The sequence below is a fragment of the Sagittula sp. S175 genome (assembly GCF_049800975.1).
Lineage (GTDB): Bacteria > Pseudomonadota > Alphaproteobacteria > Rhodobacterales > Rhodobacteraceae > Sagittula.
The window spans coordinates 114,619-167,412 of record NZ_JBNAGB010000006.1; the positions used below are offsets into that span (position 1 = coordinate 114,619).

At 67.4% G+C, this 52,794-nt stretch carries 50 protein-coding genes (1 of these 50 only partly in view); 28 read left to right on the forward strand and 22 right to left on the reverse strand.

Going from position 1 to position 52,794, the window contains the following annotated elements; genetic code table 11:
- From dgcA to ACP16H_RS09810, 4 genes are all read left to right on the forward strand, one after another.
- Positions 1-168: the end of an N-acetyl-D-Glu racemase DgcA gene (dgcA, locus tag ACP16H_RS09795; protein ID WP_425072099.1), read on the forward strand. Its footprint begins 795 nt before the window's first position; only the last 168 of its 963 coding nucleotides appear in the window; its start codon lies beyond the left edge, outside the window; it ends in the stop codon at positions 166-168.
- A 113-nt stretch (positions 169-281) separates the two neighbouring features.
- Positions 282-860: an NUDIX domain-containing protein gene (locus tag ACP16H_RS09800; RefSeq protein ID WP_425072100.1), complete on the forward strand. Its 579-nt coding sequence runs from the start codon at positions 282-284 to the stop codon at positions 858-860.
- A gap of 9 nt (positions 861-869) precedes the next feature.
- The gene (locus ACP16H_RS09805; RefSeq protein ID WP_425072101.1) at positions 870-1,733 is read left to right on the forward strand and encodes a D-amino-acid transaminase; all 864 of its coding nucleotides are present in this window, start codon (positions 870-872) and stop codon (positions 1,731-1,733) included.
- 12 nt (positions 1,734-1,745) lie between these two features.
- Positions 1,746-3,803 carry a BON domain-containing protein gene (locus ACP16H_RS09810; RefSeq protein WP_425072102.1) on the forward strand — a complete coding sequence of 686 codons (2,058 nt, stop codon included), beginning with the start codon at positions 1,746-1,748 and terminating at the stop codon, positions 3,801-3,803.
- On the opposite strand, the gene ACP16H_RS09815 is transcribed toward ACP16H_RS09810, so the two are convergent.
- Positions 3,804-4,976 carry a TIGR03862 family flavoprotein gene (locus tag ACP16H_RS09815; protein ID WP_425072103.1) on the reverse strand — a complete coding sequence of 391 codons (1,173 nt, stop codon included), beginning with the start codon at positions 4,974-4,976 and terminating at the stop codon, positions 3,804-3,806.
- Positions 4,973-6,298 (reverse strand): mechanosensitive ion channel family protein, encoded by a 1,326-nt coding sequence (locus ACP16H_RS09820; protein ID WP_425072104.1) that lies wholly within the window; start codon positions 6,296-6,298, stop codon positions 4,973-4,975. Before ACP16H_RS09820 ends, ACP16H_RS09815 begins: the two co-directional genes overlap by 4 nt.
- 496 nt (positions 6,299-6,794) lie before the next feature.
- On the opposite strand from ACP16H_RS09820, the gene ACP16H_RS09825 reads away from it, so the two are divergent.
- Genes ACP16H_RS09825 through ACP16H_RS09840 form a run of 4 tightly spaced genes read left to right on the forward strand, consistent with a single transcriptional unit; the run spans position 6,795 to position 11,577 of the window.
- Positions 6,795-8,405: a glucan biosynthesis protein gene (locus ACP16H_RS09825; RefSeq protein ID WP_425072105.1), complete on the forward strand. Its 1,611-nt coding sequence runs from the start codon at positions 6,795-6,797 to the stop codon at positions 8,403-8,405.
- Entirely contained in the window at positions 8,390-8,572 is a 183-nt protein-coding gene (locus tag ACP16H_RS09830) for a hypothetical protein (protein ID WP_425072106.1), read from the forward strand. The genes ACP16H_RS09825 and ACP16H_RS09830 overlap by 16 nt, the downstream gene beginning before the upstream one ends.
- On the forward strand, positions 8,565-10,346 hold the full coding sequence (mdoH, locus tag ACP16H_RS09835; protein WP_425072107.1) for a glucans biosynthesis glucosyltransferase MdoH: 1,782 nt from the start codon (positions 8,565-8,567) through the stop codon (positions 10,344-10,346). Before ACP16H_RS09830 ends, mdoH begins: the two co-directional genes overlap by 8 nt.
- The gene (locus ACP16H_RS09840; RefSeq protein WP_425072108.1) at positions 10,306-11,577 is read left to right on the forward strand and encodes an OpgC family protein; all 1,272 of its coding nucleotides are present in this window, start codon (positions 10,306-10,308) and stop codon (positions 11,575-11,577) included. The genes mdoH and ACP16H_RS09840 overlap by 41 nt, the downstream gene beginning before the upstream one ends.
- Here the strand turns inward: ACP16H_RS09840 and ACP16H_RS09845 are convergent.
- A complete protein-coding gene (locus ACP16H_RS09845; protein ID WP_425072109.1) occupies positions 11,574-12,560 on the reverse strand; it encodes a LacI family DNA-binding transcriptional regulator in 987 nt (328 codons plus the stop codon). The genes ACP16H_RS09840 and ACP16H_RS09845 overlap by 4 nt on opposite strands.
- 92 nt (positions 12,561-12,652) lie before the next feature.
- Here ACP16H_RS09845 and ltnD point away from each other — a divergent pair, with 92 nt between their 5' ends.
- The 10 genes from ltnD (at position 12,653) to ACP16H_RS09895 (ending at position 21,735) form a co-directional block, all read left to right on the forward strand.
- Positions 12,653-13,546 (forward strand): L-threonate dehydrogenase, encoded by an 894-nt coding sequence (ltnD, locus tag ACP16H_RS09850; protein ID WP_425072110.1) that lies wholly within the window; start codon positions 12,653-12,655, stop codon positions 13,544-13,546.
- Positions 13,543-14,793, forward strand: a complete 1,251-nt coding sequence (otnK, locus tag ACP16H_RS09855; RefSeq protein ID WP_425072111.1) for a 3-oxo-tetronate kinase — start codon at positions 13,543-13,545, stop codon at positions 14,791-14,793. Before ltnD ends, otnK begins: the two co-directional genes overlap by 4 nt.
- The gene (locus tag ACP16H_RS09860; protein ID WP_425072112.1) at positions 14,790-15,437 is read left to right on the forward strand and encodes an aldolase; all 648 of its coding nucleotides are present in this window, start codon (positions 14,790-14,792) and stop codon (positions 15,435-15,437) included. The genes otnK and ACP16H_RS09860 overlap by 4 nt, the downstream gene beginning before the upstream one ends.
- A complete protein-coding gene (locus ACP16H_RS09865) occupies positions 15,434-16,189 on the forward strand; it encodes a hydroxypyruvate isomerase family protein (protein WP_425072113.1) in 756 nt (251 codons plus the stop codon). The genes ACP16H_RS09860 and ACP16H_RS09865 overlap by 4 nt, the downstream gene beginning before the upstream one ends.
- A 514-nt stretch (positions 16,190-16,703) precedes the next feature.
- A complete protein-coding gene (locus tag ACP16H_RS09870) occupies positions 16,704-16,904 on the forward strand; it encodes a hypothetical protein (RefSeq protein WP_425072114.1) in 201 nt (66 codons plus the stop codon).
- A 33-nt stretch (positions 16,905-16,937) separates the two neighbouring features.
- Positions 16,938-17,567, forward strand: coding sequence for a glutathione S-transferase family protein (locus ACP16H_RS09875; RefSeq protein ID WP_425072115.1), 630 nt, complete (start codon positions 16,938-16,940; stop codon positions 17,565-17,567).
- 504 nt (positions 17,568-18,071) lie between these two features.
- On the forward strand, positions 18,072-19,022 hold the full coding sequence (locus tag ACP16H_RS09880; RefSeq protein WP_425072116.1) for a Bug family tripartite tricarboxylate transporter substrate binding protein: 951 nt from the start codon (positions 18,072-18,074) through the stop codon (positions 19,020-19,022).
- Complete coding sequence (locus ACP16H_RS09885) at positions 19,019-19,480, forward strand: tripartite tricarboxylate transporter TctB family protein (protein ID WP_425072117.1); 462 nt, start codon at positions 19,019-19,021, stop codon at positions 19,478-19,480. Before ACP16H_RS09880 ends, ACP16H_RS09885 begins: the two co-directional genes overlap by 4 nt.
- A gap of 15 nt (positions 19,481-19,495) precedes the next feature.
- Positions 19,496-20,971, forward strand: a complete 1,476-nt coding sequence (locus ACP16H_RS09890; RefSeq protein ID WP_425072118.1) for a tripartite tricarboxylate transporter permease — start codon at positions 19,496-19,498, stop codon at positions 20,969-20,971.
- Positions 20,968-21,735 (forward strand): amidohydrolase family protein, encoded by a 768-nt coding sequence (locus ACP16H_RS09895; protein WP_425072119.1) that lies wholly within the window; start codon positions 20,968-20,970, stop codon positions 21,733-21,735. The genes ACP16H_RS09890 and ACP16H_RS09895 overlap by 4 nt, the downstream gene beginning before the upstream one ends.
- 36 nt (positions 21,736-21,771) lie before the next feature.
- Here ACP16H_RS09895 and ACP16H_RS09900 read toward each other — a convergent pair whose 3' ends face one another.
- From ACP16H_RS09900 to ACP16H_RS09950, 11 genes are all read right to left on the reverse strand, one after another.
- On the reverse strand, positions 21,772-22,722 hold the full coding sequence (locus ACP16H_RS09900) for an SMP-30/gluconolactonase/LRE family protein (protein WP_425072120.1): 951 nt from the start codon (positions 22,720-22,722) through the stop codon (positions 21,772-21,774).
- On the reverse strand, positions 22,719-24,011 hold the full coding sequence (locus tag ACP16H_RS09905) for a TRAP transporter large permease (RefSeq protein WP_425072121.1): 1,293 nt from the start codon (positions 24,009-24,011) through the stop codon (positions 22,719-22,721). The genes ACP16H_RS09900 and ACP16H_RS09905 overlap by 4 nt, the downstream gene beginning before the upstream one ends.
- A gap of 3 nt (positions 24,012-24,014) precedes the next feature.
- Entirely contained in the window at positions 24,015-24,527 is a 513-nt protein-coding gene (locus tag ACP16H_RS09910; protein WP_425072122.1) for a TRAP transporter small permease, read from the reverse strand.
- Between the two features lies 1 nt (position 24,528).
- Positions 24,529-25,494: a TRAP transporter substrate-binding protein DctP gene (gene dctP, locus ACP16H_RS09915; protein WP_425072123.1), complete on the reverse strand. Its 966-nt coding sequence runs from the start codon at positions 25,492-25,494 to the stop codon at positions 24,529-24,531.
- Between the two features lie 58 nt (positions 25,495-25,552).
- Positions 25,553-26,494 carry a tripartite tricarboxylate transporter substrate binding protein gene (locus tag ACP16H_RS09920; protein ID WP_425072124.1) on the reverse strand — a complete coding sequence of 314 codons (942 nt, stop codon included), beginning with the start codon at positions 26,492-26,494 and terminating at the stop codon, positions 25,553-25,555.
- A complete protein-coding gene (locus ACP16H_RS09925) occupies positions 26,491-27,531 on the reverse strand; it encodes an amidohydrolase family protein (protein WP_425072125.1) in 1,041 nt (346 codons plus the stop codon). Before ACP16H_RS09925 ends, ACP16H_RS09920 begins: the two co-directional genes overlap by 4 nt.
- Positions 27,528-29,027 carry a tripartite tricarboxylate transporter permease gene (locus ACP16H_RS09930; RefSeq protein ID WP_425072126.1) on the reverse strand — a complete coding sequence of 500 codons (1,500 nt, stop codon included), beginning with the start codon at positions 29,025-29,027 and terminating at the stop codon, positions 27,528-27,530. The genes ACP16H_RS09925 and ACP16H_RS09930 overlap by 4 nt, the downstream gene beginning before the upstream one ends.
- A gap of 3 nt (positions 29,028-29,030) precedes the next feature.
- Positions 29,031-29,492 (reverse strand): tripartite tricarboxylate transporter TctB family protein, encoded by a 462-nt coding sequence (locus ACP16H_RS09935; RefSeq protein WP_425072127.1) that lies wholly within the window; start codon positions 29,490-29,492, stop codon positions 29,031-29,033.
- A gap of 84 nt (positions 29,493-29,576) precedes the next feature.
- A complete protein-coding gene (locus tag ACP16H_RS09940) occupies positions 29,577-30,530 on the reverse strand; it encodes a Bug family tripartite tricarboxylate transporter substrate binding protein (protein WP_425072128.1) in 954 nt (317 codons plus the stop codon).
- 27 nt (positions 30,531-30,557) lie between these two features.
- Positions 30,558-31,244 carry an RraA family protein gene (locus ACP16H_RS09945; protein WP_425072129.1) on the reverse strand — a complete coding sequence of 229 codons (687 nt, stop codon included), beginning with the start codon at positions 31,242-31,244 and terminating at the stop codon, positions 30,558-30,560.
- Positions 31,241-32,251, reverse strand: a complete 1,011-nt coding sequence (locus tag ACP16H_RS09950) for a hydroxyacid dehydrogenase (protein WP_425072130.1) — start codon at positions 32,249-32,251, stop codon at positions 31,241-31,243. The genes ACP16H_RS09945 and ACP16H_RS09950 overlap by 4 nt, the downstream gene beginning before the upstream one ends.
- Positions 32,252-32,440: 189 nt before the next feature.
- Between ACP16H_RS09950 and ACP16H_RS09955 the strand changes: the two genes are divergently transcribed.
- Positions 32,441-33,337 carry a LysR family transcriptional regulator gene (locus ACP16H_RS09955; protein ID WP_425072131.1) on the forward strand — a complete coding sequence of 299 codons (897 nt, stop codon included), beginning with the start codon at positions 32,441-32,443 and terminating at the stop codon, positions 33,335-33,337.
- A gap of 165 nt (positions 33,338-33,502) precedes the next feature.
- Here ACP16H_RS09955 and ACP16H_RS09960 read toward each other — a convergent pair whose 3' ends face one another.
- From ACP16H_RS09960 to tsaA, 5 genes are read right to left on the reverse strand one after another with little or no spacing between them, the layout of a single operon-like run.
- Complete coding sequence (locus ACP16H_RS09960; RefSeq protein WP_425072132.1) at positions 33,503-34,288, reverse strand: ABC transporter ATP-binding protein; 786 nt, start codon at positions 34,286-34,288, stop codon at positions 33,503-33,505.
- Entirely contained in the window at positions 34,288-35,334 is a 1,047-nt protein-coding gene (locus tag ACP16H_RS09965; protein WP_425072133.1) for a FecCD family ABC transporter permease, read from the reverse strand. Before ACP16H_RS09965 ends, ACP16H_RS09960 begins: the two co-directional genes overlap by 1 nt.
- A complete protein-coding gene (locus ACP16H_RS09970; protein ID WP_425072134.1) occupies positions 35,307-36,353 on the reverse strand; it encodes an iron ABC transporter substrate-binding protein in 1,047 nt (348 codons plus the stop codon). Before ACP16H_RS09970 ends, ACP16H_RS09965 begins: the two co-directional genes overlap by 28 nt.
- 1 nt (position 36,354) lies before the next feature.
- Positions 36,355-37,137, reverse strand: coding sequence for a molybdate ABC transporter substrate-binding protein (locus ACP16H_RS09975; protein ID WP_425072135.1), 783 nt, complete (start codon positions 37,135-37,137; stop codon positions 36,355-36,357).
- Positions 37,138-37,172: 35 nt separating this feature from the next.
- Positions 37,173-37,652, reverse strand: a complete 480-nt coding sequence (tsaA, locus tag ACP16H_RS09980; RefSeq protein WP_425072136.1) for a tRNA (N6-threonylcarbamoyladenosine(37)-N6)-methyltransferase TrmO — start codon at positions 37,650-37,652, stop codon at positions 37,173-37,175.
- A 200-nt stretch (positions 37,653-37,852) separates the two neighbouring features.
- Between tsaA and ACP16H_RS09985 the strand changes: the two genes are divergently transcribed.
- The 9 genes from ACP16H_RS09985 (at position 37,853) to ACP16H_RS10025 (ending at position 50,149) form a co-directional block, all read left to right on the forward strand.
- The gene (locus ACP16H_RS09985) at positions 37,853-39,205 is read left to right on the forward strand and encodes a sigma-54-dependent transcriptional regulator (RefSeq protein WP_425072137.1); all 1,353 of its coding nucleotides are present in this window, start codon (positions 37,853-37,855) and stop codon (positions 39,203-39,205) included.
- A 69-nt stretch (positions 39,206-39,274) separates the two neighbouring features.
- Positions 39,275-41,263, forward strand: coding sequence for a sensor histidine kinase (locus tag ACP16H_RS09990; RefSeq protein WP_425072253.1), 1,989 nt, complete (start codon positions 39,275-39,277; stop codon positions 41,261-41,263).
- A 134-nt stretch (positions 41,264-41,397) separates the two neighbouring features.
- Positions 41,398-43,119, forward strand: a complete 1,722-nt coding sequence (locus tag ACP16H_RS09995; protein WP_425072138.1) for an OFA family MFS transporter — start codon at positions 41,398-41,400, stop codon at positions 43,117-43,119.
- 93 nt (positions 43,120-43,212) lie between these two features.
- Positions 43,213-44,094, forward strand: coding sequence for a LysR family transcriptional regulator (locus ACP16H_RS10000; protein WP_425072139.1), 882 nt, complete (start codon positions 43,213-43,215; stop codon positions 44,092-44,094).
- A gap of 99 nt (positions 44,095-44,193) precedes the next feature.
- Positions 44,194-44,688, forward strand: a complete 495-nt coding sequence (locus ACP16H_RS10005; protein WP_425072140.1) for a formate dehydrogenase subunit gamma — start codon at positions 44,194-44,196, stop codon at positions 44,686-44,688.
- Positions 44,685-46,202, forward strand: a complete 1,518-nt coding sequence (locus tag ACP16H_RS10010) for a formate dehydrogenase beta subunit (RefSeq protein ID WP_425072141.1) — start codon at positions 44,685-44,687, stop codon at positions 46,200-46,202. The genes ACP16H_RS10005 and ACP16H_RS10010 overlap by 4 nt, the downstream gene beginning before the upstream one ends.
- Positions 46,199-49,132 (forward strand): formate dehydrogenase subunit alpha, encoded by a 2,934-nt coding sequence (gene fdhF / locus ACP16H_RS10015; protein ID WP_425072142.1) that lies wholly within the window; start codon positions 46,199-46,201, stop codon positions 49,130-49,132. The genes ACP16H_RS10010 and fdhF overlap by 4 nt, the downstream gene beginning before the upstream one ends.
- Complete coding sequence (fdhD, locus tag ACP16H_RS10020) at positions 49,129-49,956, forward strand: formate dehydrogenase accessory sulfurtransferase FdhD (protein ID WP_425072143.1); 828 nt, start codon at positions 49,129-49,131, stop codon at positions 49,954-49,956. Before fdhF ends, fdhD begins: the two co-directional genes overlap by 4 nt.
- Positions 49,946-50,149, forward strand: a complete 204-nt coding sequence (locus tag ACP16H_RS10025) for a formate dehydrogenase subunit delta (protein ID WP_425072144.1) — start codon at positions 49,946-49,948, stop codon at positions 50,147-50,149. The genes fdhD and ACP16H_RS10025 overlap by 11 nt, the downstream gene beginning before the upstream one ends.
- A gap of 168 nt (positions 50,150-50,317) precedes the next feature.
- Here the strand turns inward: ACP16H_RS10025 and ACP16H_RS10030 are convergent, their stop codons facing one another.
- The 3 genes from ACP16H_RS10030 to ACP16H_RS10040 are packed head-to-tail and all read right to left on the reverse strand — an operon-like array spanning position 50,318 to position 52,657.
- Positions 50,318-50,959: an aspartate/glutamate racemase family protein gene (locus ACP16H_RS10030; protein ID WP_425072145.1), complete on the reverse strand. Its 642-nt coding sequence runs from the start codon at positions 50,957-50,959 to the stop codon at positions 50,318-50,320.
- Between the two features lie 2 nt (positions 50,960-50,961).
- Positions 50,962-51,801, reverse strand: coding sequence for an ABC transporter permease (locus tag ACP16H_RS10035; protein WP_425072146.1), 840 nt, complete (start codon positions 51,799-51,801; stop codon positions 50,962-50,964).
- A 1-nt stretch (position 51,802) separates the two neighbouring features.
- Entirely contained in the window at positions 51,803-52,657 is an 855-nt protein-coding gene (locus ACP16H_RS10040) for an ABC transporter permease (RefSeq protein WP_425072147.1), read from the reverse strand.
- Between the last annotated feature and the right edge of the window lie 137 nt (positions 52,658-52,794).

Genomic DNA, 52,794 nt, shown 5'->3' on the forward strand with positions numbered 1-52,794 from the left:
GGCTGCATGGTCGGCTCCTCCCTCGCCATGGCTCCGGCGGTGCTTGTCGCGCAAGGGGCCGAGGTCGTGGACCTCGACGGGCCGCTCCTGCTGGCCGAGGACCGCGCCGTGCCGCTGGTCTACGACTTGCACGGCGTGCATCCGTCGGAACCCCAGCTTTGGGGGTGACGCGCAAAGTCTTCGACGAAGACTTTGCCCCGCTGAAGGTTTCTCGGACGAGAAACCTTGCCTCCCACCGCGCGATGCGCTCCTGATCGCGCAAATCTGCGACGAGGCCCGACATGACCAAACCCACCTGGGAAGTGCTGGAAACCCACCTGCTCTCTGACAACTGGGCCACCCTGAAGAAGACGAAGCTAAGGCTGACCTTCTCCGACGGCTCCATCTCGGACCAATGGCGCGAGACCTACGACCGCGGCGACGGTGCCGTGATCCTGCCTTATGACCCGGTCCGCCGCCACGTCCTCCTCGGAAAACAATTCCGCTGGCCCGCCGCCCATAACGGCGAGGACCCCTACCTGATCGAGGCCGCCGCAGGCCTGCTGGAACAGGCCGACCCGGCCGAGCGCATCAAGGGCGAGGCGCAGGAGGAACTTGGCCTCACCCTCGACCGCGTCGAATTCCTCTTCGACCTCTATTCCTCGCCCGGTTCCGTCACCGAACGCCTGCACTACTTCGTCGCGACCTACAGCGCGGACGACGCCCAACAACGCTTCGGCGGGTTGCGCGACGAGGGTGAAGAGATCGAAATTCTCGACATCCCCCTGTCTGAGGCCTTGACCATGATCCGCGAAGGCACCATCCGGGATGCAAAGACCGTGATCCTGCTGCAATACGCAGCCCTGCACCTGATGCCATAGGAGTTTCCAATGACCCGCACCGTCTACGTCAACGGCGAATACCTCCCCGAGCACGAGGCCAAGGTCTCGATCTTCGACCGCGCCTTCCTCATGGCGGATGGCGTCTACGAAGTGACCTCCGTGCTCGACGGCAAGCTGATCGATTTCGCGGGCCACGCCAAGCGCCTCGAACGCTCGCTGAGCGAACTCGACATGCCATCCCCCTGCACCATGGACGAACTCCTCGAAATCCATCGCAAGCTGGTGGAGCTGAACGGCATCGAGGAAGGCCTCGTCTACCTGCAAGTCACCCGTGGCGCCCCCGGCGACCGTGATTTCGCCTGGCCGGACCCGGAAACCTGCGCGCCTGGCATCGTGCTTTTCACCCAGAACAAGCCCGGCCTCGCCAACTCCCCCGCCGCGCAAAAGGGGATGAAGATCATCTCGATCGAGGACGTCCGCTGGGGCCGCCGCGACATCAAGACCGTGCAGCTCCTTTACCCTTCCATGGGCAAGATGATGGCGAAAAAGGCCGGCGTCGATGACGCATGGATGGTGCAGGACGGTTTCGTGACCGAGGGCACCTCGAACAACGCCTATTTCATCAAGGGCAACACCATCGTCACCCGTGCCCTGTCCAACGACATCCTGCACGGCATCACCCGCGCCGCCGTCCTGCGCTTCGCCGCCGAGGCGCAGATGCAGATCGAGGAACGCAATTTCACCATCGAGGAAGCGCAAGCCGCCGACGAGGCCTTCATCACCTCGGCCTCTGCCTTCGTGATGCCGGTGGTGGAAATCGACGGTCAGGCCATCGGCTCGGGCACTCCGGGTCCGCTGGCCCTGCGCCTGCGCGAGATCTACCTCGACGAAAGCCGCAAGGCAGCGGTGTAAGACGGGCAGGGGATGCGCGACCTCTTCGCCATCCTCGCCATCATCCTGGCGGTGGTCTCGCTGGGCCTCTTCCGGGTGCCGGACGAAAACGCGCTGCTTGCGGCAGGCATAAGGGCCGAGGCGCAGGCGGCGCTCTACCAGTCCGCCCACCCGCTGACGGTCGAGGTCAAGGGCCGCGTGATCACCGTCTCGGGCCGCGTCGAAACCGAGGAGGCGCGTCAGGCGACCCTCGACACCCTCGCCGCCCTTGAGGGCGTCGAGGACGTGGTCGACCGCCTGACCCTCCTGCCGCAGGTCACGCCCTTCACGCTGGGCATCACCCGCACCGCCGACACCACGACCTACACCGGCCACCTCCCGTCCGAGGCGCTGGGCGTCACCCTCTCCGACCTGCTCGGCCCGCCACCCGGCGAGGACGCGCCCACCCAGCCCGCGACAGACCTCCCCCTCGGCGCGGGCGCGCCCGATGGCTTCTCCGATGTCGCCACGCAGGCCGCCAGAGCGCTGGCGATGATGCTCGAAGGTCGCGCCACCCTGACCGACCGCAGCCTGACCCTTACCGGACAGACCCACCTGCCCGCGCAGAAGCAGGCCATCGAAGCGGCGCTGACCCTCCCCGAGGACTGGACCCTCACCCTCGACGTCACCGCGCTGGACGACGGTCTGCCTTACGCGCTGCTCGCCACGCGCGATCCGCTCATGGGCCTGCACCTCTCTGGAAAGCTGCCCCCCGACTTCGACACCGCTCCCCTCGACGCCCTGCACCCCAACCACGCAACGCTCACCCACGCCCCCCTGCCGCTGGATCAACCCGGCTTCACCGAGGCCGTGGCCCTCACCCTGCCGCTCCTGCGCGACCTCCCGAACGGCACCCTTACCATCGCCCCCGCCACGGTGACCCTCACCGGAGGCCCGCTTCCTGACGGGCTGATTTCCCGCGCCGACGCCCTGCGCGACCAACTCCCCGCGGGCTACGCCCTGCACCTCTCCCTGACGCCCGAGGACCATGGCGACCCGCTCAGCCTCACCCTCGACTGGAACGGCACCCAGGGCACGCTGACAGGCCGCGTCCCCCGCGACTTCCAGCGCGATCAACTGGCCGCCCTCGGCCCCGTCGCCGGAGAGCCCGAGCGCAGCCCGTACCCCGACCTCTCCGACTGGGACGCGCCTCTCGCGCCCGGTCTTGCCGCGCTGAAACATCTCGACAGCGGTCAACTCACCCTCGACACCGACGGCCTGCGCGTCACAGGCATCGCCGCCAACCCCGGCGCGCGGGCGCTGGCGAAACGCGCGCTGGGCGGGGCAGGGACCCTCACCGTAGACCTTGCCGACGATGGCCGCCCCGCCGCCTTCACCCTGAAATGGACCGCAGGCGCGGGCGGCTCCGTCACTGGCAAGCTGCCCGCCGACCTGACGACCGCCAAACTGGCCGACGCCCTAGGCATCCCCACGCTCCGAGGCACCCCCGCCATCGCCCCCACCGGGCAATCCCGCGCTCTCACCGAGACACTGGCCAAGCTGCGCCCGGTCCTCTCTCTCCTCGACACCATCGAGATCACCGCCGCCCCCGACGCGACCACCATCACCGCCACCACCAGCCCCGGCCTCTCGCCCGAAACCTTCACGCTGCCGCCAACAGTCACCCTGACCGAGGCCCCGCCGCCCCCCGCCGGCACCCGCCGCACGCACAGCCTGCTGGACCAGCCGCAGATCTTCACCGCAGGCCACTGGCTGCCGGACCTCGGCGGCGTCCCCACGCTCGAAGGCTGCGCGGAATACCTCCTCCCGCCGATTCCCTTCGCAGAAAACCGCTTTGTCCTGGGTCCGGACACCCACTGGCCCCTCGCGGAATGGGCCGCGCTTGGCCGCGCCTGCACCCGCTTCAACGGCCTCACCATGGCCATCGACATACAGTCCCCCGGCACCCTCCCGGAACTGGCCGCGCAACTCGCCCGCCGCCGGGCCGAGGCCATTCGCACGGCTCTCATCGCACGCGGCATCGACCCGCAGGCCATCACCGCCACGGGCACCGCCGCCGAGACCGACGGCCAGCGGATTACCTGGAAGTAGTCATCGGGAAATAAACGCCGCCGCATGCCGCCCGGCCCACAACCCGGTGGCCAGACACGCCGTCAACAGGTAGCCGCCCGTCGGCGCCTCCCAGTCCAGCATCTCGCCCGCGCAGAACACGCCGGGCAGATCGCGCAGCATCAGCCCGCCGTCCAAAGCGTCAAACGCCACCCCCCCGGCGGTCGAAATCGCCTCGTCCATGGGCCGCAACCCCGCGTGCACGATGGGCAATCCCTTCACCAGTCGCGCCACCGCCACAGGATCAGAGGGCAAAGGCCGCGCCATTTCCATCAACAAGGCTTGCGCCGCCGCTGGCAACCGCAAGGCCTTTCTCAAGGCATTGGAAACGCTCTGCTTGCCGCGCGGCTTCGCCAACCGCGCCACCAGCGCGTCAAGCGACACATCCGGCAACAGGTCCACCACCAACCCACGTCCCTCGCGCAGCGCGGGCGTCAGCGGATAGATCCCGCCGCCCTCCAATCCACGCGCCGAAATCACCGCCTCGCCCCGGTTCTCCAACGGGCCACAGCGGAACACCACGTTCTTCAACGGCGCGCCAAAATGCGGCGCCATATGCGCCGACCAGTCCACCAACAGCCCGGCATTCGACGGCTGGAACGGCGCGACAGGCACACCCCGCGCCCCCAAAATCCCAGCCCATGACCCATCCGACCCAAGCCGCGCCCAGCTCGCGCCCCCCAGCGCCAATACCACGGCCTCAGCCTCGACCACTCGCCGCCCCTCGGGCGTCTCGAACGCCAGCGCCGCACCGTCCCATCCGGTCCAGCGCCAGCGCACATGCCGCTCCAGCCCCATACCGTCCAGCCGCGCCAGCCACGCCCGCAACAGCGGCGAGGCTTTCATGACCTCGGGAAACAGCCGCCCTGTCGACCCGGTAAAGCACGGCTGCCCCAGCCCCTCGGCCCAGTCCCGCACGTCCTCCGGCCCGAATGCCTCCAGCATCGGCCTTAACACCTCCGCCTCGGGATACGACGCCAAAAAGGCCCCAAACGGCTCCATCTTCGTAAGGTTCAGCCCGGATTTCCCCGCCATCAGAAACTTGCGCCCGATCGAGGGCTTGGCCTCCGCCAGCAGCACAGGCACCCCCGCCGACAGCAGCGCATCGGCGGCCATCAGCCCCGCCGGGCCGCCCCCGATCACCACCGCCGTCATGCGCCCGGCGCCTGCCGCAGCTCCACCACGCGGTGCGGATAGGGGATCTCGATCCCGGCGTCCTTCAGCGCGTTCCACACGATGAACCCGACCTCCGAGCCATACTTGTGCTTGCCGTCGTCGATGCCGTTCACCCAGAACTCCACCGCGAAATCCACGCCGCTTTCACCGAACCCCCGCAGCTCGCAATCGGGCGGCTCGGGGCTTTGCAAGACCTTGGGATGCTTCGACACCGCCGCCGTGATGATATCCGGGACACGGTTGATATCGGTGTCGTAGGAGACCTGAAAGGCGAATTCCAACCGGTTCGACGATCCCTGGTCCGAGTAATTCGTCACCCTAGTCGTGATGAAATGCTCGTTCGGCACCACGATCCAGCGCCCGTCGAAGGTCTCCATGATCATCGACCGCGCCGTCGTCTTCACGATGGTCCCGGCCAGCCCGTCATCCAGCTCGACGTAATCGCCCACCGTGACCTGACCCTCCAGCAGCAGGATCACCCCCGAGATATAGTTCGACGCGATCTGTTGCAGGCCAAAGCCGATACCCACGCCCACCGCGCCGCCGATCACCGCCAGCGAGGTCAGCGGGATGCCGACGATGTTCATCAGCAAAAGGAAGGCGATGCCGTAGATCGCCAGCTCGGCGGCCTTGATGGCCAGTTGCCGCGTGGCGGGGGGCATCTCGGCCTGCTTGTGGATGAAGCCGGTGGTCTGGTCGTTCGACCAGCGCCCCAGCCAGAACAGGATCGACCCGGCGATCAGGCCCCGGATCACCGCCATCACGGTGAACTCGATGTTCCCCAGCGCCACGGTGGTCTCGTTCAGCCGCGCCGTCACGATGTCCAGCAGACCCAGCGCATACAGCGCCATGACCGGCAGCAGGATCACCCGGCCCAGCACCTTGAGGAAGCCATCGGTGATGACCTCTCCCACCAGGATGCGTGCGGCGATGAACAGGAACACCCGCTTGCCAAAGGCGATCACCGCGCCCGACCCGAACAGCGCGCGGGTGAACTGCTCGCCGACTGCCGTGAACAGGAAGGCCAGCAGCGGCAGCAGCAAGGGCACGAACACCAGCAGGAACCGCCGCGCCGTCGCAAACAGGCCGTGCTTGTCGGCGGGCGGCGTCAGCAACGCCTCCAGCAGCGGGCGCAGCCGTTTCGTCAGCACCCAGGCCGCCAGCCAGGCCAGCGCCAGCAGCCCGAACTGCGACCAGGCGGCGGGCGACAAAAGCCAGCCCTGCGCGATCTCCCAGCCCTGAAGGGCATACCCCGCCACGGTCTGAACAATCTGCGGCTGATTGGAAAGGTCGAGGTTCATGGGCGCGTCTTCCTGCGATAAGCCGTTGGGATGTTTGCCCGCCCCGGACGCCGGATACAAGGCTCGCGGCGGTGCTGCGCGCGAATCGGGGCGGGGGAGGCCGTCTGCGACACAGCCCGAATTCGGATCGGGGAATGTTAGCGATGCAATCAAGGGTTGCCAAAATGCTGCGACTGCATCGTTTTGGTCCGGCACGGTACGCGGCATTGATTCTGCCGATACCGGACCGGCGCGATCAAAGCCCTGCCTTGGATGAATAGCTGCTATTCACTTTTTGCAACGCATGAAGGATTGCAACCACAGCGCGGCCCGGCGAATCTGGCAGTCGCCCGCGTGACAATCTCATGACAGCAGTGAAAATCTCTGATTTGCAAGGATTTGCGGCAGATATTCGCCATGTGGCGAATGCTTGCGCATGTCGAAGGACAGGGGGCTTGGAAATCCTGTGGTTACGGATAAATGCTGTAGCCGCAAACTTCTGGCCACGTAAGGCAGCATGACCGCCCGTATCTCTACCGCCCCGTTCCCGTCCGGTGTCTCGCGCCGCATGTTCATCGCTCAGGCGCTGGCTTTGGCGACGCTGCTGCCGCAGCGCGGAATCGCCCAGGAGGCGAGCGCCGAGGCCGCGCCCGATACGACAACGGATGTTGGCACGCCCTTTTCCTTCGACTGGCTGGTCGAGCGTATGCGCGCCTCGGCGCAATCCGCCTATGTGCCACCCGCCGTCATCGACGGTCCCGCCGCCTCGCTGACCTATGACGACTACCGCAAGGTGCAGTTCAAGCGTGACCACGCCCGCTGGGCCGATGACAAGGCCCGCGTCGTCCTGCACGCCTACCACCCCGGCTGGCTGTTCAAGACCCCGGTCAAGCTGAACGAGGTCAGAGACGGCCAATCCCGCCTCATGACCTTCACCCGCGAGGACTTCGAATACCACGACGGCCTCGAGGACCGCTTCGCTCCCGGTGCCGACCTGGCTGGCGTCGCGGGCTTCCGCATCAACGCGCCGATCAACAATCCGCAGCGCTTCGACGAGGTGGTCTCCTTCCTCGGTGCCAGCTACTTCCGCGCGCTGGGCCGGGGCAACGTCTACGGCCTCAGCGCCCGTGGCCTCGCGCTGAACACCGCCATCGGTGGGGAAGAGGAATTCCCCTCCTTCACCGAATTCTGGCTGGAACGCCCCGCGCCGGGCGCCGACAGCGTGACCTTCCACGCCGCGCTCGAAAGCCCCTCGGTCGCCGGGGCCTTCCGCTTTACCCTGACGCCGGGCGAGACCACCATCGTGGACGTCGACCAGCAGCTGTTCTTCCGCGACGCGGTGGACCAGGTGGGCATCGCGCCGCTGACCTCCATGTTCCTCTTCGCCCCGAACGAGCGCGGCGACTTCCACGACTACCGCGAGGCCGTCCACGATTCCGAGGGCCTCGTCGTCACCACCGGCGATCGCAGCTACTTCCGCCCGCTGCGCAACCCGAAACGTCTCGGCAACTCCTACATCGGCGCCGCCAGCCCGACGACCTTCGGCCTCGTCCAGCGGTCGCGCGGGTTCGAGGACTACCTCGACAGCCACGCCCGCTACGACCTGCGCCCCTCGCTGATCGTCGAACCCAAGGGCGACTGGGGCCGTGGCGCCATCCGCCTGATCGAGATCCCCACCGATCTCGAAAGCAACGACAACATCGCCGCCTTCTGGGTGCCCGAGGGCAGCGTCGCCGCCGGTGACACCATCGCGCTCTCCTACCGCCTGCACTGGGGCATCGACCCCATGCCTGCCGATACAGAACATGCACAGGTTTTGCGCACTTTGGCCGGACATGGCGGCGTAGCAGGCATCGACCCCGAGGTGGACAAGAAAAAATTCGTCATCGACTTCGAGGGAGGCATTCTCCCGGAACTATCCGGGGATGAAAACGTCACCGTCAGAGCAACCGCACAGAATGGCGAGATCGTGCAAAGCATCGTCGAACGGATCGAGGTGGACGGCATCTGGCGTCTCGTCCTCGAAATCCGTGCCGAGGGTGACGCGCCGGTCGAGCTCAGCGCCGACCTGAACCTTGATGACCGCAGACTGACCGAGACCTGGCTGTACCAATGGACCATGAATTGATCCCCGTTTCCGACCCCGTTACCGAGTACGACACCCCCCTGGGCCTGCCCCCGGTGGCCCCCATGGACATGCCCACGCAGGTGCTGGAACGCCGCGACACCGCCGAAACCGGCCTGCCGTCGCTGCTCCAGTCCGTCTTCGCGCGCCTGCTGCCGCGTCATGCGTAACCAAACGCGCTCCGGTTTCGACGCCGGAACCCTGGCCTGGCGCGTCACCGCGCTGGGCTTTGCGCTTTTCTGTGCCACGGCGGCGGCGGTCCTGATGACCGACGCGGCCTTTGCACATGGCGGCAACCTCTGGGACGCCGCCCGCGTCGTGCTGATCTTTGTCACCACGCTCTGGCTGGCCTGGGGCGCGGCTCAGGCGGTCACCGGCCTGCCGCCCCTGCGCCGCCGCACCACCGACGCCTTGCCGCTGCCCACCGCGCGCACCGTCGTCCTGCTGCCCATCTGCAACGAGGACCCCGTCGCCGCCGCCCTGCGCCTCGAGGCGATGGAACGCTCCTGCCGCGCCGAGGGGCTGACCGTCGATTTCGCCGTCCTTTCGGACACCCGCGACCCGCAGGCACAGGCGCGCGAATACGCCACCTTCCTGCCGCTCCTGCGCGAACGCCCGGATCGGCTGCGCGTCTATTATCGCAACCGCACCGACAACCACGGGCGCAAGGCGGGCAATATCGAGGAATTCATCCGCCGCTCCGGCGCGGCGTGGGAATTCGCCGTCATCCTCGACGCCGACAGCCTCATGGAGGGCGCGACCATCGCCCGCATGATCTCGCGCATGATGGCCGACCCGCAGCTTGGCCTGTTGCAGACCTTGCCAAAGATCATCGGCGGCTCGTCCCTGTTTGGCCGCGCCATGATGTTCGCCGCCTCCTTCCATTCCCCCGTCTTCGCCCGTGGCCTGCAACGCATGCAGGGCGAGACCGGGCCATTCTGGGGCCATAACGCCATTGTCCGCGTGCGCGCGCTGGCGCAATGCTGCGCCCTGCCGCAGCTCTCGGGCCGTCCGCCCTTTGGCGGCACGATCCTGTCCCACGACTACGTCGAGGCCGCGCTTCTGGCGCGCGGCGACTGGCGGGTCGAGGTCGACCCCGCCCTGCAAGGATCGTACGAGGAAGGCCCTGACAACATCATCGCCTACGCCCGCCGCGACCGCCGCTGGTGTCAGGGCAACCTGCAACACATGCGCCTGCTGACCGCGCCGGGCCTGAAGGGCTGGAGCCGCTTCGTCTTCCTTCAGGGCATCGCGGCCTACCTCGTCTCGACCCTTTGGGCGGCCTTCATGATCGCCTCGGTCCTCGCCACCGCGACCGAGCCGCTGCCCAACTACTTCCCCGAGCCCTACCAGCTTTTTCCGGTCTTCCCCGACGACCGCACCCGCGAAATCGTGGCGCTGGCCATCGGCATCGGCGGGCTGCTCCTGCTGCCGAAACTCGCCATCCTCTTCTCGGCCATCGCGGAACGCCGCACCCCCGGCTTCGGCGGCACCGCCCGCGCCACGGCGGGCGTCTTTGCCGAGGTGCTGCTGTCGTCGCTCATCGCCCCCGTGATGCTGGCCTACCAGACCCGCGCCGTGTTCCAGGTCCTCAGCGGTCAGGACGGCGGCTGGCCCGCCAACCAGCGCGGCGAGGGCCGCCTGACCCTGGGCGAAGGGTTCGCCGCCGGGTCGTGGATCGCGCTCTGGGGCCTTGCGGTGCTGCTGGCGACGCAATGGCTGGCCTCCGACCTGACCATCTGGCTCTTGCCCGTGACCCTGCCGATGATCGCCGCGCCGCTTTTGATCTGGGCGACCTCGCTGCCGCTGTTCGACGGGCTGTTCGTGACGCCCGAGGACGCCGATCCCAGCCCGGTCCTCGCCCATTACCGCGCGTTGCAAGACCGCAGCGCGGGCACCTCGAATGACGAAAGCGACCGCGATGCGCCCGCCCAAGCCGTCTGACACCCGCGACACCGACTCGCGGATCGTCACCCTGCCGCCCCGCATGTTGCCGGTGACCAAGGCCCCGCGCGACCCGCGCATCGACTTCTTTCGCGGCGTGGCGCTGATGATGATCCTCATCAACCACATGCCGGTGAACCCCTACGAGGTGCTGACCACCCGCAACTTCGGCTTCTCCGACGCGGCAGAGGCGTTCTTTGTCATGTCCGGCATCGCGGCGGGCATCGCCTATTCCCCGGCCATCGTCCGCTGGCTGGACGGGGTAGGGCGGCTGCGTGACGCGGTCATGCCTTTGTGGGGGCGGGCGTGGCAGCTTTACATGGTGCAGATGCTGCTGACCGTGCTGGTGCTGGCGCTCTTTGCATGGGCCACAACTGCCTTTCTGAACCCAAAGTTCAGCGAGATGCACAACCTCGTCACCTTCTACGCCGACCCGCTGGCGGCCTTCACCGGCATCCCGATCCTCTCCTTTCAGATCGGTTACGTGAACATCCTGCCGACCTATATCGTGCTGATGCTGCTCGCGCCCCTCGCGCTGATCGGCGGCATCCGCTGGCCCATGGCGACCCTCGCGGCCAGTATCGCGCTGTGGTGGGTGGGTGGCGCCTACCGCCTCAACATCCCCAACTACCCGGGCAACGGCGAATGGTTCCTCTCGCCGCTCTCGTGGCAACTGATCTTCGTCGTGGGCCTGCTGGTCGGCATCCGCCACCGTCGCGGAGAACGCCTCGTCCCCGCCTCCCGCCCGCTGTTCTACGCCGCGCTGGGCTACCTGCTGTTCGCGCTGGCGTGGCGGGAAATCCCGGCGCTGGCCAGCTTCATGAACAACAAGATGGCGCAGCTCAGCAGCCTCGGCGCGCCCTACCAGTTCACCTCGCACAACAAGGCGTTCCTGACCTTCCCGCGCGTCAGCCACATGCTCGCGCTGGTCTACGTCCTGTCCTGCCCGCAGATCATCCGCGACATCGCGGGTCACGCAATCGCCGCGCCGCTCAGACTGATGGGCCAGTACAGCCTCGCCGTCTTTGCCTTTGGCACGCTCTTCGCGCTCTCCGGCCAGATCGTGTTCCGCGTCGCCCCCGAGGCCACGTGGCTGCCCTGGGTCATCCCGCCGGTCGCGGCCCTCGCCAGCTGGCTCGTCGCCTGGGTGAAATCGCAGCTGAAACCGCAGCGCCCCGCGCCGCAGGCGCAGCCCGCGACACAGGCCAACCCCCTGCGCAACGCAGGCTAACAGGTCTCCCCGGCGACCAGCCGCAGCCCAAGGTCCACCCGCGCCTCGTCGCCGCCCTCGACGACATACCGCGCCGCGCGCAGGCCCATCTCGTGCCGCGGCGTCTCCACCGTCGTCAGCCGACAGGGCAGGGCGTCCAGGAACGCCAACCCGTTGAACCCGGCCAGGGCCAGCCCCCCCGGCATCGCCACCCCGCGCGCGAGGCATTCCATCATGCCCCCCGCCGCCAGATCGTCATTGGCGTAATACACCGCCTCAGGCCGCACCCCGTCCAACAGCCGTCCCGTCGCCAGCCGTCCCGCCACCATGGACGGCCCGTCCACGACCTCCTCGGCCACCACCTCCGCCCCGGCCTCCCGCACAACCTCCCGGAACCCCGCCAGCCGCTTCTCCGCCCGCAGGTCGCGCCCCCTCGGCCCGCCCACATGGGCGAACCGCCGATAGCCGCGCGCCAGCATGTGCCGCGCCGTCATCCGCCCAGCCTCGGCCTGAGACACCCCGAAAGCCGCCGCGATCGGCGCGCCGTCGATGTCCATCACCTCGGCCACCCGCACGCCCGAAGCCCGCAGCGCCGCCCGTGTCGCCTCCGTATGCTCCAACCCCGGCAGGATCACGCCGCGTGGCCGCCATGCCAGCAGGTCGCGCACCAGCTCCTCTTCGCGCTCCAGGTCATACTCTGTCACGCCGAACACCGGCTGCAAACCATGCCGCCCCAGCACCTCCGTCACCCCGCCCAGCACCTCGGAGAACACGCGGTTCTCCAGCGTCGGCAGGATCACCGCCACCAGCGGCGTGCTGTCATCGCGCAGCGCCATCGCCAGACGGTTCGGCACATAGCCCAGGGCCCGCGCCGCCTCCTCGACCCGCTGCCGCACCGCCTCGGACACCTGTCCCGACCCGCGCATGACCCGGCTCACCGTCATCTGGCTGACCCCGGCGGTGCGGGCAATGTCGCCCATGGTGGGCCGCGTCTCTTGCGTCACGTCCGAACCTTTCGAAATCCCTTGACTCCTGTTTACGTAAACAGGGATAGAAACAGCAAGTGTTTACGTAAACATATCGACAGGAGGCCGCCATGAGCATCCCCAGAACCGCCGTCATCGGCCTCGGCTCCATGGGCTACGGCATGGCGCAAAGCTGCCTGCGCGCGGGCCTCCCCACATGGGGGCAGGACATCAACCCCGATGCCATGGCGCGTTTCCAGTCCGAGGGCGGCCGGCCCGGACCGCTGCCCGCCGACCTCGACGCGGTCATGGTCGTCGTCCTGAACGCCGCCCAAACGGAATCCGTCCTCTTCGGCGAACAGGGCATCGTGGCCCGCCTCACCCCCGGCGCGGTCGTCCTCTCCTGCGCCACGGTCCCCCCGGCCTTCGCCCGCGACATGGAAGCGCGCTGCAAGGTCCAAGGCATCCACTACCTCGACGCGCCCATATCTGGCGGTGCCACGAAAGCGGCCCAAGGCAAACTCTCCGTCATGGCCTCCGGCACGCCCGAGGCCTTCGCCGCCGCGCGCCCCGTGCTGGACGCCTGCGCCGAAACCGTGTTCGAGCTGGGGGCCGAGGCCGGGCCGGGCTCCGCCATGAAGGCCGTCAACCAGCTGCTCGCCGGTGTCCACATCGCGACGATGGCCGAGGCCCTGACCTTCGGCATGACCCAGGGCGTAGAGCCCGCCCAATTCGTCGAGGTCATCTCCAAATGCGCGGGCACCTCGTGGATGCTGGAAAACCGCGCGCCGCATATCGTCGACGGCGATTACACGCCCCGCAGCCAGGTCAACATCTGGCCAAAGGATCTGGGCATCGTGCTGGACGTGGCGAAATCGGCGGGCTTCTCCGCGCCGATCACCGCCGCCGCGCTGCAACAATACATGGTCGCCGTGGGCATGGGGCTGGGCGGCGAAGACGACGCGGCCATCGCCAAGGTCTACGCCCGAAACGCGGGCCTGACTCTGCCGGAGGACAAGGCATGACAATTCTCGGCTGCATCGCGGATGATTTCACCGGGGCCACGGACCTCGCGGGCCTTCTGGCGCGCTCGGGCCTCCCCGTCTCCCTGCGCATGGGCATCCCCGACGAGGCTCCGACCGACACCGCGCCCTTCGAGGTCATCGCCCTGAAATGCCGTACCGCTCCGCTAGACGAGGCCGTGACCGAGACGCTCCGCGCGCTCGACTGGCTCCAAAGGGCGGGGGCGCAGCGCTTCTTCTGGAAATACTGCTCCACCTTCGATTCCACGCCGCAGGGCAACATCGGCCCCGTGGCCGAGGCGCTGATGCAGGCGCTCGGGACCAATCAAACCATCTACTGCCCCGCCTTCCCGGAAAACGGGCGCGCGATCTTCATGGGCAACCTCTTTGTCGGGCAGCAGCCCCTCGCCGAAAGCCCGATGAAGGACCACCCCCTGACCCCCATGCGGGACAGCAACCTGATGCGCCTGCTGCAACCGCAGGTCACGCGCCCCGTGGGGCTGGTGGACCGCCTGACAGTGGCGGGCGGCCCTGAGGCCATCCGCACCGCCATGGCCGCCACGGAGGCCGCGCATCTGGTCGTGGATGCCGTGGCGAACGAGGACCTCTACACCATCGCCGAGGCCTGCATGGACATGCCCCTGCTGACCGGGGGCAGCGCCATCGCCATGCCGCTCCCCGCGCTCTACCGCGCCGCCGGGATGCTGGGCGACAGCGCGGCCAGCTTCACGCCGCCGACCCTCGCGCCGCAGGCCGTGATCCTCTCGGGCAGCTGCTCGGCCATGACCAACCAGCAGGTCGCGCGTTACACCGCGACGGGTGCCCCCGCCCTGCGGCTCGACCCGCTGGACCTCGCGGAAAACGGTGTGCGACCGGCGCTGGACTGGCTGGCCCAACAGGACCTGACCCAAGCGCCCCTGATCTACGCCACCGCCGACCCCGATGCCGTGAAGGCGGCCCAAGCCACCCTTGGCCGCGCCCGCGCGGGCGAGATCGTGGAACAGGCCCTCGCCACGCTCGCCACCGCCGCCCGCGACGCAGGCGTGCGCCGCTTCGTCGTCGCGGGGGGCGAGACCTCCGGCGCTGTCACGCAAGCGTTGAACGTCGCGAGGCTGGATATTGGCAAGGAGATCGCCCCGGGCGTGCCGTGGACCTACTGCACCAGCGCGGGCCACGACCTTGCCCTGACGCTCAAATCCGGCAACTTCGGCGCGCCGACCTTCTTCTCCGACGCACTGGAGGCGCTATGACCGAGACCGCCCTGCGCGAACAGATCTGCCTGTTGGCCAAGTCGCTGTTTGACCGTGGTCTGACCCATGGCAGCACCGGCAATATCTCGGCCCGCACCGAGGACGGCGGGTTGCTGGTCTCTCCCACTGGCACCTCCTTTGGCCGTCTCGACCCCGCGCGGCTGTCGCGTTTCGACGCTGAAGGCCGCCACGTCGAAGGCGACAAGCCGACCAAGGAGATGCCGCTCCACACCGCCTTTTACGACACCCGCAGCACGGCGGGGGCGGTGGTCCACCTGCATTCCTGCCACGCCGTCGCCCTGTCGATGATGCCCGACGCGGACGAGGACAACTTCCTGCCCCCGCTCACCCCCTACGGGCTGATGAAGCTGGGGAAGGTCAAGCTCCTTCCCTTCTTCCTCCCCGGTGATCCGGCGATGGGCGAAGCCGTCCGGGGCCTTGCCGGCAAACGTTCGGCGGTGATGCTGGCCAACCACGGCCCCGTGGTGGCTGGCGCGGATGTCGAGGCCGCCGTCAACGCCATCGAAGAACTCGAGGACACCGCCCGCCTCGCGATGATGACGCGCGGCATGGGGGCGCGCGCCCTCACCGACCCTCAGATCAAAGCCCTCGTGACCAAGTTCAACGTGGAGTGGGACGCATGAAATTCTCCGCCAACCTCGGCTTTCTCTGGACCGACCGCCCGCTGCCCGACGCCATCCGCGCGGCGCATGCCGCAGGCTTCGACGCTGTAGAATGCCACTGGCCCTACGACACGCCCGCCGAGGCCACGCGCGCAGCCCTCGCAGAAACCGGCCTCCGGATGCTTGGCCTCAACACTGTCCGCGGCAACCCCGGCGAAAACGGCCTGTCGGCACTGCCGGGCCGCGAGGCCGACGCCCGCCAAGCCATCGACCAGGCCGTCGCCTACGCCACCGCCATCGACTGCGGCGCGATCCACGTCATGGCGGGTTTCGCCCAAGGCCCAGAGGCCCACGCGACCTTCCTCGCCAACCTCCGCTACGCCCGTGCGCAGGCCCCCGAGCAGATCACCCTCGTGATCGAGCCGCTGAACCGTCACGACGCTCCCGGCTATTTCTTGCAAACCACCGATCAGGCCGCCGCGATCATCGCGGAACTGGACCTGCCGGGCGTCAGGCTCATGTTCGACTGCTACCACGTGGGCCGCACCGAAGGGGACATCACCACGCGCTTCACAGCCCTCAAGCCCCTCATCGGCCACGTGCAGTTCGCCTCTGTCCCGGACCGCGCCGCGCCGGATCATGGCGAGGTAAACTACGCTTACGTCTTTGACCGCATCGCCGCCGAAGGCTGGGACCGTCCGCTTGGCGCAGAGTACAAACCCGGCGGGGACACCGACGCGACCCTCGGCTGGCTGGTAGCCTACCGGGCCTGAGGTCAAACCCCGCGATCGGCGCGACCTGCAACACCGTGCTCGACCCCTTCAGGATGAGGGGTGCGCCGAAAGGTCGCTCGACAAAGGTCTGGAGCGCTGTCCTTTCGGGGGCCGGGGGCGCTCGTGGAGCCGTTCACCGAGATGGGGTCTGGCGCTGCCCGTTCGGATGTGTGCTGGCCCGCGCGCGAAAATTGCAAAGATGGGGCATTGAAAACAAAGGATAAAAAATTGCGGACGGGGGCAAATTGTCGGCTGACAATTTATTGCGGCAGCAAATTGCCCGGTTCGGAAATGTCCAACGTGGGTGGCAAGATCAGACTGGCAGACGAGGGTATCGCAACCCTTGTGCCGCCGTGCGGTCAGCTTTCGTCGGGCTGCGCGCCGATGACGATACCGCCGTGCCGCGTCCGGGTTCCCGCGCCGCCGTTGCCGGACAGCCTCGACGCCCCCCCCTGCGTCGGTCCGGCGGACCAGATCCGTGATCCGCCCCGGCTGCGCGTGCGCCATGGGGCCAATGTCGGGTCAATATCGGGCCAATGATGACTTGCGTCGGGACGGCAATACACGTCTGTTGCACCATGACGTCTGGGACCAGATCGCGGAGCGGAGCCAGGCCATTACGCCGAAGCCGGGGGGCGTCGGGCGGGCGATGAAGCCGCCTGTCCCCCTGCAACGAGGCGAGGTGGCGCGCACCGGGATCGAAGCCCCGGCGTGATCGAAAATCGCATCGTCGCAGAGGTCTGACCCAATGATACACCTGTACGGCTCCGCCGGAAGCTGCTCTGTCGGCACCCGCATCCTGCTGGAGGAAGCGGGCGCCGATTACACCGCCCACACGCTCGATTTCGCCAAGAAAGAGCAGTTCTCGCCGGAATTTCGCGCCGTGAACCCAAAGGGCAAGGTGCCTGCCGTGGTGCGCCCGGACGGGTCCTTGCTGACCGAGTACCAGGCGATTGCCTTCTGGATCGCGGATACATTCCCGCAGGCCGGGCTGTTGCCGAACGACGCCGAGGCGCGGCTGCGCGTGATGGAGCTGATGGATTACATGGTGGCCTCCGTGCATATGCGCGGCTTCACCTTTGTCATCGTGCCGATGAAGTTCTCGCCGAACGCGCAGACCCAGGCGGATCTGGTGGAGCATGGTCGGGCGCAGATCGCCATCGGCTTTGAACAGCTGGCAGAGCGGCTGGAGGGTCACGGGTGGCTGGCGGGCGAGTATTCGGTCGCGGACAGCGTGCTGTTCTACATGACGCGCTGGGCGCTGTTGAAGGAGGTGCCGCTGCCGCCCGCCATTGCCGCGCATCACAACCGGATGCTGGACCGCCCGGCGGTTCAGCGCGCCATCGCGGGGCAGGGCATCACCGTGCCGCGGGCCTGAACGGATCTGAACGGGCCTGAACGGGCCTCAACGGGGGCAGGTGGTCCGGCATGCGCCCATCGCCGGTCTGGCGTTCCCGGTGGCGATCCTCTTGGCGGTCATGACCCTGATGCCCGGTGAGGTGCTGGTGGCGGGCGCGCTCTCGGGCCGTCGGCCCCGCGTGATGGCACCGGAGAGGGCCTCGGCTGCCTGCATGGCTGCCAGGGCTCGGTTCGGCACAGGGTGTAATTTGCCATTTAAATGGCGTGTGTGCCGGGCCAGCATTACATCGGTTCGTGCGTGGGGGCGATCTACGCCATCGGTCTTGCCATGATGCGCGCTTGTGCAGAATTTCTGTATATAACATTAAAATATTCGCTCTTTTGTTAAGATGTGATAAATGTGATGGTCCGGCATCTGGATGGGAGACCAGAGCTGGGCCGCAGAATGATGCTGCCATAGCCAATTGATGTTGGCCGATTGCCGAGTAAATCAGCCGACACGTTCGAGACTTGGGAGGATACCATGACATTCACACGGCGTACCGGTCTGGCCTTGTTGGCCGGCGTGGCCTTCGTGCCTTTTGCGGCCATGGCGCAAGAGGATTACCCGAACCGACCGATCACGCTGGTCGTGCCCTATGGCGCGGGCGGCACCACGGACGTTTCGGCCCGCCAGATGGCGACCATGGCGGAAAAGATCCTGGGTCAGCCCATCGTGGTGGAAAACCAGCCCGGCGCCAGCGGCACCAATGCAATGCGCGCGGTCGCATCGGCCGAGCCGGATGGCTACACGCTGATTGCCACCACGTCTTCGCCGTCCTTCGTCACCCCGGCCCTGCGGGACGTGGGATATGACCCGCTGGCGGATTTCACGGCGATCATGAATTATTCCGGCCCGTTCCACGGTGTGCTGGTGCCGGCGGATTCGCCCTATGACACGCTCGACGCCCTGATCGAGGGGGCCAAGTCCGGTGCCGTCACCTATGGGACAGCCGGTGCCATGGGCGGTGCGCATCTGGCCTTTGCCTCGGTCGCCAGGGAAACCGGCGCGACGTTGCAGCATGTGCCCTTCGACGGCGCGGCAAAGGCTACGGCGGCGGTGCTGGGTGGCCACGTGAACGCGGCGCTGGTCCCGGCCTACCGCGACCTGGTGAAGGACGGCCAGTTGCGCCTGCTCGGCGTGCTCGATGGTGCCAACGACCCGGATTTCCCCGACGCGCCAACGCTGAAAGAGGCCGGTCTGGCGGCAGAGTTCCCGTCCATCGTGGGCATCATGGCCCCCGACGGCACCGATCCGGCGATCATCGCCAAGCTCGAGGCCGCCTTCACCGAAGTCGCCGCGTCGGACGAGTTCGCGACCTTCATGACAGATCTCAGCCAGCCGGTGCGGATCATGTCCGGCGAGGATCTGGGCAAGACGATTGCAGAGAACCTGAACGCCTACCGCGAGATCGCCAAGGGTCTTGGCAATTGAGCAGCGAGACGGGGGGCGGGCTGTCCCGCCCCGGTTTTCGGCTGCTGACGACGGGCCTGCTGCTGGCGGCGGCGCTTGGGGCGATTGCCGTTCTGGACCGACAGATCGAGGTGTTCGGCTTTGGCGACAGCGGGCCGGATGCCCGCAGCTTTCCGCGTCTGGCGTTTTGGCTGCTGGCGGCGGTTCTGGCGCTGCGGCTGGTCCTGACGTTGCGGGCCGGGGACAGTCCGCTGGGCCGCCCCGTGCGGCTGGGCCGGGTGGCGGCCGTGGCGGTCTTCGTGGCGGCGTCCCTGTGGGTGATGCCGGTCACAGGCTTCTTCGTGGCGGCCGCCGGGACCGGGGTCGCCGTGGCGCTGGTGCTGGGCGAAAGACGCCCGCTGCCCCTGATCGTGCCCGTCCTGGCCGCCGCCCTCGTCGCCTACGGCGGGCGGCACGGGCTGAATATTCCTTTGCCCTGACAAGGACGTATGCCCGTGTTGCAGGACGCCTTCATTCAACTTCTGGACCTGTGGGTTCTGGTCGCGGCGCTGGTCGGCATCGTCGTGGGGATCGTCATCGGCGCGATCCCGGGGCTTGGGCCGACCATGGCCATCGCGCTGCTGATCCCGGTCACCTTCTCGATGGAGCCGATCCCGGCCATCATCCTGTTGCTGGGCGTCTACCAGGGCGCGATCTTTGGCGGGTCGATCTCGGCGGTGCTGCTGAACGTGCCGGGCACGCCGTCCTCGGCGGCAACGGCCATCGACGGGTTTGCCATGGCGCGGCGCGGCGAAGGCGGGCGGGCGTTGCGCCTTGCCCTCTACGCCAGCGTCTTTGGCAATATCTTCAGCTGCCTTGTCCTGATGGCACTGGCGGAACCGCTGGCGCGGTTCGCGCTGGATTTCGGCCCGGCGGAAATGGCGATGCTGATGCTGTTTGCCCTGCTGGTCATCGTTCTGTTCGGGGGAGGGTCAAGGCTGGACGCGCTCATCATGGTGCTGGTCGGCGCCTGTGCGGGCATCGTCGGTCTCGATCCGATCAGCGGCACGCCGCGCTTCACCTTCGGCTCCTTCGCCTTTGAGAACGGTTTCCAGTTGATCCCGGTGCTGATCGGCCTCTTTGCCATGTCCGAGGTCCTGTTGCAGGCCTTCGACCGCGAACCGCTGACGGGCGATGCCGAGATGCCACCGCTGCAATCCTCGGTCGTGCGGATGGCCGAGCTGTGGCGGATGCGCGTGACGCTGCTGCTGTCCTCGGTCATCGGCACCTTCGTCGGCATCCTGCCCGGCATCGGATCGACCGTCCCGGCCTTCATGAGCTACAACCTTGCGCGCGCCCGGTCCAGGGACCCGGAGCAGTTCGGCAAGGGCGCAGCCGAAGGCGTTGCGGCCCCCGAGGCCGCCAACAACGCTGTCACCGGCGGTGCGCTGGTGCCGACACTCGCTCTGGGCATTCCCGGCGATGCGGTCACGGCGGTGATCCTTGGGGCCTTCATGCTGCATGGGCTGGCGCCGGGGCCGTTCCTGTTCCGCGATCACGGGCTTGAAGTCTATGCCATCTTCGAGGCGCTGCTGCTGTCGTCGTTCCCGACGGTGATCCTTGGCCTGCTGCTGTTTCGCGTGGCGATCCATGTCACCCGCATCCAGCCGCGCCACCTGCTGCCGGCGATCACGATCCTCGCGATTTTCGGCGCATTCTCGGTGAACAACAGCCTGTTCGACGTCTGGGTGATGCTGGGCGCGGGCGTGCTGGGTTTCCTGTTCCGACGGTCGAATTTTCCGCTGCCACCGCTGTTGATCGGTCTGATCCTTGGCGCGCCGTTCGAGCAAAGCCTGCGGCAGGCGCTGCTGACCTCGGGCGGTGGCTACGGCATTTTTGTCGGTTCGCCCATTACGGTCGGGCTGGTCGGACTGATTGCGCTGTCGCTGGTCGTCAGCCTGGGCATTGGCCTGCGAAAGGGGCGGAAATGATTACCGACTGCCACCTGCATTCCTTCGCCAGGGAGGCCACGCCGGGGACCGGGGCCTATGTCCCGCCCGCCCGCGACATCCGCGATTATACGACCGAGGCTGCGCCGCTGGGCGTGCGCCGCGCGGTGGTGGTGCAGGCCTCGGTCGACGGGACGGACAACAGCCGCCTTGTCGCGGTGCTGGGGACGCAGGGCCCCGTCGCCCTGCGCGGCGTTGCCATGATCGGCGCCGATGCCGACCTGCCCGCCCTGCACGCCGCCGGTTTTCGCGCGACCCGCGTGCAGGACCGCGCGCGGCTGGGGGACAGCGCGCTTGCGTCCTTGCCGGAACTTGCGGACAGGGTGGCCGAGGTCGGCTGGCACATCGAACTGAACACCGAGCCGCGCAGTTTTGACCGGATTGCCGCGATGCTGCCGGGACTGCCTGCGGGCGTTCGGCTGGTGCTCGACCATATCGGCCATGTCGATCCCGCCGCGCCGGATGCGTTGTGCCGCCTGCTCGACACCGGGCGCGTCTGGGTGAAGCTGTCGCCGACGCGGATCAGCACCGACATCGGGCGCTACGCCGACCTGACCGCCCTGATCGGGCGCATCGGCACGGGGTTCCCCGAGCGGCTGCTTTGGGGGAGCGACTGGCCGCATGTGATGACCCCGGAGCCGCTGCCGGAGATCCCGCCGATGCTGGACCTCTGCCGCGCGGCGCTGAGCCGCGAGGCCTTTGACCGCTGCATGTGGGACAATCCCGAAGCCCTGTACGGGTTCTGACAGGGTCAAAGCGGGGGGCGGCGCCACGCCCCCGGTCTACAGCGCGCCGGAGAACATCGGCGCCCCCCTGATGCCGAGTTCCGATGGGAACTCTGCGCTCAGGATGCTGCCGCTGTCGCTTTCGGTGATGAAGAGGGTCCGCCCCTCCGGCCCGCCAAAGGCGCAGTTGGTCGTCCCCAGCCCGCGCGGGCTGCGCACCACGGCGATGGGCCGCCCGAGCGCATCATGTACCCAGACGAGGCCCATGCCGGTCTGGCACACCACCACGCCGCCCTCCGAGGTGAGCGCCAGCCCGTCCGGCCCCGCGCGCCCGCCGGAGAACTGGATGAACAGCCCCGCCTTGTTGACCCGCCCCGAGGGCGACAGGGGCAGACGCCAGACCGCATTGGCCCGCGTCACGGCGAGGAACAGCACGTGTTCGGCAAGGTCCAGCACCAGCCCGTTCGGGCTGGGCACCTTGTCGATCAGGCAGGTCAGGGCGCCGGTCTCTGGCTGCCATTTCCAGACGCGGCCCGAGGGGTCCTGAAGCCCGGTCTGGCCCTGATCCGTGAAATACAGCGCCCCGTCGCGGCCAAAATGCAGGTCATTGCAGCCCTTGAAGCTTTCGGTGTCGGCATCGCCCAATGCCTTGGTCACGGCTCCCGTGTCCGGATCGAGCAGCAGGATGCCGTTCTGGTAGTCGGCAAGGAAGATCCGCCCGTCGCGGTGGATTTTCAGGCCGTTGGGCTGGCCGTCGTATTCCGCGATCTGGGTGATCCGACCGTCCGGCGCGGCGCGGAACACGCGACCGAACGGGATGTCCACGAAGTACAGGTTGCCCTGGCGGTCAAACGACGGCCCTTCGAGGAAACTGTCGGCGGGCGCGCCGCGTCGGTTCTTTTCGGCCCAATAGGAGGGTTGCCCGGAGCGCCGCAGCGCGGCGGGCAGTTCGGTGAACACGTCGGCGTCGATGACGACCGGTTCGGGGAAGGGGTAGGTCTGCGTCATCCGAATGTGAACTCCGGCAGGAAGAGGGCAATGTCGGGCACGCCGATCAGCAGCAGCATGAAGGCCACGATGATGAGGAAGAAGGGCAGGGTGCCCATGATAACATCCTCGACCTTCACCTCGTCCGAGGAACTGGCCACGACAAAGAGGATCACGCCCAGCGGCGGTGTCAACTGGCCCAGCTCTACAAGGATCACCACGAAGACGCCGAACCAGATCGGGTCCACCTCCAGCGCCAGCAGCGCCGGGAAGATCACCGGCACGATGATCGCGATCATCCCCAGCCCCTCCATGAAGCAGCCGAGGATCGCGAAGACCACCATGACGATCAGCAGGAAGGTCAGCCGCGAGACATTCGCGTCTTCCAACCTGGCGACGAGGTCCTCACCGATGCCCGACAGCGCGGTGGCATAGGCAAAGATCATCGAGGTGAAGACGATGAACAGGATGTTGCCGGACATGGAGGCGGTGCGCGCCAGCGCGTCCTTGAGCAGTTGCAGGGTCAGTTTGCGGTAGAGGGCGGCAATCAGGATCGCGCCGACAGTGCCCACGGCCCCGGCCTCGGTCGGGGTGGCGAAGCCGCCGTAGATGCTGCCCAGCACGATCACGATCAGCATGAGGAAGGGCAGGATGTCCAGCAGCGCCCGGCCAAGGTCGCCCGCCGTGGCGCGGGTCTCGACCCGGGGGGCCAGCGCGGGGTTCATCAGCACGCGCGCCATGATGAACCCCATGTAGCACAGCGCCAGCAGGATGCCCGGCATCAGCCCGGCAGCGAACAGGCGTGCGATCGAGGTTTCCGTGAAGGTGGCGTAGATGATCATGGTGATCGAGGGGGGAATGAGGATGCCCAGCGTGCCGCCCGCGGCCAGTGACCCGGCCACAAGACGCTTGTCATAGCCGCGCGCCGACAGTTCCGGCAGGGCAACGGTGGACATGGCGGCGGCGGTGGGCGCAGAGCCGCCCGAGATCGCCGCAAAGATGCCGCTGCCCGCGATATTGGTGTGTAACAGCCCCCCCGGCAGCCGCCGCATGAAGGGCGCGACGCCGTTGTAGAGCCGTGTCGACAGGCCGGAACCGAGCAGGATTTCCGCCATCAGCACGAACAGCGGAATGGCGGCGAGGGTGAAACTGTTGGCCGCGCCCCAGCTGACGAGGCCCAGAGCCTTCCAGCCGCCAAAGCCCTTGAGCAGCCAGATATAGGCCAGCCCGGCACCGGCGACGGCGAATTGCACCCACATGCCGCCGACGATCAGGCCGATCAGCAGGCCAAAGGCAAGGATCGCTTCCATGGTTCAGTCCCCGGATTTGCGGAAGGTCAGCAGAAATTGCTCGACCAGAAAGAAGGCCAGCAGGGAAAATCCCAGCGGCAGCATGACCTGCGGAATCCACAAGGGCGTGCGCAGGACGGTGGGCGCGAATTTCCCGCGCGAGAAGGACGACAGCGACAGGTCCTTCGTCTTCCACGCGAGGATGACGCAGATCACCAGCGCGATCAGGACAAAGCCACGGATCAGCCAGCGGCGTGTGCCTTCGGGCCACTTGTCGAGCAGGAAATGCACCTGGAACAAGGCCTGGCCGCGCAGCGCCAGTGCCGCGCCAAAGAAGGTCAGGAAGACGACGCCGTAGCCCGTCAATTCCTCGGCAAAGCCCAGCGAATAGTTGAACCCGCCCCGCAGGAGCGCCTCGAGGCAGACGAGCGAGACCAGCGCCACCAGCACCGCGCCCGTCGCCACGCCAGTGACCCGCGCCACCGCATCGAAGAGGGGGCCGGCGGATACCGGCCCCTGTGTGTTTGCCCCGTGCATCTTACTTGCCGATGGCTGCGCGCACGGTGGCCAGCGCTTCGACGTACTCCGGCCCGTTTTCCTCGGCCCAGGCTTCCCAGAAGGGCGCGAGCTTTTCGGTGGCCATGGCGACGTCGCCCTCGGCGGAATCGACCAGCGTCATGCCCGCCTCGGCCTGCGACGCCTTCTGCACGCCCTCGTCCTCTAGGAATTCCTCGGTGGTTTTCGGGCCTTCCTCGGCGACGATGCCGCGTAGCGCGGCCTGCGCGTCCTCGGACAGCGCGGCAAAGCTGTCGGCGTTGGCGATGATCATGGAGTTGCCGTAGTTGACGGCAAAGCGGTAGTTGTAGGGCAGGAACTCGTGCCAGTTCTTTGCGCCGCCCGCCGAGGCGGTCAGCACGCCCTCGATCACGCCACGTTCCAGCGAAGTCGGCACCTCGGACCCGGACAGGGTGATCGGCGCGCCGCCGAAGGTCTCGACGAACTTGCCTTGCTCGGGCGAGGTCACGCGGATCTTGTGGCCGTCGAGATCAGCCAGCGAGGTCACCTCGAAGGTGGTAAAGATCGTCTGCTCCGGATAGCGGTAGCTGCCCAGCAGCACGACACCCTGCCCGGCAAAGGCCTCGACCAGCGTCGGTTCCATCGCGGCATAGGCCTTGGCCCATTGCGCGTCATTCTCGATCAGCATCGGCAGGTTCAGCACCCGCGCCAGCGGCACCGAGCCGGAAAAGAAGAAATCCGCCGCCATGTCGACAACGCCATCGCCCACCGCCTGCGTGATGTCGGCGGACGCGATCTGCAGGGTCTTGCCCAGATGCAGGTCGATGGTCAGGTCGGCCTCGGTGGCGGCGCGGTTGACAATGCGTTGCATCCCCTTGACGGCTGCGGTCGTGGAGACGGACGAATAGGTGTAGGCGGTCCATTCCTCGGCATGGGCGAGGGTTGCGGATGCGGCGATCAGCGCCGCGGCGCTCAGGGTCTTGAACATGTTGGTTTCCTCCGGGGTTTGAATAGGTCGGCCGGACGCGTTGGCCCGGCCATTCAAGTCAGTTCCAGGGTGTTTCGTCCCAGATCTTCTGTGTCACCGCGTCCTGTGCCGCGGCGGTTGCCGCGAAGTCGCTGCCCGCCATGAAGGCGATGGGGTTGCCCTGGGCTTCCATCATGGTCTGGAACTCGGGGTTTTCGTTCACGGCGGTCAGCGCGGCGCGCAGGCGGTCTGCCAGTGCCGGGTCCATCCCTGCCGGGGCCACGATGCCGCGCAGCGACGACATTTCCACGTCAAACCCCAGCTCCTTCGCGGTTGGCACGTCGGGGCTGAAGGGCGAGCGTTCGTCGGCCAGCACCGCCAGCACCCGCAGGTCGTCGGCAAAGCCCGAGGTCTGGCTCAGCGCCATGGTTCCGGCGGCGACGTGGCCGCCCATGATCGCCGTGCGCGCCATGGACGCGCCCTTGAACGGCACCAGCGTGAATTCGGAGCCGCTGGCCGCCGCCAGCATGTTGGCGCTGAAGTGATCGTTGCCGCCAAGGCTGGACAGACCCATCGTGATGGCACCCGGCTCGGCCATGGCGGCCTGGAGCAGCTCGCCCAGTGTCTGGAAGGGCGAGGTTGCGGCGACCGTCACCGTGTTCGGGTCATCGACGAAATTCGCCAGATAGGTAAAGCTGTCCACGCCGTAGTCTGCCTTGCGGTCCTTCGTCAGGGCCAGAGCGGCGGGCAGGTTGAAGGTGCCCAGCGTGTAGCCGTCGGGCGCGGCCTTCGCCACCTCGGTAAAGCCGATCTGGCCACCGGCGCCGGGCATGTTCTTGACCACCACGGACGCGCCGTCGCCCAGTTCCTTTTCGAGGAATTGCGCCACGGTGCGGGCCATGACGTCGGTGCCGCCACCGGCGGAGTAGCCGACGACGATCTCGATGGGCTTTTCCGGGTAGTCTGCCAGCGCCGTCGTGGCCGACAGGGCCAGCGCAAGCGCGATGAGGGTTTTCTTCATGACGGTATCCTCCCGTTATCATGTGCGAAAATCTGTTGGTCGATGCCGTAGGTCCGGGCGGCGCTGCGCCAGAACAGGGCGTCTTTGTCATCCTGGCCCAGAGGCGCGGCCAGACGCTTGAAGGCGTTCCACAGCGCCCGGTAGCCGAACTGCCCCTTGTCGACGGGGAAGTTGCTTTCGAACATCGCGCGATCCGGGCTGAAAAGGTCGAGGCAGGTCTCCACCCATGGCTGCCAGTCCTGCGCCAGCGTTTCGGACTTTGGCGGCAGCGCCGCGTCGGCATAGCGCCAGCCAAACACGCGCAGCCCGAAACCGCCGATCTTGATCCGCGTGTTGGGCAGGGCGGCGACCGACGCAAGCGCCGCGCGCCAGTCGTGGAAATTGTCCGGGTCGAAGCGGTCATGCTGGCCGACACCGAGCGGGCCGCCGCAGTGATCGACGATGACGGTCAGGTCCGGCAGGGCGCGGGCCAGCGCGCGGACCTCGTCCAGTTGCGTCTCGTAGGCCCAGACGTCGAGGCACAAACCCGCACCGGCCACCGCCCGCGCGCCTGCGAGGAAGGCCGCGCTGCGCAGCAAGCCATCGGGGGGCGGGGCGGGATTGGACTGCACCGCCGGATCGGCGTGCCAGGCGGTGCTGTTGCGGATGCCCTTCACCCGGCCCTGTCCGGCCTCGGTCAGCGCTTCCAGCACCGGGCGCACGGCATCGCCCAGTTGCAGGTCCGCCATGGCGACGATCCCCGCCGGGAAGCGGTCCTGCCCGCGTGTCCAGTCCAGCACGGTCTCGACCTCGCCCACGGGGCGCAGCGGCTCGGGGCCGTCGGTCCGATACCCGGTGCGACACTGGACATAGAGGCTTGCCCGCACATCATGGCCAGCCCGCACATCCGCCATCAGCTCTGCCGCGCGATACCGGCCTTCGGGGCGATCCCACAGGTGGTGGTGCGCGTCCAGGATGGGTTGCCCCGGCGCAAGGATGTCCTCCTGCGCCAGGGCGAGCCAATCCTCGCGGACGGTATGGTGCGGGCTGGCGGTCATGCCGGCTTGCGGCTGTCGATCAGGCGCTTCTTCAGTGTCGGGCCGACGATCACGGCGATGGTCAGCGCGACGAGAACAAGGCTGGTCACGTTCTGGAACAGGATCGACGGGTCGCCGCGTCCGATCCGCAGGGCAAGGCGCAGGTTTTCCTCGGCAAAGCCACCCAGGATCAGGCCCAGCACGACGGGCGGCAGCGGGAACTTCAGCCGGTCCATGACCCAGCCGATCGCACCGAAGCCCAGCATCAGGTAGACGTCGAACATGCGGCCATGGATCGAGTAGACGCCGATCAGCATGAGCACGATGATGACGGACCCCAACAGGGGGCGCGGCAGGTTCAGCAGGCGCGCAAAGGAGTTGGTCGCCAGCGAGCCGCCCAGCAGAACCAGCAGGATCGCGCCGAACAGGAACTGCCACATGAAGCCGAAGACCACGTCCGGATTGTCCCGGAACAGCATCGGCCCCGGTTGCAGCCCGTGGACCAGAAGCCCCCCGAGCATGACCGCCGCGACGGCGGTGCCGGGGATGCCCAGCGTCAGGGCGGGGATCAGCGCCGACGCGGTATCGGCGTTGTTGGCAACCTCGGCGGCGGCGACGCCCTCGGGTTCGCCCTCGCCCCAGGTGTCGGGGGTCTTCGAGGCACGGCGCGCTTCGTTGTAGGACATGAAGGCCGCCATGGACCCGCCCGCACCGGGCAGGATGCCGATCCAGATCCCGATGAAGGACCCGCGCAGCCATGTCTTCCAGTAGGATTTCATGCGCGGCAGCGCCTTCCAGATCGTTTCGGTCCCCAGTTTCGAGCTGTTGACGCCGTCGGTTTTCAGCGGCGTTTCCAGCAGGTCGATCACCGGCGGCAGCGCGTAAAGGCCGACCAGAAGGATCACGATGTTGATGCCGTCCAGCATCTCCAGCTGGCCGAAGGTGAAACGGTCGTTGCCATAGATCGGGTCAGAGCCGATCACCGATACGAAGACCCCGAAACAGGCCGAGATCAGCCCTTTGACCGGGTTGCCACCCAGAAGGAAGATGATCGAGGCAAGGCCGAAGACCGCGACCCAGAACACCTCGGACGGGCCGAACAGCAGCGTGACTTTCGACAGCGGCGGCGCGAGCAGCATCAGCGCAAAGGCCGAGGCAATGCCGCCGATCGAGGAGGACACCACCGCGACCTGAAGGGCAAAGCCGCCTTCGCCTTTCTGCGCCATGGGATAGCCGTCAAAGGTGGTGGCCACGGCGGCGGGCGTGCCGGGAATGCGCAGCAGCACGGCGGGTATCGCGCCGCCGTACATGGCACCGTTGTAGATGCCAGCCATCAGGCCGAGCGCGACCAGCGGTTCGAGGCCGAAGGTGAAGGGAACCAGGACGGAAATCGCCATGGTGGCGGAGAGGCCCGGCATGGCCCCCACGACGATGCCGGCGACCACGCCGATGATGACGGCGGCGAAATTCGCAAGGGCAAAGACGTTGGGCAGGGCGTGCAGAAGATCGGAATACATAGTTCAGCGCCCCCACAGACGGCCGGCGGGAAAGTCCTGGCTCATCCCGAAATCGAAGATCGCCCAGATGGTTCCGACCACGATCACCGTCGCGATCAACAGGCCAAGGGGGCTGCGGTAGCCAAAGATCCAGGCCACCAGCGGGATTGTCAGGGCTGTGCTGACGTAGAAGCCGATGAAATCGGTGGCGAGCGCATAGGCGACGATCAGCAGGAAGGCACCGATGACGCTTTTGGGCGATTTGGTCATGGGCTGCGCGGGTTGGCCCGCAGCGGCCTTGCGCTGGTCGGCGACCAGCAGAAGCACCGACAGGACGATCAGGCCGATCAGCATCGCGGCGGGCAGCAGCGCGGAGATCGGGCGCATGTCGGTGGTGGGGATCAGGAATCCGGCGGCGACCACGATGATGCCGAGCGCCGTCAGGGTCTCGGGCCGGGTCAGGCGGGAAGTGCGGCTCTCGGGCATGGGAGTGCTCTTGATGTCAGGGGATGGGGGGGCGTGAGGGCGGGTGGGCCACCCTCACGCAAAGGACCTCGGGTCTCCGGGGCCTCAGTTCCAGGGAGTGGTTTCCCACACGCCCTTGGCGAGGTCGTAGAGGTCCGAGGTCAGCTGCTTGAACTCGTCGCCGGTCACGACTTCGACCGGGTTGGCGGTCGCGGCCATGGCGTCGAGGAATTCCTGATCGCCAGACAGTTGCGAAAAGGCATTCAGCAGCTTGGCCTGCACGTCCTCGGGCAGACCGGCCGGGGCGATGAAGCCGCGCAGCGAGCCGTTCACGAGGTCGAGGCCCTGTTCCTGAAAGGTGGGCAGGTCCGGGGCAAATTGCGAGCGTTCCTTCGTGGCGACGCCCAGCACGTTCAGCTGGTCCTGGAATTCGGCCACTTCCGAAATGTTGAGGATGCCCATGGCAACGTGACCGCCCAGCAGCGCGGTGCGGGCCGGGGCGGACCCCTTGAACGGCACGATCGTGAACTCTGTCTCGGTGGCGTTCTGCAGCTTGATCAGCGCGAAGTGGTCGTCGCCGCCCAGAGACGACATGCCGACCGTGATCGCGCCGGGATTGGCCTTCGCCTCTTCGAGCAGCTTGTCGAGCGTGTCGAGGCCGCTGTTTTTCGAGGTGACGATCACGTTCGGGTCATTCACCACGTTGGCCAGGTAGGTAAAGCTGTCGCGGTCGTATTCCGCCTCGCGGTCGATGGTGCGTGCCATCATGCCCGGCAGGTTGAAGGTGCCGAGAGTGTAGCCGTCGGGATCGGCATTGGCCGCCTCGGTCACACCGATCTGGCCAGAAGCGCCGGGCACGTTCTTGACAACGAGGCTGGCGCCCTCGCCCAGGTATTTCTCGATGAACGGTGCCGCGGTACGGGCCATCACGTCGGTGCCGCCGCCCGCGGAATAGCCGACGATCACCTCGATGGGCTTTTCGGGATACTCGGCCAGCGCCGCCCCGGCGGCGAGGATCATCGCGCCGGCAATTGTGGTCTTCCTGAAGATGTTGAGCATGTCACTCCTCCTGTTCATGCGTGTGGTTCAGTCTTGCGGCAGGGCGCAGCCGCGCTCGCGCAGCGCGCGGTCGACCCAGCTGCGGTCGTTGGTGCCCGCCTCGATGGCGGCCATTTGCTTGATCTCGGCGGCGGATTTCGCCTGCGTGGCCTTCAGGATCGCCTCGGCCTCGTCGATGGGCACGCAGAGCACACCGTCGCTGTCGCCGATGATGATGTCGCCGGGATGGATCACCATGCCGTCGATGGCGATGGGCACGTTGAGTTCGCCGGGGCCGTCCTTGTAGGGACCGCGATGGGTGACACCCGCCGCCCAGGTCGGCAGGTTCGTCTCGCGGAAATTGTCCAGATCGCGGATCGCGCCGTTGATGACGAAACCGACGACGCCCTTCTTGATCGCATAGGCGAGCATCAGTTCGCCCATCAGGGCATTGTCCAGCGCGCCGCCCGCATCGACGACGATCACGTCGCCGGGGACCGCCCGGTCGATGGCCGCGTGCAGCATCAGGTTGTCGCCGGGACGCGCCTTGACCGTCAGGGCGACGCCCGCCATGCCACCACTCGTGTGCATCGGGCGCAGGGTCGGTCCGGCGGCGGTCATGCGCGACATGCTGTCGGACACGTTGGCAACGGGCAGCCTGGCGAATGCGGCGACGATGTCCGCAGGGGCGACACGGTCGCGGTTGAGGATACGGAACCCGATGGTCATGGTCATTTCTCCACGCTGGCGAGATCAGCCTGTGCGGCGGCCAGCAGTTTTCGGTTGATGATGCGTTCGGGGGCGACGGCTTCGCCCGCGAGAACCTGGAAGATCCCGCGCACCGCCTCGACGCCGACACGGGCGCCCGCCTGACGGGTCACGCCGCCGATATGCGGCGTCAGCACGATTTCCGGCAGGGCAAAGAAAGGATGGTCGGCGGCGGGCGGCTCCACCGCGAAGGTGTCCAGACCGGCACCTGCCAGATGGCCAGAGCGGATCGCCGCGACCAGCGCCGCCTCGTCGATGAGCCCGCCGCGCGCGGTGTTGATGACGTAGGACCCCGCAGGCATCCGTGCCAGCGCGTCGGCATTCAGGATGCCGCGCGTCTGGTCCGTCAGGGGGCAATGCAGGGACAGGATGTCCGAGCGCGCCAGCAGGTCCTCGACCGTTTCACAGCGGGTGACACCCAGATCCGAAAAGGCAGCATCGGGCGCGTAGGGGTCATAGCCTGCCAGCGTCAGGCCCAGCCCTTTCGCCATGCGACCGGTCGCCTGTGCAATCGCCCCCATGCCCATCAGGCCCATGGTGGACCCGGCGATCTCGCGGCCCGCGAAGCCCGGCTTTTCCCAACGCCCCGCCCGCAGCCCTGCATCCAGCGGCAGCACGCGCTTCACCGCCGCCAGCAGCAGCGCAATGGCGTGTTCGGCGACCGACACCGCGTTGGCCCCGGTTGCGACCAGCACCGGAATGCCACGTTCGGCGGCCGCCGCGATGTCGATGTTGTCGACGCCGACCCCGTGTTTCGAGATCACCTTGAGCTGCGGCGCGGCGTCCATGACGGCGGCATCGAGCCGCCCCATCCGGGACACGATGCCCTGTGCGCCGGTCTTTTGCAGGTATTCGGAAATCACCGCGCTGTCGGCATAGGCCGGGGTATGCACCGTCTGGTAGCCGTGCTCTGCCACCAGGCGGGCAGCCGCCGGGTCGAGATCGGGCCCCGTTACGAGGATTGTCTTGCTCATCGCGCATGTCTCCATAGCGTCCCGAAGCGTCGGGGCGCGCCATTTCGTCGTGTTGTCTGTCGATTGGTCCGCGGCGGTCTCCCCAACCGGCCCACGGTACTCCTCCTTGGACGGGCACCCTAAAGCCAAGAATGTCTTCACAAAAGCGCGGAATTCTGGTTATTAGATTCAGTAAAACTGGATATGATGATGGATACGCGGCAGCTGAGAACCCTTTTGGCCATTCAGTCCCATGGCACCTTCGCGCAGGCCGCAGATGCGGTCGGCCTCACCCCTTCGGCTGTCAGCCAACAGGTCCACGCGCTTGAGGACGAGTTGCGCGTCATCATCTTCGACCGCAGCAGCCGACCGCCCAAGATCACGCCCGAAGGGACGCAGGTGCTTGAAATGGCGCGCGACATCCTGCGCCGCGAGGAGGACACGAAGGCCAGCCTGCGCGGCGACCAGATCGCCGGGACGCTGATGCTGGGGTCGGTGCGGTCCAGTGCGCTGAACCTGCTGCCCCGCGCGCTGGTCCAGATGCGCCAGCGCTACCCGGACCTGAAGCCGAACCTGAGGGTATCGCTGTCCTCGACGCTGATCGCGGACGTGGCGGCGGGGCGGCTGGATGCCGCCATCGTGGCCGAACACCTCGGCATCCCCAGTTCTTTGCGCTGGAGCCCGTTCCTGCGCGAACCGCTTTGGCTGATCGCGCCGCGCGGCATGGAGGCGCGCGATCCCATCGCCTTGCTGAACGCGCGTCCGTACATCCGCTTTCGCAGCGCCGTGCCGTTGGCAAACCTGATTGATACCGAATTGTCGCGCCTTGGGGTGGTGACGAACGACGTCGCCGAGATGGACACCATCGGGTCGATCGTCACGGGTGTGCGGCAGGGTCTGGGCATTTCGGTGGTGCCGCATGTGGCGCTGCAGGACCCCGAGGATGTGAACATCACGCGTCTTCCCTTTGGCAATCCGCAGGTCAACCGCCAGATCGGCATCGTGGAACGGACCGCGGCACCGCGTGCCGAGATCATCGCGCTCTTGCATGCGGTTCTTGCAGAACTCTGCGGGCCACATGGCGTGGAACGCGCGGCACGATCCTGACCAGATCGAAGGGGCGCGAAAGGCCAAAGAGCTTGTGTGTCGCCCGTTCCTGCGCCGCCCCTCGCATCACGCGCAACAAACGCCCGCAATCGCGCAAAATGTGGCTGGCGCCGGTGGTTTACGACAGTCTGATGCGGGGCCGGTTCGGGGATGGCCCGCGCAGGATCAGAGGGGCAGCGGGGCCGGCAGGCAGACGCGACGACCGGAGGGCGTGGTTTCGACCGTCACCGGCAGGCCGTAGGCAGCACTGAGGGACGCGCCGGTGAGCGCCTCTTGTGCCGGGCCGTCCGCCAGAACGCCGCCGTGTTTCATCAGCAGCACCCGCGCCTCGAGCGCAAAGGCCTGATCGGGGTCGTGGGTTGACAGGATCACCCCGCGCCCGGCTGCCTCTGCCGCGCGGGCCAGCGTCGCGACCCGCGCCAGCACCTGCGCCTCGTTGCCGAAGTCGAGGCTGGCCGTCGGCTCGTCCATGACGATCAGCGGCGCGTCCTGTGCCAGCGCCCGCGCGATCAGCACCAGTTGCCTCTGGCCGCCGGACAGCAGCGAGTAGTCGCGCTCTGCAAGGTCGGCGATGCCGAGTTGAGCCAGTGCCTCCTCCGCTGCGGCATGATCGGCCTGCCCGGGTTGGGCGAAGGCTCCGAGACGTGCGGTGCGTCCCATCAGCACGACATCGCGCACGGCAAAGGGAAAGGGCGGCGCATGGGCCTGTGGCACGTAGGCAATGGCGCGCGCGATCTCGGCCCGGGTCATCGCCGTGATCGGCCTGCCGCCGAGCAGCACCGTGCCGTCCAAGGCGGGCAGAAGCCCCAGAAGGGTGCGAAACAGCGTGGTCTTGCCGCAGCCGTTCGGGCCGAGCAGGCAGAGGATCTCGCCCGCTTGCACGCGCAGCGTCAGCCCGCGCCCGAGAACGGTTCTGCCATGGCCGATGGCGAGGTCGCGCGCCTCCAGCATCACGACCACCCCCGGCGGCCCCGCGCCAGCAGCCAGACGAAGAAGGGCGCGCCGATGACGGCGGTGAGCACGCCCAAAGGCACTTCGACCGCCGCGATGGTCCGGGCCAGCGTGTCGACCACCAGCAGGTAGCCCGCGCCGATCAGCGCCGAGACCGGCAGAAGCCGCCCGAACCCCGGCCCGACCAGCATCCGCGCGATATGCGGGATCACCAGCCCGACCCAGCCGACCACCCCCGCCAGCGCGGTGACGCTGGCCGTGACCAGCGTGGCGGCGGCGATGACGACAAACCGCGTGCGCCCGGTCTCGATCCCGAGCGCGCGGGCCTCCTCGTCGCCGAGCGACAGCACGTTGATCCGCCAGCGCAGCAGCACCAGCGGCACCAGCCCGAGCGCCACGGCGGGCAGCGCCGGCAGGATGTCCCGCGTGGTGATCGAGGCGAGCGAGCCGAGCAGCCAGAAGGTGATGGCGGGCAATTGGTCGTAGGGGTCGGCCATGACCTTCAGCAGGGAGGTCGCGGCCCCGGCGAGCGCCCCCACCACGACACCCAGCAACACCAGCGTCAGCGTGCGGTCGGCGTGGCGCACCAGCGCGCCGACGAGCATCACCACGCCCACCGCTGCCATGCCGCCCGCGAAGGCCGCGCCCTGGATCGCCGCCACCGGCAGCGACAGGAAGATGCCCGCCACCGCGCCCAGGCCCGCGCCCGCCGAGACGCCGAGAATGTCGGGCGAGACAAGCGGGTTGCGGAACAGCGCCTGGTAACAGGCCCCGGCGGAGGCCAGTGCCGCGCCGACTATGAGCGCCGCGCCGACACGCGGCAGGCGGATGTTCCAGACGACGATCTTCGCCTGCGGCTCGCCCCGGCCCAAGAGCGCCGAGAGCACCTGTGCGGGCGTCAACCCGTAAGGCCCGATCATCACCGCGCCGAAGGCCAGCACCACCAACACCAGCGCCAGCCCCCCGGCCAGCGAGAGGCTGGGGGCGTGCGCCCCACGCGACGCGGCGAACGGGGCGGTCATTCGGGCGGACGTCCTTCGGCCCATTCCAGCAGCCCTTCCAGGTCTTCGTCGCTCAGATCGACGTGGTAGTAGAGGTTGTAGAAGGCGCGGGTCTCGGCCCGCAGGTCGCCGCCGCCCTGTTCGGACCAGCGCTCAGGATAGAGCAAACCCGCCATCCATGTGAGGCCCATCATGCGGTTGAGCGACGGTGGCCGGTCGATCCAGCCGAAGGGGGCCGTGGGCGACAGGAATACCCGCCCTTTCTGCACCGCGTCGATCCCCTGCCAGAGCGGGTCATCCTGCACGGCGGCAAAGAAATTCTGGTCCCATGTCACGATGGTGTCGGGGTTGGCGACGATCACCTGTTCCATCGAGGCGTTCACCAGCCCCTTTGTCGCGCCGCCGTCGTCGGCGACGTTGCGGCCACCGGCGCGCTCGATGATCTCGGTGTTGATCGAGCCCTTCATCCCGGTTTCCAGCCCCTCCGGCCCACGGGCAAGGTAGACGCGCGGGCGGGCGTCTTCGGGCACCTCGGCCAGCAGGGCGTCGAGCCGGGCGAACCGCGCCTCCACGTCCTGTGCCAGCGCCTCGCCGCGCTCCGGCACGCCGAGCGCCCCGCCGAGGACGCGCAGCGCCTCTGCCGTGTTGTCGAAGCGCCCGTCGATCAGCAGGTAGGGGATGCCGGTCTGTTCCTGCACCCGGTCGGCGAGGTCGATGTAGGTGTCGCGGACCGAGCCGAAATCGACGATCAGGTCGGGCTTGATCTTCAGCACGGCTTCGAGGTTCGCCTCGCCGCCGCGCCCGGTCAGCCGCCCGGTTTCCGGCAGATCGCGGTAGGGCTCGGCCACATAGGCGCGTTCTTCGGGGCGCAGGGCGCGCGGCCAGCCGGTCAGCGCCTCGGGTTTGAGGACATAGACCAGCACCGACGCAGGCGGCCCGGCGGCAAAAACCGTGGTCACGGTGTCGGGCACCTCGACCACGCGCCCGGCGCTGTCGGTCACGCTGCGCGCATGGGCGGGGGAAACGAGCGCCAGGAGCGCGAGGAGCGTCAGGAGAGGGCGCATGTCAGCCTCCGTTCGCGGTGTCGAAGCCGTAGCCGGCCAGCACGGCCTGCCCCTCGGGGGACAGGATGAAATCGGCCAGCGCCTGCGCGGCCTCCGGCGCATCCGCCAGCACGGTCAGCCCGTAATCGGCCCCGACCGACAGCGCTTTTGGGATCTGCACGATCTGCAATTCGGGCAGTTCGCGCTGCGCCAGCACGGCGTTGGTGCAATAGGTCAGGAAGACATCCGCCTTGTCGCCGCCCATCACCCAGGCATAGGGATTGCGGCCCTCGGGGGGCTGCGCGCTGTCCGGCCCGCCGGTCAGGTGCAGCGCCTTGTCCTTGAGTGCCTCGGCATGGCCGGACTTGTCGAAAAGCGCCATGGCATAGTCGCCCGCCGGGTCCGCTCCGGGCGTCGAGGTGCCAAGCCGCGTGCCCTTATCCAGCATCACGTCGAGAAGCGTCTCGCCGCTCACCGTCACCTTTGGTTGCGCCAGAGCACAAAGCCTGTTGCGGGCAAAGAGCTGCACGGGGCCACCTGTGCCCGCCTCGGCCAGCTTTTGCGGGTGCGCCATGTTGGCGGAGGCGAAGACATGCGCCGTCTCGCCTGCCTCGATACGCTCGCGCATCAGCCCGGAGGGGCCGAAGGTTGTCGTCACGGGCGTGCCCGTGGCGGCGGTGAAGGTGGTTGCCACGTCGGTGAGCGCGGCCTTCAGGCTGCCCGCTGCGTAAAGGGAAACATCCTGCGCCATGGCAGGTGTCACGGTCATGGCGACAAGGATGGCAAGAATAGGGGTCCGAAACATGAGGTTCCTCTGGTCATGGTGATGGTCATGGTCAATCAGGCAGTCTGGCTGTCGCCGGGCTGTGGCGGGGCCTTGGGCGTAAAGGCGCAGCGGTCCGGTTTGAGGTCGATCAGGGGCGTGCCATCGACACAGTCGAGCCCCTGCACATGCAGGACGCCGCCCTCGATCCGCAGGAGCCGCACGATCGACGTCCCGATCGGGTTGGGCCGCGCCGGCGAACGCAGGGCGAAGGTGCCGACGGTTTTGCCATCGCTGCGCGGGCTTTGCGTAATCAGGTCGCGGCGGCTCTGGTCGAGCCAGTAGAGCACCTCGACCGTTGGATAGGCCTCCAGCCCCCGCAGCGCGCCGTGCCAGAGCGGGTCGAGGTCTATCCGGCATTCCGGCCCGTCGATTCGCCCCTGCCGGGGGCAGTCCTCGCGCGTGGTCCAGGGCGTGCGGATCCGGCCAATAAAGCGCAACGCGGCGTCCGACGCCGGTCCGGAGTGGACAAAAGTCTCGTTCGGTCGCAATTCCATGAAACTCTCCTGAACGCGTTCGGAAATTATGCAGTACATTGGTCAGAGCGCCCGTAGGGATTTCCGATGTGTGGCGCAGAGTGAATTGGAAACAATATAAATTACAGACTTGAAATTCGGCGCAGGCGGCGCAACGGATGGCTGTCAACGGGAGAAAGACAAGAAAATGCAGGCCTCCCGCGACCTGAGGGAGTGAGCCAATGAATCCGCCAGCCACCGGTGAGGATGATCCGCTGCGCGCGGCACGGATCCTGATCGTCGACGACGAACCGGGGATGCGGCATTTCCTCGTGAACACACTGAAACCGCTGTGCCGTGCCGTGGACAGCGCGGCGGATGCGCAGGCCGCCGACGCAGCGCTGTCGGCGCAGCATTATGACGTGATGGTGCTGGACAACATCATGCCGGGGCAGAAAGGGCTGGACTGGCTGCGCGATCAGCGCGACCGGGGCGGGTTCACCGATACGGTGCTGATCACCGCCTATGCGGACCTGCAGACGGCCATCGACGCCATGCGGGCAGGGGCCTCGGACCTGCTGGTCAAGCCCTTCCGCTCGAACCAGATCCTGAATGCCCTGCGCAAGTGCCTGGAACTGGCGCGGACGAAGCGGGAGAATGCCCTTCTGCGGCGTGAACTGGAAACCGGGAGCCACGGCAACCGCCGCCGCGAGCTGATCGGCAGCTCGCCCGCCATCACCGCGGTGCGCGGCCTGCTCGACCGCATGGCGCCGCTGTCGACGCCGGTGCTCATCACCGGGCCTTCGGGGACGGGCAAGGAGGTGGCCGCGCGCCATCTGCACGGGCGGTCAGGGCGCGGCGCGGCGCCCTTTGTGCCGATCCAGTGCGGCGCGATTCCCGCCGAGATGATCGAATACGAGCTTTTCGGCCATGGCGCGGGGGCCTTTCCGGGGGCGCAGGGCGCGCGCGAGGGGTTGCTGGCGCAGGCCTCTGGCGGGACGGTGTTCCTGGATGATGTCAGCGAGTTGAGCGGCAGCGCGCAGACCGCGCTGCTGCGGGTGCTGGAGGATGGGGTGATCCGCCCCATCGGCACCGGGCGCGCGGTGCAGCTGGATCTGCGTTTTGTCATCGCCTCCAGCAAGCCGCTGGCAGAGGCGGTGCAGGCGGGCCGTTTCCGCGAGGACCTGATGTTCCGCATCACCGTGGTCGAGGTCGCGATGCCGCCGCTGAGGGATCGCGGTACAGACGTGGTGGACCTCGCAGACCTCTTCGGGGCGGAGATTTCTGCCGCCCTGGCCCTGCCGCCGGTGGAGATCACGCCGCCGGTGCGCGCGGCATTGCTGCGCCATGACTGGCCGGGCAACATCCGGGAATTGCACAACTTCGTCGAGCGCGCGCTGATCTTTGGCCGCTTCCCGCTGGAAACGCTGGGGGCCGTGGCCGCGACAGGCGACATCGCCCCGCTGGAGGAGATGGAGAAGCGCGAGATCCTGCGCGCCCTCGACGCGCTGGACGGCAACCGGTCGGAGGCGGCGCGGCGGCTCGGGGTCTCGCGCAAGACCATCGACCGCAAATGCGTGGCCTGGGGGCTGTAGGGCGTGGTGCGCCTGCCACAGGCCCTGCGCTCTGTCCGGGTGCGGCTGCTGGTCATCGCGCTCTTGCCGATGCTGGTGCTGCTGCCGCTGCTTTTGGGCGGTACGGTGCTGCGCTGGTCCGGCAAGGTCGACGCGATCCTCGTCAACAAGGTCACGGGCGACCTGACCATCGCCGACCAGTACCTGCGCCGCCTGTTCGAGACCTCGGGCGAGCGGATCGACGCGGTGGCGCAGTCGGTGGACCTGCGCCGCGCGCTGGAAGCGGGCCGCGCCGAGGTGCTGCTGGCGCGGGAACAGGCGCGGCTGGGGCTGGATTTCCTGCACATCGAGCGCGATCCGCGCTGGCCCGTGGTGCGGCGCGCGCTGGACGGGCAATGGCACAGCGCCATCGACGTGATGGATGCCGACACGCTGGCGGCGCTGTCGCCCGCCTTGGCCGCGCGGGCGGCGATCCCGCTGGTGGCGACGCGCGGTGCCGTGCCGACCGACCGCAGCACCGAGACGCGCGGCATGGTGATCCATTCCGCAGCGCCTTTGACCCTGCCGGACGGCAGCCGCGCCGCGCTGGTGGGGGGCGTCCTGCTGAACCGCAACCTCGACTTCATCGACACGATCAACGCGCTGGTCTACCGCGCCGAAAGCCTGCCCGAGGGCAGCCAAGGCACCGCGACGCTGTTCCTGGACGATGTGCGCATCTCGACCAATGTCCGCCTGTTCGAGAACGTGCGCGCGCTGGGAACGCGAGTCTCCGCCGAGGTGCGCGCGCAGGTGCTGGACGAGGGGCGGTCTTGGCTGGACCGCGCCTTTGTGGTGAACGACTGGTACGTGTCGGCCTACGAGCCGATCCATGACAGCTTTGGCGAGCCGGTGGGGATGCTTTACGTCGGCTTCCTCGAAACCCCGTTCAGCGCGGCGAAACGCAATTCGGTCATCACGCTGATGCTGGCCTTCGTGCTGATCGCGCTGGCCTTCGTGCCGGTGTTCCTGCGCTGGGCCGGGCAACTCTTTCGCCCGCTCGAAGGCATGACGCGCACCATCGCCCGCGTCGAGGCGGGCGACCTGACCGCGCGCAATTCGCCTGCGGGCGCAGACGGAGAGATCGCGCAGGTGGCGCGGCATTTCGACGGGCTGCTCGACCGGCTGGAACAGCGCGACCGCGAACTGCGCGACTGGGGCGAGACGCTGGAGCAGCGGGTGGCCGAGCGCACGCAGGAATTGCAGGCGGCGCACCACAAGCTGGAAAGGACCACGGAACGGCTGATCCTGTCGGAAAAGCTCGCCGCCGTTGGCGAGATCACTGCCTCTGTTGCGCATGAGATCAACAACTCGGTGGCGGTGATCCAGGGCAATCTTGACCTCGCGCGCAGCAACCTTGGCGCGGCGGGTGCCCCGGCGGAGGAGGAGTTCCGGCTGATCGACGACCAGGTCTACCGCATCGGCGTCATCGTCTCGAAGCTGCTGCATTTCGCCCGGCCCGAGGAGTATTCGGGCACCAATCGCAGCGTCGATGCGGGGGCGGTGGTGCGGGACTGTCTGGTTCTGACGCGGCCACAGTTGCAGGCGGCGGGCATCGCCTGTTCGGTGGAGACGCAAGAGGCCGCGCCCGTCCGCATCTCGCGCACGGAGTTGCAGCAGGTGGTGGTGAACCTGATCCTCAACGCCGTGCACGCCATGTCGGGGGGCGGCGATCTGCGCATCGCCACGGCGCAGGTTGAGGGTCATGTCCTGCTGACCGTCGCGGATACCGGGACGGGCATCGACGCGGCGACGCTGGCGCGGATCTTCGACCCGTTCTTTACCACGAAACAGGCGCAGGGCACCGGGCTCGGCTTGTCGATCTGCCGCCAGATCGTGAGTCGCGCGGGCGGGCAGATCACGGCGCAGTCGACCCCTGGGCAGGGGAGCCTGTTCGAGGTGCGCCTGCCTGTCGAAGAAAATTCGGGAGCGGCGGATTTGGACAAAATGTCTCAAAACACGGGGGATGCGGCGGAGGGTGCCGGACAGGATGATGCAAATACCGCGCGAAGCGGCGCGCGAGATGGACGGAATTTCAAGTAACCAATTGTTTTAGTTAATAAAAATTTCTTGACCATTCAAGGCGCCATGGTCCCTTTTCTGCGGTGCATGTCATTGCATGCCCCAAGGGTGCGCCGGGAGGACGGCGCGCCGGAACGGTCACAGGGAGGAACACCATGAGCAAAGCCGCGCAGGGCGCGTTGGGCTTCTTGCACAAGAGCCACATCGTCGCCGAACCCGGATACAACCGCTGGCGGGTGCCGCCAGCCTCCATCGCCATCCATCTTTGCATCGGCTCGGTCTATGCCTGGTCGGTGTTCAACCCGGCGCTGACACGCGAACTGGGCGTCGCGGCGTCGAGCGCCAATGACTGGGATCTCGGCTCGGTGGTCTGGATCTTCTCGGTCGCCATCGTGTTCCTCGGGCTGGCGGCGGCCTTTGCCGGCAAATGGCTCGAAGAGGTCGGCCCGCGCATGGTCGGCGTCGTTGCGGCGTTCCTCTGGGGCGGCGGGTTCATCATCGGGTCGCTGGGCATCTCGACGCACCAGCTGTGGTTGATCTACCTCGGCTACGGCGTGCTGGGCGGTTGCGGCTTGGGGCTGGGCTATGTCTCGCCGGTCTCGACGCTGATCCGCTGGTTCCCGGACCGGCGCGGCATGGCGACGGGCATGGCGATCATGGGCTTTGGCGGCGGCGCTATGATCGCGACCCCGGTCAAAAGCTGGCTGCTGAACCTCTACCAGAAAGCGCCCGAGTTCCTCGGCGCGCAGGACGCGGTGGCGACCGTGGTCGAAGGCGGCCGGGTCTTTGCCGAAACCGCCGCAGGCAAGGTCGAAGTGGTCGTGGCCACCGCCAAGCAGGCCGCCGTCTTTGGCGGCGACGCGGGCGTCTACGTGGTCGGCACCGGCAACACCGGCGCGGCACAGACCTTCATGACGCTGGGCATCGTCTATTTCGTGGTGATGATCCTCGCGGCCTTCCAGTACCGCGTCCCGGCGGAAGGCTGGAAACCGGCGGGCTGGGTGCCGAAACCCGTGGCCTCCGGCATGGTGTCGCAGAACAACGTCCACATCGACCAGGCGTCGAAGACACCGCAATTCTGGCAGATGTGGATCATGCTCTGCTTCAACGTGACGGCAGGAATCGGCGTGATCGGCGTGGCCAAGACGATGATGAGCGACATCTTCGGCTCGGCCCTGCCGCTGGTGGTCACGGCGGCCTTTGCCTCCACCTACGTGATGATGATCTCGGTCTTCAACATGGTGGGGCGGTTTTTCTGGGCCTCGACCTCGGACTACATCGGGCGCAAGGCAACCTACATGTGCTTCTTCGTGCTGGGCACGGCGCTGTACCTGTCGATCCCCTATTTCGCCTCTGCCGTGGCGACCAACCCGGCGATGATCTACCTGATCGGTTTCTATGTCGCGACGATGATCATCTTCTCGATGTACGGCGGCGGCTTTGCCACTATTCCCGCCTATCTCGCGGACATGTTCGGCACGATGCACGTCGGCGGCATCCACGGGCGGCTGCTGACGGCATGGTCGACGGCGGGCGTGCTGGGTCCGCTGGCGATCACCTCGCTGCGGCAGATGTCGGTGGACCGGGCCATCGGGGACCTGGCCAGCCGTGTCGATGCCGCAGCCTTTGCGGAGAAGTTCGGCGCACCGCTGGCGCAGCTCGACCAGCTCGTTGCGGCCAAGACCGTGACCATCGCCAAGCTGATGGAGATCGCACCGGAGGGCACCATCGACCCGACGTCTTCGCTGTATAACACGACGATGTACTGCATGGCGGCGCTCTTGGTGGTGGGTTTCCTCGCAAACCTGATGATGCGCCCCGTGCGCGAGCATCACCACCACGACGAGCCGGAATTGCAGGCTGTCCCGGTGGAATGACGCAACCAGAAGGGGTGCCCTTGGCTGGCGCCCCTTTACCATGCCTTCGTCATATCCGATGAAGATAGCGAAATTCGATAGCGATTCCCGATCATGCTCGACAAGCTGGAAATGTTCATCGCCCTCGCACGCGAAGGCCATTTCGGCCGTGCCGCCGAAAGCCTGAACATCGCGCAGCCGACGCTGTCGGGCGGGATCAAGCAGCTGGAGGATCAGCTGGGCGTGCAGCTGGTGCATCGCGGATCGCGCTTTGGCGGGCTGACGCCCGAGGGGCAGACCGCGCTGGCCTGGGCCAAGCGCATCACCGGCGACGCGAAACAGTTGCGCGACGAGATGCGGATGAGCCGCGCGGGCCTGTCGGGAGAGGTGCGTCTTGCGGTGATCCCTACGGCGCAGACCTGGGCGGCGCGGCTCTGTTCGGCCTTCACCGACCGGCACCCGAACGTGCGTTTCACCATCCTGTCCTCGACCTCGCGCGATATTCTTCAGATGCTGGAGGATTTCGAGATCGACGCGGGGATTTCCTACCTCGACAACGAACCGCTGGGGCGGGTCGATACCGCCGTGCTTTATGTCGAGACCTACATGCTGGTCTGCCCGCCCGATGCGCCGCTGGCGGCGAAGGCCAGCGTGCCATGGTCGGCGCTGCATGACATGCCGCTGGCACTGCTGACGACCGACATGCAGAACCGCCGCATCATCAACCAGCGGCTGGCCGAGGCCGGGGCCACCCCCGCGACGGTGATCGAGTCGAACTCGATCATCGCGCTGGTGGCGAGCGTGTTGGCGGGGGGCTGCATGACGGTGTTGCCGACCGATGTGGCGCGCTTTCTGGCCGAGGGGCGCAACCTGTCGCTGGTGCAGCTGGAGCGCACCGGGCGGCGGCACACCGTCGGGCTGGTGCTGCCCCAGCGCGATCCGCGCACACCTGTGCTGACTGCGCTGCTGGCGGCGGCGCGCAAGCTGCCGAGCTGATCGGGCCTGATAGGAAAACCCGATCACCTGACGGAACACCGTTATTGATCCGACAACCCCTCCGTGTGCCTTGTGCGGGCAAACCGGAGGAGGACAGCCATGGCCCATCACGCCACCGCCAGCGCCGTCGATATTGCCATCGACGGAGCAGAGATTGCCCGCATCATCGACGCACACACCGCCCTTGAAGGGCCGCTTTTGCCGATGCTGCACGCGCTTCAGGACGCCTTCGGCTTTGTCCCCGCACAGGCGCATGGGCCGATCTGTGACGCGCTGAACATCAGCCGGGCGGAACTGCACGGCGTGATCTCCTTCTACCACGACTTCCGCGCCGCCCCCGCCGGGCGGCATGTGCTGAAGATCTGCCGCGCGGAGGCCTGCCAGTCGGTGGGCGGGGCGGCGCTGGCCGACACGCTGCTGGCGAAGCTCGGGCTGGACTGGCACGGCACCACGGCGAATGGCGCGGTGACGGTGGAGCCGGTCTATTGCCTCGGTCTTTGCGCCTGCGCGCCCGCGGCGATGGTGGATGACAAGGTGGTGGGCCGCGTCGATGCGGCGAAGCTGGACAAGGTTCTGGCGGAGGTGGGCGCATGAAGATCTGGGTTCCCATGGACAGCGCCGCCAAGGCGCTGGGTGCGGATGACGTGGCCGAGGCGCTGGCGGCGGGCATCGCCGCGCGGGGTCTGACGGCGCAGGTGGCGCGCAACGGCTCGCGCGGGATGGTCTGGCTGGAGCCGCTGGTGGAGATCGAGGCAGACGGTCAGCGGCTGGCCTACGGGCCCGTCGCGCCCGAGGACGTCGACGCGCTGCTCGACGGCAAGCTCGACACGCTCGGCCCGGTGGAGGACCTCGACTGGATGAAGCGCCAGACGCGGCTGACCTTTGCCCGCTGCGGCGTGATCGACCCGCTGTCGCTGGCGGATTACGAGGCCCATGGCGGCCTGACCGGCCTGCGCCGGGCGCTGACCATGACCGGCGAGGCCATCGTGGACGAGGTCAAGGCCAGCGGGCTGCGCGGGCGCGGCGGCGCGGGCTTCCCCACGGGCATCAAGTGGGACACGGTCCGCATGGCCCACGCCCCGCAGAAATACATCGTCTGCAACGCCGACGAGGGCGACAGCGGCACCTTTGCCGACCGCATGCTGATGGAAGGCGATCCGTTTACCCTGATCGAGGGCATGGCCATCGCCGGGATCGGCGTCAGCGCGACGAAAGGCTACGTCTACCTGCGTTCGGAATACCCGGACGCCATCGCCGTGATGACCCGCGCGGTGGAGATCGCGCGTGCGGCGGGGGTGCTGGGCGCGGATGTGCTCGGCTCGGGCCGCGCCTTTGACATGGAAATCCGCAGGGGCGCTGGCGCCTATGTCTGCGGAGAGGAAACCGCGCTTTTGAACTCGCTCGAGGGCAAGCGCGGCACGGTGCGGGCGAAGCCTCCCCTCCCGGCGCTCGAGGGTTTCCTCGGTCGCCCCACCGTGGTGAACAACGTGATCTCGCTGGCGACCGTGCCGGTGATCTTTGAAAAGGGCGCGCAACACTACGCCGATTTCGGCCTTGGCCGGTCGCGCGGGACGGTGACGCTGCAGATCGCGGGCAACGTGGCGCGCGGCGGGTTGTTCGAGACCGCCTTTGGCATCTCGCTGGGCGAGGTGGTCAATGACCTCGGCGGCGGCACCCGCTCGGGTCGCCCGGTGAAGGCGGTGCAGGTCGGCGGGCCGCTCGGAGCCTACATGCCGGTGTCGAAATTCGACACGGCCATGGGCTACGAGGAATTCGATCAGGCGGGCGGGCTGATCGGCCACGCCGGGCTGACCGTCTTCGACGACACCACCGACATGCTGGGCATGGCGCGCTTTGCCATGGAGTTCTGCGCGGTGGAAAGCTGCGGCAAATGCACCCCCTGCCGCATCGGCGCGGTGCGCGGCGTGGAAACCATTGACCGCATCGCGTCGGGCGACGCGGCGGCCCTGCCGCTGCTGACCGACCTCTGCGAGACGATGAAGGACGGCTCGCTCTGCGCGCTCGGCGGCTTCACGCCTTTCCCCGTCATGTCCGCCGTGACCCATTTCCCCGATGATTTCTCCCGCCTGAAGGAGGCCGCAGAATGAAGGACTTCATCCTCCCAGCCCAGTCTCCGAGCGGCGCGTTCAGCGACCGCGACATGGGCACCCCGGCGAAGCACGGCAAGCCGGTGACGCTGACCATCGACGGATTCGAGGTGACGGTGCCCGAGGGCACCTCGGTGCTGCGGGCCGCCGCCGAGATCGGCATCCAGATCCCGAAGCTCTGCGCGTCGGACAACCTCGAGGCCTTCGGCTCCTGCCGCCTGTGTGCGGTGGAGATCGAGGGACGGCGCGGCACGCCTGCCTCCTGCATCACGCCGGTTGCGCCGGGCATGGTGGTGGACACGAATTCCGCCAAGGTGCGCCGCATCCGCAAGGGCGTGATGGAGCTGTATATCTCCGATCACCCGCTGGACTGCCTGACCTGCGCCGCCAACGGCGATTGCGAATTGCAGGACATGGCCGGGGCCGTGGGTCTGCGCGACGTGCGGTACAAGGCCCCGGAGACTGGCGGCTTGGCGAACCACTTCTCTGCGCGCAACACCTCTGGCGAGGTCAACCCGCAGTGGCAGGCCAAGGACGAGAGCAACCCCTATTTCACATATGACGCCTCCAAGTGCATCGTCTGCAACCGCTGCGTCCGCGCCTGCGAGGAGGTCCAGGGCACCTTTGCGCTGACCATCGAAGGGCGCGGGTTCGACAGCCGCGTCTCGGCGGGCGGGGCGGCGGACAGCTTCCTGACCTCGGACTGCGTGTCCTGCGGCGCCTGCGTTCAGGCCTGCCCGACGGCGACCTTGCAGGAGAAATCGGTGATCGAGATGGGCACGCCGGACCGTTCCATCGTGACCACCTGCGCCTATTGCGGCGTTGGCTGTTCCTTCAAGGCGGAGATGCAGGGCGATGACCTCGTGCGCATGGTGCCGTGGAAGCACGGCAAGGCCAACCGTGGGCACAGCTGCGTCAAGGGCCGTTTCGCCTATGGCTACGCCAACCACCGCGACCGCATCCTGAAACCGATGATCCGCGAGCGGATCGAGGACCCCTGGCAAGAGGTCAGCTGGGACGCCGCGCTGGAGTTCGCCGCGAAGCGCCTGCACGGGCTGCAGGAAAAGCACGGCAAGGACAGCATCGGCGTCATCACGTCGAGCCGCTGCACCAACGAGGAGACCTTCCTCGTGCAGAAGCTGACCCGCGCGGTGTTTGGCAACAACAACACCGACACCTGCGCGCGGGTGTGCCATTCGCCGACCGGCTACGGCCTCGGCCAGACCTTTGGCACCTCGGCGGGGACGCAGGATTTCGACTCGGTCGAGCAGACGGATGTGGTCATCGTCATCGGGGCGAACCCGACGGACGGGCACCCGGTCTTTGCCTCGCGGCTGAAAAAGCGCCTGCGGCAGGGCGCGCAGCTGATCGTGATCGACCCGCGTCGCATCGACCTCGTGAAATCGGCGCATGTCAGGGCGGCGCATCACTTGGCCGTGACGCCGGGTACGAACGTCGCCGTGGTGACGGCGCTGGCGCATGTGATCGTGACCGAAGGGCTGTATGACGAGGCCTTCATCCGCGAACGCTGCGACTGGGAGGAATTCCTCGCCTATGCGGAGTTCGTCTCGGACGCGCGCCATGCGCCGGAGGCGACGGCGCTGCTGACCGGCGTGAACGCGCAGGACTTGCGCGCGGCGGCGCGGCTCTTTGCCAAGGGCGGCAATGGCGCGATCTACTACGGGCTGGGCGTGACGGAACACTCGCAGGGGTCGACCACGGTCATGGCCATCGCCAACCTCGCCATGCTGACCGGCAACATCGGCCGCCCCGGCGTCGGCGTGAACCCGCTGCGCGGCCAGAACAACGTGCAGGGGTCGTGCGACATGGGGTCTTTCCCGCACGAACTGCCGGGGTATCGCCATGTGAAGGGTGCGGAGGTGCGCGGCATCTTTGAATCCGCCTGGGGCGTGACCATCGACCCGGAGCCGGGCCTGCGCATCCCGAACATGCTGGATGCGGCGGTCGAGGGGACCTTCAGGGGGCTGTACTGCCAGGGCGAGGACATCCTGCAATCGGACCCGGATACGAAGCATGTGGCGGCGGGGCTGGCGGCGATGGATTGCGTCATCGTGCATGACCTCTTCCTCAACGAGACGGCGAATTACGCGCATGTGTTCCTGCCGGGGTCGTCCTTCCTCGAAAAGGACGGCACCTTCACCAACGCCGAGCGCCGCATCAACCGCGTGCGCGAGGTGATGGCCCCGAAGAATGGCTATGCCGACTGGGAAGTGACGCAATTGCTGGCCAATGCCATGCTGCGGCAGGCGGGCCGCCCGGAATGGGCCTATACCCACCCCTCGGAAATCATGGCGGAAATCGCCGCGACCACGCCGAGCTTTGCCAATGTCACCTATGAACTGCTTGACCAGATGGGTTCCGTCCAGTGGCCCTGCAACGGCGAGCACCCCGAGGGCACGCCGCTCATGCATGTCGACGGCTTCGTGCGCGGCAAGGGGCGGTTCATCGTCACGGAATACGTTGCCACGGACGAGCGCACCGGCCCGCGCTTCCCGCTGCTGCTGACCACCGGGCGTATCCTGTCGCAGTACAACGTCGGCGCGCAGACCCGGCGCACGGACAACGTGGTCTGGCACGAGGCCGACGTGCTGGAACTGCACCCGCATGATGCCGAGAATCGCGGCCTGAAGGACGGCGATTGGGTCCGGCTGGCCTCGCGGTCGGGCGAGACGACGCTGCGGCTGAAGGTGACGGACCGGGTCAGCCCCGGCGTGGTCTACACCACCTTCCACCACCCGGACACGCAGGCCAATGTCATCACCACGGATTACTCGGACTGGGCGACCAACTGCCCGGAATACAAGGTGACGGCGGTGCAGGTCTCGCCCTCCAACGGGCCGACCGACTGGCAGGAGGATTACGCGGCCCAGGCCGCGCGCGCGCGCCGCATCCTCCCGGCGGCGGAATGACCATGGCGCGGCGTCCCACCACCTCGGCGCCGGGCTGGTCGCATCGCGCCGAGGCCACCTACGCGATCCACCGCACCCTGCCGGAGGAGGTGCCGGTGGCCGTGGTCTTCAACGGCACGACGCAGGCCGTGATGATGGCGACCCCCGCCGACATCGCGGATTTCGCCTGGGGCTTTGCCCTGACCGAAGGGGCGATCACCGACGCGACACAGGTCGAGGCGTTCGAGGTGGTCGAACACGCGCAAGGCATCGAGGCGCGGTTCTGGGTCAGCGACGACCGGGCAGAGGCGCTGGCGGAGCGGCGGCGCAGCATGGCCGGGCCGGTGGGCTGCGGGCTGTGCGGCATCGACAGCCTCGAACAGGCGATGCGCGCCGTGCCGCGTGTCGAAGGCACCGCCCTGCGCCTGTCGCGGGACGAGGTCGCGGGCGCGACCGATGCCCTGCGCGACGGTCAGGTCCTGCACGACCTGACGCGGGCGACGCATGCGGCGGGCTTCATGGTGCCCGGTCAGGGCATCGTGGCGCTGCGCGAGGACGTGGGCCGCCACAATGCGCTCGACAAGCTGATCGGCGCGATGGTGCGGGGCGACATCGACCCCGGTACCGGCGCGGCGGTCATGACCTCGCGCCTCTCGGTCGAACTGGTGCAGAAATGCGCCGTGGCGGGCATTCCCGCGCTGATCGCCGTCTCGGCCCCCACCGCGCAAGCGGTGCGGCTGGCCACCGAGGCCGGTCTGACCCTCGCGGCCTTTGCCCGGGGCGGCGGTTTCGACACCTACACCCATCCCTTCCGCATCACCGACGAGGCAGCGCATGTCGCCTGACAAGATGGTCCGCATGGCCAACCAGATCGCCACCTTCTTCAAGACCCAGCCGGGCGAGGACGCGCCCACCCGCGTGGCCGCGCATATCTCTGACTTCTGGGAACCGCGCATGCGCGAACAGTTGCGCCGATATGCCGAAACCGGCGGCGCGGGGCTGGACGACGTGGTGCTGAAGGCAGTCCCGCTGGTCTGAGACCGCGTCCAAGCTGTTGGCCAGACGAAGGATGCCGTGGCACCGGGATCATCACGGTCGTGTATTCATCTGCGGCTCGACGTTACGTGTGCGAAGCCGACTGGCGCTCCGTGCTCCGCGAAGGACACGCGCGCGCTTCGGGCTGGAACGCGGCCTGCCTCGGACCCGTCACGCCAGCCAGCGCATGGCGCCGACTGCCGCTTCGACCGGGTCGATGACCGGCACGTCCAGCGCGGTGCGCAGGGTGCGGGTGACATGCACCATGCCTGCGCAGCCCAGCACGATGGCGTCCACCTTGTCCTCGGCCAGCGCCACCTGTGCCTCGGCCAGAATGCGGGTGCAGGCGGCGTTGGGGTCGGCCTCCAGTGCCAGCACCGGGATCTCCGAGGCACGGACCTTGCCGCAGAATCCCTCCAGCCCGTAGGCGCGGATGTTCTCTTCGATCACCGGGACCGATACGGCGAGGGTCGTCACGACCGAGAACCGCCAGCCGCGCATCGCCGCCATGTGGAATGCCGCCTGTCCGATGCCGATCACGGGGCAGGAGACAGCGCGCTGCGCTTCGGCCAATGCGGTGTCGTCGAAACAGCCGATGACGATCCCCGAGGCCCCGGCGTCGGCGGCGTCCTTCACGCGTTTCAGCAAGGGTGGCCCGGCCAGTGCGCCGTCCTCGGGACCCTGGATGGCGGGTGGCCCGTCATGCGAGGTCCATCCCGCCATGGCCACGTCGGGCAGGGTGGCGCGGGCGGCGGCGAGCATGGCCTCGGTCATGCTGGCGGTGGAATTCGGGTTGATGACGTAGATCGTCATGCTCAGACCATCCCCTTGCCTGCGTCAGACCCTTGCTTCGCGCGGGCGCGTCCCATCAGCCAGTAGATCAGGCCAAAGCCGCCGATCACCACGAAGGAAAAGATCGTCGTCAGCGTTCCGAGGGCAAAGATCACCGGGGTGGTGACGTTGGTCGTCATGCCGAATATCTCCAGCGGAAGGGTGTTGTAGCTGCCCGCCGTCAGCAGGGTCCGGGCGAATTCGTCATAGGACAGGGTGAAGCCGAACAGCGCCACCCCGATCAGCGAAGGCGCGATGATCGGCAGGACCACGTGGCGCAGCGTTTGCCAGCTGGAAGCCCCGAGGTCGCGGGCGGCTTCCTCGTAAGAGCGGTCAAAGCGATTGAAGACGGCGAACATGATGAGCAGGCCGAAGGGCAGCGTCCATGTCAGTTGCGCGCCATAGCCCGAGGTCGCCCAATGCACTTTCAGCCCGGTCTGGCTGAAGATCAGCCCGACCCCCAGCGACACGAGGATCGAAGGGATCACCAGCGCGGTGATGATGAGGTAGAACAGGATACCCGAGCCCGCAAAACGCTTGCGGAAGGCCAGCCCGCCCATGACCGACACGACCACGGTCGTCACCATGACCATCAGGCCAAGCACGAAAGACCGCCGGAACGATCCCCAGATGTCGCCCACGGCCTGCTCCTGGAACAGGTCGTGGAACCAGTGCAGCGACACGCCGCGCATGGGGAAGGTCAGCCCGCCTTCCGGCCCCTGGAATGACAGGATGCCGATGGTGATCGTCGGGCCATAAAGGAACACGAGGAACAGCGTGAAGAACGCCGCCAGGATGTAGAACGAGCGGGGACGGGTCTCCATCTCAGAGCTCCTTGCGAATGTCGACAAAGCGCAGAAGGATGCCGATCACCATGAGGACGGTGATGAGCAGGATCACCGCCGTGGCCGAGGCCGACGGGTACTGCAACAGCGCGATGTCGTTGGAAATCAGGCGCCCGACATTGGCCGACTGACTGCCGGACATGAAGCGCACGGTGATGAAGTCGCCCATCACCAGCGTCACCACGAAGATGGTGCCGATCATGATGCCGGGCTTGGTCAGGGGCACGATCACATGCCACAGCGTCTGCCAGCCCGACGCGCCGGCATCATTCGCGGCCTCGATCAAGGACTGGTCGATGCGCATCATGGTGTTGAAGATCGGCACGACCATGAACAGCGTGTAGAGATGCACAAAGGCGAGGATCACGCTGAAATCGCTGAACAACAGCCACTCCAGAGGCTGGTCGATCACCCCCCAGGACAGCAGCGCCGAATTGGCCAGCCCCTCGCGCCCGAGGAAGGGAATCCAGGAAATCATGCGGATGATGTTCGACGTCCAGAAGGGAATGGTGCAAAGCAGGAACAGCCCGATCTGCCAGGTCAGGGTGCGGACGTGGAAGGCCAGGAAATAGGCCACGGTAAAGCCGATCAGCAGGGTGCAGACCCAGGTGATGAGGGCGTATTTGATCGTGTTGCCAAACACCCTCCAGGTCACCTCCGACCCGAAGAGGAATTCGTAATTGTCGAACTGGAACGCCGGGTAGATCGACCATTCCGTCGCCCCCCAGAAACTCACCACGACGATCATGATGATCGGCAGCACCAGAAAGATCGCCAGAACCAGCGTCAGCGGCGCGGCCATCAGCCAGCCGGAAAAGTGTCGATTGCTCAGCATGTGCGCGCGCGTCCTGCCTTCATCTTGATGAAAATACCCTCGGGGCACGGGGCCGGGCCCCGTCGGGGGGGGGGGGGGGGGCGGGGGGCCGCGCCCGGGGGGGGGGGGGGGGCGGCGGCCGGCCGCCGCCGCGAGCG

Excerpts from the sequence above, each read along its gene's own strand:
- ACP16H_RS09800 (WP_425072100.1), top strand. The coding sequence starts at position 282 with ATGACCAAACCCACCTGGGAAGTGCTGGAAACCCACCTGCTCTCTGAC.
- ACP16H_RS09805 (WP_425072101.1), top strand. The coding sequence starts at position 870 with ATGACCCGCACCGTCTACGTCAACGGCGAATACCTCCCCGAGCACGAG.
- ACP16H_RS09810 (WP_425072102.1), top strand. The coding sequence starts at position 1,746 with ATGCGCGACCTCTTCGCCATCCTCGCCATCATCCTGGCGGTGGTCTCG.
- ACP16H_RS09815 (WP_425072103.1), bottom strand. The coding sequence starts at position 4,976 with ATGACGGCGGTGGTGATCGGGGGCGGCCCGGCGGGGCTGATGGCCGCC.
- ACP16H_RS09820 (WP_425072104.1), bottom strand. The coding sequence starts at position 6,298 with ATGAACCTCGACCTTTCCAATCAGCCGCAGATTGTTCAGACCGTGGCG.
- ACP16H_RS09825 (WP_425072105.1), top strand. The coding sequence starts at position 6,795 with ATGACCGCCCGTATCTCTACCGCCCCGTTCCCGTCCGGTGTCTCGCGC.
- ACP16H_RS09830 (WP_425072106.1), top strand. The coding sequence starts at position 8,390 with ATGGACCATGAATTGATCCCCGTTTCCGACCCCGTTACCGAGTACGAC.
- mdoH (WP_425072107.1), top strand. The coding sequence starts at position 8,565 with ATGCGTAACCAAACGCGCTCCGGTTTCGACGCCGGAACCCTGGCCTGG.
- ACP16H_RS09840 (WP_425072108.1), top strand. The coding sequence starts at position 10,306 with ATGACGAAAGCGACCGCGATGCGCCCGCCCAAGCCGTCTGACACCCGC.
- ltnD (WP_425072110.1), top strand. The coding sequence starts at position 12,653 with ATGAGCATCCCCAGAACCGCCGTCATCGGCCTCGGCTCCATGGGCTAC.
- otnK (WP_425072111.1), top strand. The coding sequence starts at position 13,543 with ATGACAATTCTCGGCTGCATCGCGGATGATTTCACCGGGGCCACGGAC.
- ACP16H_RS09860 (WP_425072112.1), top strand. The coding sequence starts at position 14,790 with ATGACCGAGACCGCCCTGCGCGAACAGATCTGCCTGTTGGCCAAGTCG.
- ACP16H_RS09865 (WP_425072113.1), top strand. The coding sequence starts at position 15,434 with ATGAAATTCTCCGCCAACCTCGGCTTTCTCTGGACCGACCGCCCGCTG.
- ACP16H_RS09870 (WP_425072114.1), top strand. The coding sequence starts at position 16,704 with ATGTCGGGTCAATATCGGGCCAATGATGACTTGCGTCGGGACGGCAAT.
- ACP16H_RS09875 (WP_425072115.1), top strand. The coding sequence starts at position 16,938 with ATGATACACCTGTACGGCTCCGCCGGAAGCTGCTCTGTCGGCACCCGC.
- ACP16H_RS09880 (WP_425072116.1), top strand. The coding sequence starts at position 18,072 with ATGACATTCACACGGCGTACCGGTCTGGCCTTGTTGGCCGGCGTGGCC.
- ACP16H_RS09895 (WP_425072119.1), top strand. The coding sequence starts at position 20,968 with ATGATTACCGACTGCCACCTGCATTCCTTCGCCAGGGAGGCCACGCCG.
- ACP16H_RS09900 (WP_425072120.1), bottom strand. The coding sequence starts at position 22,722 with ATGACGCAGACCTACCCCTTCCCCGAACCGGTCGTCATCGACGCCGAC.
- ACP16H_RS09905 (WP_425072121.1), bottom strand. The coding sequence starts at position 24,011 with ATGGAAGCGATCCTTGCCTTTGGCCTGCTGATCGGCCTGATCGTCGGC.
- ACP16H_RS09910 (WP_425072122.1), bottom strand. The coding sequence starts at position 24,527 with ATGCACGGGGCAAACACACAGGGGCCGGTATCCGCCGGCCCCCTCTTC.
- dctP (WP_425072123.1), bottom strand. The coding sequence starts at position 25,494 with ATGTTCAAGACCCTGAGCGCCGCGGCGCTGATCGCCGCATCCGCAACC.
- ACP16H_RS09920 (WP_425072124.1), bottom strand. The coding sequence starts at position 26,494 with ATGAAGAAAACCCTCATCGCGCTTGCGCTGGCCCTGTCGGCCACGACG.
- ACP16H_RS09925 (WP_425072125.1), bottom strand. The coding sequence starts at position 27,531 with ATGACCGCCAGCCCGCACCATACCGTCCGCGAGGATTGGCTCGCCCTG.
- ACP16H_RS09930 (WP_425072126.1), bottom strand. The coding sequence starts at position 29,027 with ATGTATTCCGATCTTCTGCACGCCCTGCCCAACGTCTTTGCCCTTGCG.
- ACP16H_RS09935 (WP_425072127.1), bottom strand. The coding sequence starts at position 29,492 with ATGCCCGAGAGCCGCACTTCCCGCCTGACCCGGCCCGAGACCCTGACG.
- ACP16H_RS09940 (WP_425072128.1), bottom strand. The coding sequence starts at position 30,530 with ATGCTCAACATCTTCAGGAAGACCACAATTGCCGGCGCGATGATCCTC.
- ACP16H_RS09945 (WP_425072129.1), bottom strand. The coding sequence starts at position 31,244 with ATGACCATGACCATCGGGTTCCGTATCCTCAACCGCGACCGTGTCGCC.
- ACP16H_RS09950 (WP_425072130.1), bottom strand. The coding sequence starts at position 32,251 with ATGAGCAAGACAATCCTCGTAACGGGGCCCGATCTCGACCCGGCGGCT.
- ACP16H_RS09955 (WP_425072131.1), top strand. The coding sequence starts at position 32,441 with ATGGATACGCGGCAGCTGAGAACCCTTTTGGCCATTCAGTCCCATGGC.
- ACP16H_RS09960 (WP_425072132.1), bottom strand. The coding sequence starts at position 34,288 with ATGCTGGAGGCGCGCGACCTCGCCATCGGCCATGGCAGAACCGTTCTC.
- ACP16H_RS09965 (WP_425072133.1), bottom strand. The coding sequence starts at position 35,334 with ATGGGCCGAAGGACGTCCGCCCGAATGACCGCCCCGTTCGCCGCGTCG.
- ACP16H_RS09970 (WP_425072134.1), bottom strand. The coding sequence starts at position 36,353 with ATGCGCCCTCTCCTGACGCTCCTCGCGCTCCTGGCGCTCGTTTCCCCC.
- ACP16H_RS09975 (WP_425072135.1), bottom strand. The coding sequence starts at position 37,137 with ATGTTTCGGACCCCTATTCTTGCCATCCTTGTCGCCATGACCGTGACA.
- tsaA (WP_425072136.1), bottom strand. The coding sequence starts at position 37,652 with ATGGAATTGCGACCGAACGAGACTTTTGTCCACTCCGGACCGGCGTCG.
- ACP16H_RS09985 (WP_425072137.1), top strand. The coding sequence starts at position 37,853 with ATGAATCCGCCAGCCACCGGTGAGGATGATCCGCTGCGCGCGGCACGG.
- ACP16H_RS09990 (WP_425072253.1), top strand. The coding sequence starts at position 39,275 with ATGCTGGTGCTGCTGCCGCTGCTTTTGGGCGGTACGGTGCTGCGCTGG.
- ACP16H_RS09995 (WP_425072138.1), top strand. The coding sequence starts at position 41,398 with ATGAGCAAAGCCGCGCAGGGCGCGTTGGGCTTCTTGCACAAGAGCCAC.
- ACP16H_RS10000 (WP_425072139.1), top strand. The coding sequence starts at position 43,213 with ATGCTCGACAAGCTGGAAATGTTCATCGCCCTCGCACGCGAAGGCCAT.
- ACP16H_RS10005 (WP_425072140.1), top strand. The coding sequence starts at position 44,194 with ATGGCCCATCACGCCACCGCCAGCGCCGTCGATATTGCCATCGACGGA.
- ACP16H_RS10010 (WP_425072141.1), top strand. The coding sequence starts at position 44,685 with ATGAAGATCTGGGTTCCCATGGACAGCGCCGCCAAGGCGCTGGGTGCG.
- fdhF (WP_425072142.1), top strand. The coding sequence starts at position 46,199 with ATGAAGGACTTCATCCTCCCAGCCCAGTCTCCGAGCGGCGCGTTCAGC.
- fdhD (WP_425072143.1), top strand. The coding sequence starts at position 49,129 with ATGACCATGGCGCGGCGTCCCACCACCTCGGCGCCGGGCTGGTCGCAT.
- ACP16H_RS10025 (WP_425072144.1), top strand. The coding sequence starts at position 49,946 with ATGTCGCCTGACAAGATGGTCCGCATGGCCAACCAGATCGCCACCTTC.
- ACP16H_RS10030 (WP_425072145.1), bottom strand. The coding sequence starts at position 50,959 with ATGACGATCTACGTCATCAACCCGAATTCCACCGCCAGCATGACCGAG.
- ACP16H_RS10035 (WP_425072146.1), bottom strand. The coding sequence starts at position 51,801 with ATGGAGACCCGTCCCCGCTCGTTCTACATCCTGGCGGCGTTCTTCACG.
- ACP16H_RS10040 (WP_425072147.1), bottom strand. The coding sequence starts at position 52,657 with ATGCTGAGCAATCGACACTTTTCCGGCTGGCTGATGGCCGCGCCGCTG.